General features: G+C 59.6%; 52 protein-coding genes. 16 read left to right on the plus strand and 36 right to left on the minus strand.

Features of this window, described 5'->3' with window-relative positions; genetic code table 11:
• Nucleotides 1-482: 482 nt before the first annotated feature.
• Nucleotides 483-1,460, minus strand: a complete 978-nt coding sequence (locus ACYQ3S_RS09010; protein ID WP_459688625.1) for a 4Fe-4S binding protein — start codon at nucleotides 1,458-1,460, stop codon at nucleotides 483-485.
• A gap of 57 nt (nucleotides 1,461-1,517) precedes the next feature.
• Between ACYQ3S_RS09010 and ACYQ3S_RS09015 the strand changes: the two genes are divergently transcribed.
• Nucleotides 1,518-1,874, plus strand: coding sequence for an NADPH-dependent FMN reductase family protein (locus tag ACYQ3S_RS09015; RefSeq protein WP_459688627.1), 357 nt, complete (start codon nucleotides 1,518-1,520; stop codon nucleotides 1,872-1,874).
• A gap of 235 nt (nucleotides 1,875-2,109) precedes the next feature.
• Here the strand turns inward: ACYQ3S_RS09015 and ACYQ3S_RS09020 are convergent, their stop codons facing one another.
• On the minus strand, nucleotides 2,110-3,342 hold the full coding sequence (locus ACYQ3S_RS09020) for a polysaccharide deacetylase family protein (protein ID WP_459688629.1): 1,233 nt from the start codon (nucleotides 3,340-3,342) through the stop codon (nucleotides 2,110-2,112).
• 188 nt (nucleotides 3,343-3,530) lie between these two features.
• On the opposite strand from ACYQ3S_RS09020, the gene ACYQ3S_RS09025 reads away from it, so the two are divergent.
• The 5 genes from ACYQ3S_RS09025 to thiE all read left to right on the plus strand — a co-directional run bounded on the left by ACYQ3S_RS09025 (nucleotide 3,531) and on the right by thiE (nucleotide 6,771).
• Nucleotides 3,531-4,319: a class I SAM-dependent methyltransferase gene (locus tag ACYQ3S_RS09025; protein WP_459688631.1), complete on the plus strand. Its 789-nt coding sequence runs from the start codon at nucleotides 3,531-3,533 to the stop codon at nucleotides 4,317-4,319.
• A gap of 79 nt (nucleotides 4,320-4,398) precedes the next feature.
• A complete protein-coding gene (locus tag ACYQ3S_RS09030) occupies nucleotides 4,399-4,932 on the plus strand; it encodes a DUF1836 domain-containing protein (RefSeq protein WP_459688632.1) in 534 nt (177 codons plus the stop codon).
• Nucleotides 4,932-5,408 carry a YbaK/EbsC family protein gene (locus tag ACYQ3S_RS09035; protein WP_459688633.1) on the plus strand — a complete coding sequence of 159 codons (477 nt, stop codon included), beginning with the start codon at nucleotides 4,932-4,934 and terminating at the stop codon, nucleotides 5,406-5,408. Before ACYQ3S_RS09030 ends, ACYQ3S_RS09035 begins: the two co-directional genes overlap by 1 nt.
• Complete coding sequence (locus ACYQ3S_RS09040; protein ID WP_459688634.1) at nucleotides 5,384-6,121, plus strand: nitrilase-related carbon-nitrogen hydrolase; 738 nt, start codon at nucleotides 5,384-5,386, stop codon at nucleotides 6,119-6,121. The genes ACYQ3S_RS09035 and ACYQ3S_RS09040 overlap by 25 nt, the downstream gene beginning before the upstream one ends.
• A gap of 14 nt (nucleotides 6,122-6,135) precedes the next feature.
• Nucleotides 6,136-6,771: a thiamine phosphate synthase gene (gene thiE, locus ACYQ3S_RS09045; RefSeq protein WP_459688635.1), complete on the plus strand. Its 636-nt coding sequence runs from the start codon at nucleotides 6,136-6,138 to the stop codon at nucleotides 6,769-6,771.
• 76 nt (nucleotides 6,772-6,847) lie between these two features.
• Here the strand turns inward: thiE and ACYQ3S_RS09050 are convergent, their stop codons facing one another.
• From ACYQ3S_RS09050 to ACYQ3S_RS09085, 8 genes are all read right to left on the minus strand, one after another.
• The gene (locus tag ACYQ3S_RS09050) at nucleotides 6,848-7,735 is read right to left on the minus strand and encodes a helix-turn-helix domain-containing protein (protein ID WP_459688637.1); all 888 of its coding nucleotides are present in this window, start codon (nucleotides 7,733-7,735) and stop codon (nucleotides 6,848-6,850) included.
• A gap of 2 nt (nucleotides 7,736-7,737) precedes the next feature.
• The gene (locus ACYQ3S_RS09055) at nucleotides 7,738-8,850 is read right to left on the minus strand and encodes a glycerol dehydrogenase (RefSeq protein WP_459688638.1); all 1,113 of its coding nucleotides are present in this window, start codon (nucleotides 8,848-8,850) and stop codon (nucleotides 7,738-7,740) included.
• Between the two features lie 40 nt (nucleotides 8,851-8,890).
• Complete coding sequence (locus ACYQ3S_RS09060) at nucleotides 8,891-9,859, minus strand: transketolase family protein (RefSeq protein WP_459688639.1); 969 nt, start codon at nucleotides 9,857-9,859, stop codon at nucleotides 8,891-8,893.
• A 6-nt stretch (nucleotides 9,860-9,865) separates the two neighbouring features.
• Nucleotides 9,866-10,729 (minus strand): transketolase, encoded by an 864-nt coding sequence (locus tag ACYQ3S_RS09065; RefSeq protein WP_459688640.1) that lies wholly within the window; start codon nucleotides 10,727-10,729, stop codon nucleotides 9,866-9,868.
• A gap of 17 nt (nucleotides 10,730-10,746) precedes the next feature.
• On the minus strand, nucleotides 10,747-11,805 hold the full coding sequence (locus ACYQ3S_RS09070; RefSeq protein ID WP_459688642.1) for a zinc-dependent alcohol dehydrogenase: 1,059 nt from the start codon (nucleotides 11,803-11,805) through the stop codon (nucleotides 10,747-10,749).
• A 43-nt stretch (nucleotides 11,806-11,848) separates the two neighbouring features.
• Nucleotides 11,849-13,252 (minus strand): MFS transporter, encoded by a 1,404-nt coding sequence (locus ACYQ3S_RS09075; protein WP_107630892.1) that lies wholly within the window; start codon nucleotides 13,250-13,252, stop codon nucleotides 11,849-11,851.
• A 134-nt stretch (nucleotides 13,253-13,386) separates the two neighbouring features.
• Complete coding sequence (locus ACYQ3S_RS09080) at nucleotides 13,387-14,214, minus strand: sugar phosphate isomerase/epimerase family protein (RefSeq protein WP_459688644.1); 828 nt, start codon at nucleotides 14,212-14,214, stop codon at nucleotides 13,387-13,389.
• Nucleotides 14,215-14,573: 359 nt separating this feature from the next.
• Nucleotides 14,574-15,158, minus strand: coding sequence for a GerMN domain-containing protein (locus ACYQ3S_RS09085; protein WP_459688646.1), 585 nt, complete (start codon nucleotides 15,156-15,158; stop codon nucleotides 14,574-14,576).
• 231 nt (nucleotides 15,159-15,389) lie between these two features.
• Between ACYQ3S_RS09085 and ACYQ3S_RS09090 the strand changes: the two genes are divergently transcribed.
• The gene (locus ACYQ3S_RS09090; RefSeq protein ID WP_459688647.1) at nucleotides 15,390-16,067 is read left to right on the plus strand and encodes a TIGR00266 family protein; all 678 of its coding nucleotides are present in this window, start codon (nucleotides 15,390-15,392) and stop codon (nucleotides 16,065-16,067) included.
• Between the two features lie 64 nt (nucleotides 16,068-16,131).
• On the opposite strand, the gene trpA is transcribed toward ACYQ3S_RS09090, so the two are convergent.
• The 10 genes from trpA to ACYQ3S_RS09140 form a co-directional block, all read right to left on the minus strand.
• A complete protein-coding gene (gene trpA / locus ACYQ3S_RS09095; RefSeq protein WP_459688649.1) occupies nucleotides 16,132-16,908 on the minus strand; it encodes a tryptophan synthase subunit alpha in 777 nt (258 codons plus the stop codon).
• Nucleotides 16,901-18,085, minus strand: coding sequence for a tryptophan synthase subunit beta (gene trpB, locus ACYQ3S_RS09100; RefSeq protein WP_459688651.1), 1,185 nt, complete (start codon nucleotides 18,083-18,085; stop codon nucleotides 16,901-16,903). The genes trpA and trpB overlap by 8 nt, the downstream gene beginning before the upstream one ends.
• The gene (locus ACYQ3S_RS09105; protein ID WP_459688653.1) at nucleotides 18,082-18,693 is read right to left on the minus strand and encodes a phosphoribosylanthranilate isomerase; all 612 of its coding nucleotides are present in this window, start codon (nucleotides 18,691-18,693) and stop codon (nucleotides 18,082-18,084) included. Before ACYQ3S_RS09105 ends, trpB begins: the two co-directional genes overlap by 4 nt.
• A complete protein-coding gene (gene trpC, locus ACYQ3S_RS09110) occupies nucleotides 18,690-19,472 on the minus strand; it encodes an indole-3-glycerol phosphate synthase TrpC (RefSeq protein WP_459688655.1) in 783 nt (260 codons plus the stop codon). The genes ACYQ3S_RS09105 and trpC overlap by 4 nt, the downstream gene beginning before the upstream one ends.
• Nucleotides 19,469-20,485 (minus strand): anthranilate phosphoribosyltransferase, encoded by a 1,017-nt coding sequence (trpD, locus tag ACYQ3S_RS09115; protein WP_459688657.1) that lies wholly within the window; start codon nucleotides 20,483-20,485, stop codon nucleotides 19,469-19,471. Before trpD ends, trpC begins: the two co-directional genes overlap by 4 nt.
• 18 nt (nucleotides 20,486-20,503) lie before the next feature.
• Nucleotides 20,504-21,073 (minus strand): anthranilate synthase component II, encoded by a 570-nt coding sequence (locus ACYQ3S_RS09120; RefSeq protein ID WP_459688659.1) that lies wholly within the window; start codon nucleotides 21,071-21,073, stop codon nucleotides 20,504-20,506.
• Nucleotides 21,073-22,530, minus strand: coding sequence for an anthranilate synthase component I family protein (locus tag ACYQ3S_RS09125; protein ID WP_459688661.1), 1,458 nt, complete (start codon nucleotides 22,528-22,530; stop codon nucleotides 21,073-21,075). Before ACYQ3S_RS09125 ends, ACYQ3S_RS09120 begins: the two co-directional genes overlap by 1 nt.
• A 447-nt stretch (nucleotides 22,531-22,977) precedes the next feature.
• Nucleotides 22,978-23,154: a type II toxin-antitoxin system antitoxin gene (locus ACYQ3S_RS09130; RefSeq protein ID WP_459688751.1), complete on the minus strand. Its 177-nt coding sequence runs from the start codon at nucleotides 23,152-23,154 to the stop codon at nucleotides 22,978-22,980.
• 62 nt (nucleotides 23,155-23,216) lie between these two features.
• Nucleotides 23,217-24,227, minus strand: a complete 1,011-nt coding sequence (locus tag ACYQ3S_RS09135) for an SPFH domain-containing protein (RefSeq protein WP_459688663.1) — start codon at nucleotides 24,225-24,227, stop codon at nucleotides 23,217-23,219.
• Between the two features lie 311 nt (nucleotides 24,228-24,538).
• The gene (locus tag ACYQ3S_RS09140; protein ID WP_459688665.1) at nucleotides 24,539-24,787 is read right to left on the minus strand and encodes a hypothetical protein; all 249 of its coding nucleotides are present in this window, start codon (nucleotides 24,785-24,787) and stop codon (nucleotides 24,539-24,541) included.
• Between the two features lie 227 nt (nucleotides 24,788-25,014).
• Here ACYQ3S_RS09140 and ACYQ3S_RS09145 point away from each other — a divergent pair, with 227 nt between their 5' ends.
• Together ACYQ3S_RS09145 and ACYQ3S_RS09150 are read left to right on the plus strand one after the other, a co-directional pair.
• Nucleotides 25,015-25,989, plus strand: a complete 975-nt coding sequence (locus ACYQ3S_RS09145; protein WP_459688666.1) for a LysM peptidoglycan-binding domain-containing protein — start codon at nucleotides 25,015-25,017, stop codon at nucleotides 25,987-25,989.
• A 280-nt stretch (nucleotides 25,990-26,269) separates the two neighbouring features.
• Complete coding sequence (locus ACYQ3S_RS09150; protein ID WP_459688668.1) at nucleotides 26,270-27,628, plus strand: S-layer homology domain-containing protein; 1,359 nt, start codon at nucleotides 26,270-26,272, stop codon at nucleotides 27,626-27,628.
• A gap of 211 nt (nucleotides 27,629-27,839) precedes the next feature.
• Here ACYQ3S_RS09150 and ACYQ3S_RS09155 read toward each other — a convergent pair whose 3' ends face one another.
• Nucleotides 27,840-28,019, minus strand: coding sequence for a hypothetical protein (locus tag ACYQ3S_RS09155; RefSeq protein WP_459688669.1), 180 nt, complete (start codon nucleotides 28,017-28,019; stop codon nucleotides 27,840-27,842).
• A 420-nt stretch (nucleotides 28,020-28,439) separates the two neighbouring features.
• On the opposite strand from ACYQ3S_RS09155, the gene ACYQ3S_RS09160 reads away from it, so the two are divergent.
• From ACYQ3S_RS09160 to ACYQ3S_RS09175, 4 genes are all read left to right on the plus strand, one after another.
• Nucleotides 28,440-29,810, plus strand: a complete 1,371-nt coding sequence (locus ACYQ3S_RS09160) for an S-layer homology domain-containing protein (protein ID WP_459688671.1) — start codon at nucleotides 28,440-28,442, stop codon at nucleotides 29,808-29,810.
• 65 nt (nucleotides 29,811-29,875) lie between these two features.
• The gene (locus ACYQ3S_RS09165; protein WP_459688673.1) at nucleotides 29,876-31,420 is read left to right on the plus strand and encodes a recombinase family protein; all 1,545 of its coding nucleotides are present in this window, start codon (nucleotides 29,876-29,878) and stop codon (nucleotides 31,418-31,420) included.
• A 69-nt stretch (nucleotides 31,421-31,489) separates the two neighbouring features.
• Entirely contained in the window at nucleotides 31,490-31,747 is a 258-nt protein-coding gene (locus tag ACYQ3S_RS09170; RefSeq protein WP_459688675.1) for a hypothetical protein, read from the plus strand.
• Nucleotides 31,748-31,914: 167 nt separating this feature from the next.
• Nucleotides 31,915-32,739 carry a CAP domain-containing protein gene (locus ACYQ3S_RS09175; RefSeq protein ID WP_459688676.1) on the plus strand — a complete coding sequence of 275 codons (825 nt, stop codon included), beginning with the start codon at nucleotides 31,915-31,917 and terminating at the stop codon, nucleotides 32,737-32,739.
• Between the two features lie 78 nt (nucleotides 32,740-32,817).
• Here ACYQ3S_RS09175 and ACYQ3S_RS09180 read toward each other — a convergent pair whose 3' ends face one another.
• The 4 genes from ACYQ3S_RS09180 to ACYQ3S_RS09195 all read right to left on the minus strand — a co-directional run bounded on the left by ACYQ3S_RS09180 (nucleotide 32,818) and on the right by ACYQ3S_RS09195 (nucleotide 36,886).
• Complete coding sequence (locus tag ACYQ3S_RS09180; protein WP_459688677.1) at nucleotides 32,818-33,840, minus strand: hypothetical protein; 1,023 nt, start codon at nucleotides 33,838-33,840, stop codon at nucleotides 32,818-32,820.
• Nucleotides 33,837-34,319, minus strand: a complete 483-nt coding sequence (locus ACYQ3S_RS09185; protein ID WP_459688678.1) for a sigma-70 family RNA polymerase sigma factor — start codon at nucleotides 34,317-34,319, stop codon at nucleotides 33,837-33,839. Before ACYQ3S_RS09185 ends, ACYQ3S_RS09180 begins: the two co-directional genes overlap by 4 nt.
• A 186-nt stretch (nucleotides 34,320-34,505) precedes the next feature.
• Nucleotides 34,506-35,438, minus strand: a complete 933-nt coding sequence (cysK, locus tag ACYQ3S_RS09190; protein WP_459688679.1) for a cysteine synthase A — start codon at nucleotides 35,436-35,438, stop codon at nucleotides 34,506-34,508.
• Between the two features lie 257 nt (nucleotides 35,439-35,695).
• A complete protein-coding gene (locus tag ACYQ3S_RS09195) occupies nucleotides 35,696-36,886 on the minus strand; it encodes a glycoside hydrolase family 3 N-terminal domain-containing protein (RefSeq protein ID WP_459688681.1) in 1,191 nt (396 codons plus the stop codon).
• A gap of 104 nt (nucleotides 36,887-36,990) precedes the next feature.
• Between ACYQ3S_RS09195 and gluQRS the strand changes: the two genes are divergently transcribed.
• The gene (gluQRS, locus tag ACYQ3S_RS09200; protein ID WP_459688682.1) at nucleotides 36,991-37,908 is read left to right on the plus strand and encodes a tRNA glutamyl-Q(34) synthetase GluQRS; all 918 of its coding nucleotides are present in this window, start codon (nucleotides 36,991-36,993) and stop codon (nucleotides 37,906-37,908) included.
• A 42-nt stretch (nucleotides 37,909-37,950) separates the two neighbouring features.
• Here the strand turns inward: gluQRS and ACYQ3S_RS09205 are convergent, their stop codons facing one another.
• From ACYQ3S_RS09205 to ACYQ3S_RS09255, 11 genes are all read right to left on the minus strand, one after another.
• Nucleotides 37,951-38,118 (minus strand): FeoB-associated Cys-rich membrane protein, encoded by a 168-nt coding sequence (locus ACYQ3S_RS09205; protein ID WP_459688683.1) that lies wholly within the window; start codon nucleotides 38,116-38,118, stop codon nucleotides 37,951-37,953.
• Between the two features lie 33 nt (nucleotides 38,119-38,151).
• The gene (feoB, locus tag ACYQ3S_RS09210; RefSeq protein WP_459688684.1) at nucleotides 38,152-40,653 is read right to left on the minus strand and encodes a ferrous iron transport protein B; all 2,502 of its coding nucleotides are present in this window, start codon (nucleotides 40,651-40,653) and stop codon (nucleotides 38,152-38,154) included.
• Between the two features lie 52 nt (nucleotides 40,654-40,705).
• Nucleotides 40,706-40,927, minus strand: a complete 222-nt coding sequence (locus ACYQ3S_RS09215) for a FeoA family protein (RefSeq protein WP_054327742.1) — start codon at nucleotides 40,925-40,927, stop codon at nucleotides 40,706-40,708.
• A gap of 13 nt (nucleotides 40,928-40,940) precedes the next feature.
• The gene (locus ACYQ3S_RS09220) at nucleotides 40,941-41,150 is read right to left on the minus strand and encodes a FeoA family protein (protein ID WP_459688687.1); all 210 of its coding nucleotides are present in this window, start codon (nucleotides 41,148-41,150) and stop codon (nucleotides 40,941-40,943) included.
• A 567-nt stretch (nucleotides 41,151-41,717) separates the two neighbouring features.
• Entirely contained in the window at nucleotides 41,718-42,149 is a 432-nt protein-coding gene (locus tag ACYQ3S_RS09225) for a flavodoxin (RefSeq protein ID WP_459688688.1), read from the minus strand.
• Nucleotides 42,150-42,204: 55 nt separating this feature from the next.
• Nucleotides 42,205-42,768, minus strand: a complete 564-nt coding sequence (locus ACYQ3S_RS09230; RefSeq protein WP_459688690.1) for a DUF3793 family protein — start codon at nucleotides 42,766-42,768, stop codon at nucleotides 42,205-42,207.
• A 456-nt stretch (nucleotides 42,769-43,224) separates the two neighbouring features.
• Nucleotides 43,225-43,635, minus strand: coding sequence for a secondary thiamine-phosphate synthase enzyme YjbQ (locus ACYQ3S_RS09235; RefSeq protein ID WP_459688692.1), 411 nt, complete (start codon nucleotides 43,633-43,635; stop codon nucleotides 43,225-43,227).
• A gap of 3 nt (nucleotides 43,636-43,638) precedes the next feature.
• Nucleotides 43,639-44,208 carry an HD domain-containing protein gene (locus tag ACYQ3S_RS09240; RefSeq protein ID WP_459688693.1) on the minus strand — a complete coding sequence of 190 codons (570 nt, stop codon included), beginning with the start codon at nucleotides 44,206-44,208 and terminating at the stop codon, nucleotides 43,639-43,641.
• Nucleotides 44,174-45,532, minus strand: a complete 1,359-nt coding sequence (locus ACYQ3S_RS09245; RefSeq protein WP_459688695.1) for a CCA tRNA nucleotidyltransferase — start codon at nucleotides 45,530-45,532, stop codon at nucleotides 44,174-44,176. Before ACYQ3S_RS09245 ends, ACYQ3S_RS09240 begins: the two co-directional genes overlap by 35 nt.
• Nucleotides 45,532-45,744: a DUF896 domain-containing protein gene (locus tag ACYQ3S_RS09250; protein WP_054327735.1), complete on the minus strand. Its 213-nt coding sequence runs from the start codon at nucleotides 45,742-45,744 to the stop codon at nucleotides 45,532-45,534. The genes ACYQ3S_RS09245 and ACYQ3S_RS09250 overlap by 1 nt, the downstream gene beginning before the upstream one ends.
• 80 nt (nucleotides 45,745-45,824) lie before the next feature.
• On the minus strand, nucleotides 45,825-46,085 hold the full coding sequence (locus tag ACYQ3S_RS09255) for a hypothetical protein (RefSeq protein WP_459688696.1): 261 nt from the start codon (nucleotides 46,083-46,085) through the stop codon (nucleotides 45,825-45,827).
• 94 nt (nucleotides 46,086-46,179) lie between these two features.
• Here ACYQ3S_RS09255 and ACYQ3S_RS09260 point away from each other — a divergent pair, with 94 nt between their 5' ends.
• Together ACYQ3S_RS09260 and ACYQ3S_RS09265 are read left to right on the plus strand one after the other, a co-directional pair.
• Complete coding sequence (locus ACYQ3S_RS09260; RefSeq protein ID WP_082397252.1) at nucleotides 46,180-46,401, plus strand: helix-turn-helix domain-containing protein; 222 nt, start codon at nucleotides 46,180-46,182, stop codon at nucleotides 46,399-46,401.
• Nucleotides 46,325-46,592: helix-turn-helix domain-containing protein (locus ACYQ3S_RS09265; RefSeq protein ID WP_459688698.1), on the plus strand; the 268-nt coding region annotated here is incomplete at its 3' end. The genes ACYQ3S_RS09260 and ACYQ3S_RS09265, both read left to right, overlap by 77 nt.

Raw genomic sequence — 46,592 nt, forward strand, 5'->3', positions numbered from 1 at the left:
CATTTTACGTTGTTCCACATAATGGTGTCATTTCCTGACGCCTGTTTATTTTTTCCAGTCTCACATTTGCGTGTTTTTGTTCATATCTGATGATTTAAGCCAAATCTACATGATTTGTCGAATACCCAATATTTTCCTTAACTGCACAATAAATACCTCCTTTATTAAACCAGGGTGAAACATTTTTAACTGCGTCATAAAGCTGAAAATTCGCTATCATCCACTCCCATCACTATCCCTACCCAGTCTCTATATTCCCGCGCTAAATCGCTTGTAGAGTTCAGCTAGACTCGATTGCTATCTCGGGAATATACGTTTTCCATAGCGTATATATCACAACATACAGAAAATCCGGCGTGCGACGACTCACACCTGTGGTCAGCACTTCAATTTTTTAAATCAGTGCATCCGTTCCGCGAAGCCGGAGCGCCCCACATGATATGTGTCATTTATCTCTTCATCGACAGTTCTGCTAAGGCTTACTATAGCTTCAAAGCATTTCGGGGACATTCTTCCACACATTTCATACACAAAATACAATCTGTTGCATTTCGCTTTTTTCGGCAGTTACTTGGAACTTCAACATTCATGGGACATCCTCTTTCGCATTTACCGCAAGAGATACATTTCTTTTTATCCACTTTAATGTGAAAAATCGAAAAATAACTCATCGGTTTTAAAAAAACTGTAACTGGACAAATATACTTACAGAAAGCCCGATTATCTTTACATTTGTAGGCCAAAGAAATGCCAACAATATAGTAGAGAATATTTCCAATGATAAAGCTCTTCCACATAACCTCCTCCTTATTCGGAATCCGAAGGACAAAAAGCAGACCGACAAATAGGAACGCTCCCCCAAAGACGAAATAACGGATCCTGCCCCAATGCTTACGAGGGGCAACGGGGACTTTAAATGGAAGCAAATCTAAGACCATCGCGGTCCAACAGGCATAACCGCACCATCCACGTCCAAACAATAATGGGCCAAAAATTTTTGCAATAGCAAAATGAATAACAGCAGCCTTAAATGCACCGAGGAAAAGATAATACCAAAATCCCTCTATCTGCATATTTTCCCCGCAGAGGAAACCCAGATATATGAGCATATATAGGCCGACTGAAAATTGCACCATATTTCGAGCCCATTTTTTCTTTTTTTCGAAAAGGATAAGCCCAGTCGCAATTGCGGTGCCAATATAAGAAAAATTAATGAAGTAGAAAATTTCACTATATACGATCCATAAAGAAACCGCAATCGTCTCAAAAACGATCCACATAACGAACGGCGGTAAATACTTTTGGGGTTTCACTTTCCAATCATCTCCTGAAAAGAATATTTCTAAAAAGTTGTAGCCACTCCATTGAATGCTCCATGAAAAAATTAAGGAAAGCAGCACCAATCCGCTGCCACCGCCTTGCCCCTGCGCCGCAGGAGGGCGGAGCGAAAGGCTCGGCAACCTGATTTGCCTATTTTCTCTGCGCGAATAACATGTTTGGTGGACGAGCCTTCCTCTGTGAATGTGGACGCCGCCACCTCTGCCAGTGTGCTGATCCCTGTCCATGCGGCTGTCATGGCCTCCTGCATTCAGCAAAAAGTGGGCGGCGATCTGTTCTCCATTCGGGTCGCAGAGCCCTACCCCAGCGATTACGACCAGTGCCTGGACAGGACTGCTGATGCGGTGTTCACCTTTGTGGAGGAACACGATCTGTCCTGCAAGACCGTGTTCTCCTTTGTGGCCCATGGAACCGGCGGCCTCAGTTCTACCATTCGGGACCTAACCGCCGCTCTGCCAGAGGCTGCCACTGTCTTGGAACCCGTAGGCATCTACTGGAATGATATGCCCCAGGCACAGGAGGGCATCGGCTACTAGCTGAACGACCTTGGGATCGATTTTTCTTCCCCCTACGAAGCGGGGTGAGCGACGGAAACATCCGAAGATGCAGAGCCGGTGCTTCGGACGGAATAAGCGGTCAGTTTAAATCTATCGAGAAAATACAAAACCGCCGCAGGATCATCATAGCTCCTGCGGCGGTTTTGTATGCCCTGAAGCGGTTTTGGTGGTTATCCTTGTAAGGGGTACACCCTCCGTGCGGTGTATTTCCCTTTTAAGCGGTTACAATGACCGTCTGCGATTCCTCGTCCCAATCGACTGCAAAACCGCACAGGTCGCCCAGGCTGCGCAGCTTATAATAGGTATACCCGTCAACATTATACGCCGCGACCATGCTGGGTACGCTGTCCGCCACGGTCGGCTCCGTGATGGACTGAACCGTGCGGGTCTCGCCGGACAGGGGCGCGTTTTCCGTCCCCAGCGGCGTGTATGGCGTAAACGACTGCAGCTCCACACGGTTTTTCCCGCTGTTCCACTCTACGTTGAACGCGCTGCCCGTTCCCCCCAGCAGGACCGCAACGTCCCGCACGCGCACATAATTGTTGCCGTTGATGCAGTAGGCCGGCAGCTTGGCCAGCTCCCCGTTGACCGATACCGCGGCCAGCGCCGGAACCGCCTGGTCGGTCTGCCGCAGCAGCGCGGACACCGGCCGGTCCATCGTGATCCCGTAGCGCGAAAGCCCCTGCAGGGTAACGGAAATCTCGGACAGGCCAGGGTTGGTCAGCGCGCTGACCTGTATCCCCGCCTGCGCCAGCAGGTCCGGCATCCAGCTGTCATACGCGCCGAACGGGTAGGAGAAATAATTGACCTTTTCCTGGCCGGTATGCGTCAAGATCAACTGTACGCTGCTCGACAGGTCGCCGCCCACCCGCGCGTTATACGCGCTGCGCGATTCTCCCTTGCGGCGCATCACCCCGTTGATGCCATCGGGCGCGTTGTTCCCGCCATACTGCGGGTTATGCAGGTTATAGGTATGCGAGCCGACCTCGACAGCGCCGCTGTCCACCATCTCCCGCAGCTCATCCCAGGTCATATTGTGCCGCGCGGAATCAGCGTCCCCCTCCTGCCGGATATTGTGCGCAACAACCGCGATCGCGGCTTTCATGCCGGTGTTCTGCAGCACCGGATAGGCATAATCATAGTTGGAGCGGTAGCCATCGTCAAAGGTTACCATTACCGCCTTGTCCGGCATCGGCATTTTCCCTGCCCGAATTTCGATCAAGTCCGCCGGCAGCAGCGGCGTATAGCCGAACTGCTGTAAAAATTCCATATCCAGCCGAAACCGTTCGTCCGTGACCGTCATGCTGTTGGTTTTGGACGGGTCGGTCGTCAAATCGTGATACATCAGCACCGGCAGTTTCGTGCCGGCCGCGCCGCAGGTCCCGAAAGCGGAAAGCATCACCGCAAGGCAGGCCGCCAAAAGCCCATTTCTCAAAAACCGTTTCATCGCACTGGTTTGCCCCCTTTTATCGCAATCCCCCATGGTTTATTGTTCAAGTATAGCATATTTTTGCGCCGCTGTCCACCTGCCGGCCGTCTTGCGGCCGGTTCGGGTCTGTGGTATAATCACAGAAATACGCCGCAGGCCGTCCGGCGGCAGGCGCATCGATTTCCCCTAAAAGGAGGCTTCCGCTCATGGACAACCATTATCTGATCGATTTCTACAACCACTATGACGAGGACAGCCGGCTGCGTCTCCCGCACGGAACGGTCGAGTTTCTGACCACCATGCACTACATCGGGAAATACCTGTCCCCCGGCAGCCGCGTGCTTGAAATCGGCGCGGGAACCGGCCGTTACTCCCACGCGCTCGCGCAGCAGGGCTACACCGTGGACGCGGTGGAGCTGGTCGAACACAACATCGAGGTGTTCCGCGCGCGCACCCAGCCCCAGGAAAAGGTACGCGTCGTTCAGGGCAACGCGCTGGACCTGTCCGCCTTTCCGGATGGCGCATACGATATCACGCTTTTGCTCGGGCCGCTGTACCACCTCTACACCAAGCAGGACAAGCAGCAGGCGCTGCGGGAGGCGCTCCGCGTAACAAAGCCGGGCGGCATTGTTTTCGCCGCTTATGTCATCTCTGACGGCTGCCTGCTGGACGAAGGCTTCCACCGGGGCAATATCGATGTGCGCGCGTATATCCGCGACGGGCTGCTCGATGCGGAAACCTTTGCCGCTGCCTCGCAGCCAAAGGACCTGTTCGAGCTTGTCCGCAAGGAGGATATCGACGAACTGATGGCGGATTTCCCCGTGACCCGCCTGCATTATGTCGCGTCGGATGGCTGCGCCCTGTTCATGCGCGAGGCGGTCGACCAAATGGACGAAGCTGCCTTCGCGCTGTATCTGAAATACCACTTTGCCACCTGCGAACGGCCGGACCTGGCTGGCGTCACCAGCCATGCGCTCGATATTTTCCAAAAGTGAGCCGCCGGACGGATGGCCCACACCCTTGCGCCGGCCGCGGGAAAGGACTATAATATAAGGAAAGGAATGAGGTGAACGCATGTCCGAGCTTGATGCGCTGATCGACGCGGTTTTTTCCGATCAGGATATCCAGCCTGCCGATGTGCCGCGGCTCGATCTGTATATGGACCAGGTGCTGTCGCTGTTCGACGAGACGCTTTCGGCGGAAAAGCGCGACCCATCCGACAAGCTGCTGACCAAAACCATGGTCCACAACTATGTCAAGGAGGGCCTGTTGGCGCCCGTGCGCGGCAAAAAATACACCCGCCAGCAAATCATGCAGCTGCTCTGCGTCTACCATCTCAAGCAGACGCTCAAACTCAGCGACGTGAAGGCCCTGACCGGACGGGACGGCGTGGATTTTGAGGCCGGTTATACGCGGCTGCTCCAGAACAAGGAGCGCATCCGCGCGCTTGTCCCGCCCCTGCTGCGCGAGCATCTGCCCGCCGACCCGCACGATCCGGACGAGCGCCTCGCGCTTTGCCTGACGCTGAGCGAAACCGCGGTCTATCTGCGCCGCCTGTGCGAACGCCTGATTGATACCATACCGGAACAGAGTGGAGGAACTACCTGATGTCTATTGAAAAAGCAAAAAAACATTTGTCCCGCTTCGGCGCGGCGCAGCGCGTGATGGAATTCGACACCTCCTCCGCCACCGTCGAGCTGGCGGCGCAGGCTGTCGGCTGCGAGCCGGCCCGCATTGCCAAAACGCTGTCGTTCCGCACGAACGACGGCGTAATCCTGATTGTCGCCGCAGGCGACGCCAAGGTGGACAACCCCAAATACAAGGCCCGCTTCGGCTGCAAGGCGAAAATGCTCGCCTTTGAGGAGGTCGAGCCGGAAATCGGCCACGCGGTCGGCGGGGTCTGCCCGTTCGGCATCAACTCCGGCGTGACCGTTTTTCTGGATGAATCGCTCCACCGGTTCGAAACGGTATTCCCCGCCTGCGGCTCCGCGAACTCTGCCATCGAGCTGACCATTCCAGAGCTGGAGCAGTTCTCCGGCTACAAGGCATGGGTGGACGTATGCAAGGGCTGGCGCGAGGCATAACCGTTTCCCTTGCGCAGTTCGGCGCCGGAACGGACAAGCGGCACAACCTGCGCATCATTCAATCGTTTGCGCAGGAAAGCGCGAATGCCGGCGCATCCATGCTGTTTTTGCCGGAATACAGCATGTTTTACGCAAAAACGAACAGGCGGTCGCTGAATATCCAGGCCGCAGAGCCGCTGGACGGCCCGTTCGTGACCGCCCTGGCCGAGCTGGCGCGGCGGCATGGTCTGTGGCTTGCCGCGGGCATATATGAGCGCACGGAGGGCCTGCCGTACAACACCGTCGTTGTGCTGGACGACTGCGGCGCGCTGCGCGGCTGCCACCGCAAGCAAATGCTGTATGATGCGTTCGGCTGCCGCGAATCCGATGAATGCCGGGCGGGCGGCTGCGCTTTTCCGACGGTCGATACCCCCGCCGGACGCCTTGGCATCATCACCTGCTTCGAGCTTCGCTTTCCCGCGCTGGCCGCCGCGCAACGGGCTGCGGGCGCGGAAGTGCTGTTCGTCCCCGCCGGCTGGGTCGTGGGGCCGAACAAGCTGCTGCACTGGCGCACCCTCCTGCGCGCCCGCGCGATTGAAAACCATATGACCGTACTCGGCGCCGGTCAATACGCGCCGAACCGCTTCATTGGCTACAGCGCTGCGTTCGCGCCGGATGGCGCCGGACTCGGCGCGCTCGAATCGGGCTGTGGCCTGCTCAATCTATCAATATGAATCGAGGAATCAACATGCAATTCGATCCCACGCTCTACGTTATTACAGATAGCAGCTACCACACGGAGGACAGCCTGCTGCGCGCGGTCAGCGAGGCCTGCGCCGGCGGCGCGACGCTCATTCAGCTTCGCGAAAAGGACGCCGGCGGCCGCGATTATCTTGCGCTCGCGCTGCGGGTCAAGGAAGTCACCGACCGCTTCCAGGTGCCGCTCATCATTGACGATCGGGTGGACGTCGCCCTCGCCTGCGGCGCGGCGGGCGTGCATGTCGGGGCGAGCGACCTGCCGGTTGCGATTTGCCGCAGCCTGCTGGGGCCGGACCGGATCGTCGGCGCGACCGCGAAATCCGTCGAAGCCGCCAAGGCCGCTTATGCGGACGGTGCGGACTACCTCGGCACAGGCGCGATCTATCCCACCACGACCCACGTTGCCACCAAGCTGACGCCGGTTTCCACACTGAACGAGATCTGCCGCGCCGTTCCCATTCCGGTGGTCGCCATCGGCGGCCTGCAGGCGGATAATCTGAACGTTCTCGCGGACAGCCCGATCGCGGGTGTGGCGGTCGTGTCCGCCGTTATGAAAGCGGACGACCCGCGCGCCGCAGCGGCAGCAATCCGTCAAAGGGTGCTGTCCATGCGCGAAAAGCGCTGACGCCGCGCGCCCCATGCAGCAGAATACGAAAGCCGCAGGCTCTCTCACGGAGCCTGCGGCTTTCTATATGGTGTATTCAGTTGTCGTTTTTATGCCGCTCCCGATACTGCGACAGGGAAAGCCCCTCGTATTGCTGAAACAGCTTGTACAGCGCCCGCGACGAGGTGAAGCCGATCTTTTCCGCAATCTCCTCGATGGACAAATCGGTCGTACACAGGTAATTTTTCGCGTATGCAATGCGGAGCAGGTTGGTGTTTTTCATAAACGTTGTGGAGAACATCGCTTTATAGGCCCGATTGATGTGACGCGGCGATACGTTGAGGGCTTCAGCCACGCTTTCCACCGAAATATTTTCCGGATAATGCGCATGGATATACATGGACACCTGCATCGCCAGGTTTTCATGACCGGAGAAATGCACGTCCCTGACCGGCGCTCTCATGATCTGCCGCAGCGTCAAAATGAAAAACTGATAGCACAGCATGACTGCCTGCGTATTCCAGCCGAGCCGTCGCTCCCTGATTTCCGCAAGGATGCGTTCGACGTTCTGCCGTGCGTCCGCATGCGCGTTGAGTATCTGAAAGCCTGTTTTATCAACCGGAAGCAGCGCCTGCCGGATATCCGCAAGCTCGGCGGGTCCGTCCGGCCCGTTCATGGCAAGCCGCTCGCAGGGGACAATGTCAAAAATCAGCGCAAAGTACCGTTTGGGTACGTCCGGATCGTAATACAGATGGTGCTTGATATCCTTGGAGAGGACGCACGCCTGCCCCTCCCGCAATTCCTGCACCGTACCGGCAATATTGATCCTGACATTCCCCTCCAGTACATAATAGATCTCATACATGGGGTGGTTATGCGGGAATTCGGCAATCCAGCGGTCGAGCATTTCCGCATAGTATACTACAAATTTATATCCGGAAAACGCAAGCTCCGCGATGTTCTTCATATATTGCCGGTCGTTCATATTTACAGCAGAGAGCCTCCCTCATGGTACAGATGGCCTATCGCATCCGCCGCCTTATAAGCCCCAAGCACCTTTTCATAAGTGACCTCAAACGGCTGGTTGTGTATGAAGCCCTGCTCCAGCGCCGCTTTTGTCATGATGTCGTACTCTTCGTCCGTCAGGTCGCTCAAATGCATATCGTCAAAGGTGATGGGCAGGCCCACATCCCGACAGAAACGGTAAACCTCGTCGAGCTGTTCATTGGATGCGCCCTGCATCACGAGCTGGCAGCAGGTGGAGAACGCCACGCCCTCGCCGTGGTACACATATTCCTCTCGGTCCGGCAGCGCCAGGGTGCCGAAATAGAAGCTGTGGTCCGAGGAGGAGCCGTTGTTTTCAAACCCCATGCCGCTCATCAGTATATTCACTTCTATTATAGCATTATATGCGTCGCTCAGCGCCCTTTTTTCCGCGGCCAGCTTGGCCTGCCGGCCGTACCGGAACAGCATGTCATAGGACAGCTTGGCGATCGCCAGCGCGCTGTGCGTACCCACGCCGCCGTGGTGGTTATTGAAATAATTGTTCTGGCACACCAGACCGCCGACATAGGTGGAAAGCGCGTCGCCCATACCGGAGACGAACTGGCGCACCGGCGCTTTCAGCAGAATTTCGGTGTCCACCAGCACAAGGTCGGGGTTTTTGGGGGAGTTGATCGCCTCGGTCATCATGTGCGTCTGTTCGTCGTAAATGCAGGACGCCGCGCTGGTATAAGCGTCGGTCGCCGCGATTGTCGGGATGATGACCTCGTTGAGCAGCCCGCCCTTAAACGCCGCCGCCTTGACCGAATCCACCACCTTGCCGCCGCCAATGCCGATCAGCGTCTGTGCGCCGAACGACTGCGCCGCGTCCATCAGCTTCTGGATATTGGGCCAGCTGCATTCGCCGGAAAACTCATAAAAGGAGACTTCTTTTCCCGCGAGCGCGGCGGAGATGGTGTCCTTCAGGTCGCGCATCCGGTTTTTGCTGGCGACGACCAGAAATTTCGAGCCCATCCAGTCCACATATTTGTTCAGGTCGTGAAGCACGCCGTAGCCCTGCACATACTTTCCGCAGCAGCCCATGACTTGTGTCATCATTTCAGTATTCCCTCGCTTTCCCTCTCAAACAGTCGTCCGGTCACAGGCCCAGCATCTCTTCCAGCTTTGCCGTGATGCCGTCGCGGTCCATGCCGTAATAATGGTAGATATCGTCCGTCGAGCCCAGCACAGCGAACTCGTCCGGCATGCCGACACGGCGGAAGTTGCCCTTGTAGCTGGCTTCGCACAGGACTTCCGCGACCGCGCCGCCCAGTCCGCCGTTGATCGAGTGGTCCTCAACGGTTACGATGTTGCCGGTCTTCTGCGCCACGCGCAGGATGGCGTCTGCGTCGAGCGGCTTGATGGTGTGCATATCCAGGATGCCGATGCTCGAACCATGCTTTTCTTTCATCATCTTGGCCGCCATCAGGCACTCGTACAGGTTGGAGCCGCACGAGATGATGTAGGCGTCCGTACCCTCGAGCGTCTCGATCGCCTTGCCGATGGTCAGCTCATAATCCTCGGCGTAGACGTTGGGCGAGCCCGCGCGGTCGATGCGGATAATCATGGGGCCTTCGTAATCCATCGACGCACGGATAAACTTGCAGCACTGCGCCGCATCGGCGGGAACGACAACCGTCAGGTTGGGGATGGCGCGGTAAAGCGCCAGGTCTGCGATATCGTTATGGGTCGGGCCGCCGCCCGCGGTCACGCCCGAATGGGTGCCGATGAGGCGGACCTTCACGTCGTTATACGCGATGTCAGTGTGAATCTGATCGGCCGCGCGCAGGGGCAGGAACGGACCGAACACCTGGGAGAACACCGTGCAGCCGGACAGCGCCAGACCTGCCGACGCGCCGACCTGGTCGGGCTCGGCGATGCCGAAGTTGAAGCACCGCTCCGGAAACTCCTTGAGCAGCTTGCCCGCCGAGGAGGAGGGCGCCACATTGTCACTGAAGGTGAACACAAAATCCTTGCCCTCGCAGGCCATTTTGTAAAGCTCCTCGCCGTACGCCTCGCGGGCGTTGGAGAGCATCATATCAAAATCGTAAGTCGTTTTCGCTGCCATCGTTCATCACGCCTTTCTCATTTTTGCAACGTCCGCGAGCGCGGTCTTGAGATCCTCTTCACCGATGCCGCCGCCGTGCCACTTGTGGTTGCCTTCCATGAAGGAAACGCCCTTGCCCTTGACCGTGTTGGAGATAATGAACGTCGGCTTGGCGCGCTTTGCATAGTCGCGCTCCGGCAGGCGGTCGAGCGCCGCGCAGACCTGCGCCATGTCGTTGCCGTCCTCAATTTCGATGACGTCCCAGCCGAACGCGCGCACCTTGTCCGCCACCGGATCGATGTTCATGACATGCTCGGTCGTACCCGTCATCTGCAGGCCGTTTTTGTCCAGGATGCAGGTCAGGTTGTTGAGCTGGTAGTGGCCGCCCGCCATCAGGGCCTCCCAGTTGGTACCCTCGTCGAACTCGCCGTCGCCGATCATGACGAGCACGCGGTAGTTCTCCTTGCGATAGCGCGCGCCGAGCGCGTAGCCGACCGCGATCGGCAGGCCGTGTCCGAGCGAGCCGGCCGAAACCTCGATCTGCGGGCATTTCTTGCGGTTGGAGTGCATGCCGAACTTGTACTGGTCAAGGTTTTCAAAGTGTTCGACCATGTAGTCCTGCGTGTACGCGCCCAAATCGGAGAAGATGGTGTACAGCGTCTCCGAGCAATGGCCCTTGGAGAGGATGAAGCGGTCGCGGCCCTCCTTGTGCGGGTCCATGACGTCAAAGTTCAGGTATTTGTAATACAGCGCGACCGCCATCTCCACAATGGACAGCTCGCCGCCCAGATGGCCCATGCCGATGCGGTAAATAAAATTCAGCAGATCGCTCCGGATATCGACGCACTTGTCCTCCAGCTCCGGAATCGTCAACAGCTTTTTCTCGCTCATCTTCAAGCTCCTCCTTGTTATTCTCCGTCAAACTGGTTGCAGCGGATGACGATTTTCGGATATTTACCGCTCAGGTGCGCCGCAAACGCCTGCTCGCAGTCATCGATATCAAAGATCTGTTCCGGCTTTGTGAACGCGCTGAAGTCCATATCCGGCAGCATCAGCGCCGTGCGCTCAAAGTTGAAATGCGTGCAGTAGGTGCCGCTGACCGTGATCTGCCGGTTGTAGCAGTACTCATACAGGTTGAACGGCAGGTCGTACGAATTCGGAAACATCGCGGAAAACAGCACGGTGCCGCACTTTGCCGCAAGCGGCAGCACGGACTGCGCCGCGCCCGGCACGCCGGAAACCTCGACGATCACGTCATAGCCATGCCCCTCGGTGATCTCCATGCCACGCGCAAACAGGTCCTCCTTCGTGGGGTCGACCGTGTAATCCACGCCGATGCTCCTGGCGATCGCGCAGCGCTCCTGGTTCGGCTCGGACAGGGTCAGGCAGGCCGCGCCGCGCTTTTTGAACAGCTGGCAGGTGATCAGGCCGATCGGACCGCCGCCCGAAACCAGCACGCGGCCGCCGGTCTGCAGGTTGGACTTATCCATGATGCGCACGCCGATGGAAAGCGGCTCCATCATGCAGCCCTGCAGCAGGCTGACGCCCTTGGGCAGCTTGACCACCTGGGATTTGTGCCAGACGACATACTCCGCCATACACGGCTCATTGCCCGCGTTCTCACAGTATTCCGGATTGCCGGTCTTGCAGTAATAGCAGCTTCCGCAGTAATGCAGGAAATTGCCGCCCACATGGTCGCCCACCTTGAGGCCGGTATCGCCGGCGCGCTCGCCCAGCTCGACGATCACGCCCGACATCTCATGCCCCAGGCCGAACGGCGGCTCCAGGCCAAACGCGCCGCCCACGATATGCGGGTCCGAGCCGCAGATCGAGCAATACGCAACCTTGATCTTCACTTCCTCCGGCCCGACCGGCTTTACCGGAAAGTCGACAATGCCGACCCTGCCCCGCTTCGCCTCGTCCGGATCCTTCATATTACCGACCTTAATACCGCATACCACTTTCATTGCGTTTAGCCTCCTTATTCTTGTTGCGTTGTTATGTTGCCGCTCAGTCCTCCGCCTGCTTGGCAGCCATGCGGCGGCGGGTCAGCTCCTCCACGATCTCGTCAAACCGCTTTTCGGTCAGCGAGTACCGCGTATAAACCAGAATGCCAATAATCAGGATGACCGCCGGCACCAGAGAGTTCAGCGCCTTGATAACGGTCAGCGTCGCCTCGTTCTGCACCGCGTTCGCCACATAGCCGGTGAAGCTGAACAGAATGGTCGGCAGGATGCCCGCGATCGTCATGGAAATCTTGATCGAGAACGATGCGAGCGAGAAGATCAAACCGCCGCAGCGGCGTCCGGTGACATATTCGCCGTATTCCACGCAGTCCGGCAGGGTGGACCAGATCGTTGCCAGCGTCATGCCGTAGCCGAACGAGCCGAGCGCCTTGCCGATGCAGAAGCCGATCATCATTGTGTTCGGCATGACAAAGAACAGCAGCATGCCGATCGTGGAGATCGCGCAGCCGTAAATTACGGTCATCTTTTTGCCCACGCGCCGCGCAATCGCCGGTACGAACAGCATCGGGATAATGGACGGAAGCGTTTGCAGCAGGTTCCAGGTACCCATATCCATCGAGGTGGAGATGTTATACTGCACCACGTTGTACTGCAGGAAGTAGGTGCCGACCGAGGAAACCAGGATGTTGTAGGTGTAGGCCGCCAGATACATGACAAACAGGATGAGCAGCGGCTTGTTCTTTGCAAACTGCGTGCCGATATCCCGCCAGCGGAACGGCTCCTCCTTGTCCATCGCGGATTCCGGCACGCGCTCCTTGCACACCTTGCCAGCCACGAGGAACGAGATCACCATTACGACCGAGAGGATCAGCATGGCGCGCTGGTAGCCGTTCTGCGGCGTGGTACCCAGCGATTCGGACAGCTTTGGCACCAGGATGGAGCAGGCCACGCCGCCAATGCCCGAGCAGAACATACGGAACGAATTGAGCTTGGCGCGCTCGATCGGGTCCTGCGTCATGGAAGAGGACAGCGAGGTCACCGGAATGATGATGCCGGTAAACAGCATACCAAACAGGATATAGGTAAACCACGCGTACGCAACCTTGCTGATGCTTTCCGGCGTGGTGAATACCAGCACCGTCGAAATGCCGTACGGGATACACAGCCCCACAAACCAGGGGATGTATTTGCCATGCTTGAAATGGCATTTTTCCACGATCGCGCCCATCAGCGGGTCGTTGATCGCGTCCCAGACACGCGCGGCCAGGAACAGTGCGGTTACCTGGGCGGGCGTGATGCCAAAGATATCCGTGTAGAAAAACGTTAAGTAAATCGTGATCGTCTGGAATACCAGGTCGCTGCCAAAGCCCCAGAAGCCATAGGCGAGCTTTTCTCCGGTACCAATTTTGACATAGAAGCGTTTGCTTTCATTTTGTAAATTCGTCATACCGTTCTCCTATTCCATATCATTGTTTTTATCCTCTTTTCCGCTTATGCTTGATTCCGTCTCCCCCTCCTAACGCATGCATCATTCCTCAATCCGCGGCTGTCCTGCAGCAACGGCCGCGCATCAATCACACATCAATCGACGAATTCCCCCATTTTCTCGTAGGCCTCGGGGATAACCGTCTCCGGTCCTTTCGCCCAGATCTCCGAATTGAGCACCTCGACCGACACCGGACCGTCATAGCCGCAGGCGCGGACGCATTCCATGTACCGCCGCACATCGATCCGCCCGTCTCCCGGCATGCAGCGGTGGTTCTGGTCAAGCCGCGCAAACGGAATCTTTTCCGCATCGTTGAGATGCACCATGAACACCTTCTCCGGCGCGATGCCGCGGATCACATCAAAGTCCGCGCCCACATCCCACAGGTACAGGTTGAAGTCGTCGATCACCAGCCCGACCTCCGGCCGGTCCGCCGCCTGCACCAGCCGCCAGGCGGTGCCGATATCCCCGATCGCCATGGTGCCGACCGGCTCGAAGGCGATCTTCATCCCTCTCGCCTTGCCCCTGTCCGCCAGGCGGTGCAGCGCCTGCAGCGTGTCCGTGAAGATCGCTTCGTCGGTGACGCCCGCCGGCAGATCGGCCCGCTCGTTGGAAAGGACGATCACCCGATCCGCGCTGGTCGCTTCTCCCAGATCGCAGGCGAAGTCCAACTGGGCGCATACGTCCTCCCACTGCTGCTCTGTGCAAAAGTTTATGGAAAATATTGCATTTATCGAGGCGCACCGCATCCGGTGCGCTTGCATCAGCCGGCTGAGATCCTGCAGCGTGTGCTCCTGCAGGTAGTCTCTCGCCTTTTGAAAATCGATTTCCACCGAGGAAAAGCCCGCGGCCGCGCAAAGCCTGATATCCTGCTCCAATGATGAATTCGCCGCGCAGGTCTGCAAATTGTAACATCGTTCCATGTCCTGTCCTCCTCCGCCTTCCATCGTACTATTGCATATATTTTTTCTTTTTGTACGTTTCATTTTAAGCAAATCGCATAAACTTTCCATGTTTCAGAGGGACAGTTTCCAACTTTTTAGGTCCATCTGAATAAAGATTGAACCCACTCCCGACAATAATCACAAATTTCCCCGCGGCGCTTTGTCAGGATTGCTACAATAAAAATTTATAACCCCGCAAAGAAAAAAGCCGCCGGACGCCTTGGATGCGTCCGGCGGCTTACCGCCTGTGCTTTTCGTCAATATGAATCATGCCCTGTCGTTTCCTGCATATGGCGCAAAAACCGGCCCCTGCGCTTTCGCAGGGGCCGGTCATGCCTTTACGGATTGCTGTTTGCCGTCAACGGATAGTCATAGATATCGTGTCCGGTTTCGAGCGGCGCGCCGTCCACTGTGATCAAAACCTGTTCCACGCCGCGCGCCTGCGCGAACGTATTGACCAGCGAATAGATCAGCATGCTCTCTCCCGTGGTGCCGGATGCGCGGACCGCCTCGCCATAGGCGGCGTTCATGTCCAGCTTGAGCACGCCGTCCTCCACGGCCGCCGACTGGACCTCGACTCCAGCCGGCAGGGAATTGGCCGCGATCAGCGCGTCCACCAATGCCTGATCCGAGTCGTCCTTCGCGTCCGCGCCGACCGGCGTCAGGGTTTCGCCCTGCTCATCCGGCACATACACGATCACCGACTCCCCGCCCGAAGGGTTAGGGTTGTCCGGCTGCACCGGCTCCTCGTCCGGCTTGTCCGGCGTATCCGGCCCTTCCGGCTCCGTTGGCTTTTCCGGTTCGCTGACGGGCGGCTCTTCCTGCGCCTGCTGCCGGCCCGACACATAGCCATATACGCAGGCCGCCGCGATCAACGCGACCACTATCAGGACCACAATAACAATCAAAGTACGTTTTTTCATCCAAAACGCCTCCTTCCTTTTGCATCACAGCGCCACGGCAGCGGCCTTCCGGCACAAGGGCCGCGCAAGCCCGCCCTGGCAAATCAACATTCCTTTTATTCTGTTATGATTATACCATATTGGACGAAGCGGATACAAGCCTTGTTCCATTTGCTTGACAGCATCCCGTTTCCGCGATACTATAAAAACGGAAGTTTTATTCACCTCAGCACTGTAAAAGGAGGATACCGTATGAATTATGAAATCAAGGGCGGCGTATTTCCAGTCGTGGTCTGCCAGTTGGCCGACGGGGAGCAGATGATTACGGAAAAGGGTTCTATGGTCTGGATGAGCCCCAATATGCAGATGGAAACGCGCGGCGGCGGCCTTGGGAAAATGTTTTCCAAAGCCTTTTCCGGCGAAAGCATGTTCCAGAACATCTATACCGCGAACGGTGCGGGCATGATCGCTTTCGGCTCCAGCTTCCCCGGCAAAGTCCTGCCGCTCAACATCGCCCCCGGCCGCGAAATGATCGTGCAGAAAAACGCATTCCTCGCCTCGGAAGCGGGAGTCGAGCTTTCCATCCATTTCAATAAAAAGCTGGGCGCGGGCTTTTTCGGCGGCGAGGGCTTCATTATGCAGCGCCTGTCCGGTTCCGGCACCGCCTTTGTCGAGATTGACGGCGAACTGGTCGAATACGATCTGGCTGCGGGGCAGAAAATGGTGGTTGACACCGGCAACGTCGCGGGCTTTGAGCCGAGCGTGTCCATCGATATCCAGCAGGTTCCCGGCCTGAAAAACAAGCTGCTCGGCGGCGAAGGGCTGTTCAACACCACCCTGACCGGCCCGGGCAAAATCTGGCTGCAGACCATGCCGATTTCCGGCGTCGCCATGGCAATCCGCCCGTTCATCCCCACGGGCAACGGCTGACCGGCCGGTCATTATTTGCAAAAAAAGTGGAGGAAACAGGCGTTTTCTCCACTTTTTTGTATTTTTACAGCGCATGTACCGCCTGTGCCATCTCGCGCACATAGGCCGTGACCGGCGGCACGCAGTCCGCGCCGTACTGGGCGCACAGCTTAACGATCGCCGAGCCGACGATCGCGCCGTCCGACTGCGCCGCCATTTCCGCCGCCTGCGCGGGCGTGGAAATGCCGAAGCCGACCGCGCACGGGATATCGCGCTCCTCCCGCACCAGCCGCACCATCGCGCCCACGTCGGTCGTAATATGCGAGCGCACGCCGGTCACGCCGAGCGAGGACACGCAGTACACAAAGCCCTCGGCCGCGCGCGCAATCGCACGGACACGCTCGTGCGAGGTCGGCGCGATGAGCGAGATCAGGTCAAACCCGTACTGCCGGCACAGCGGATCGAATTCACCCTTTTCCTCATACGGCAGGTCGGGCAGAATCAGCCCGTCCATGCCGGCCTCCGCCGCGGTGCGGATAAATTTTTCCGCCCCATAGGAGAACACCACGTTGGCATAGGTCATGAACACCATAGGCACGTCGGTTCTGGCGCGCAGGCGGCGCACCATGTCGAAAATCTTATCCGTAGTCACGCCGCCCGCGAGCGCGCGCTCGTTCGCGGCCTGAATGACCGGCCCCTCCGCGGTCGGGTCGGAAAACGGGATGCCAAGCTCGATCAGGTCTGCGCCCGCTTCCGCCATCGCATAGACCAGTTGTTCGGTCACGTCAAGCGACGGGTCGCCGCAGGTGACGAACGGGATGAACGCCTTGCCGCGGGCAAACGCCTGCTTTACCTTACTCATGGATATCCTCCCCCCGATAGCGTGCGATCGCGGCGCAGTCCTTGTCGCCGCGGCCGGAAATGTTGATGACAATGATCTGGTCCTTGCCCATCTGCGGCGCGAGCTTCATCGCATGCGCGACCGCGTGCGCGGACTCGATTGCCGGTATGATGCCCTCGGTGCGGGACAGGTACTCGAACGCCTCCACCGCCTCATCGTCCGTGACGGCGACGTATTCCGCGCGGCCGATGTCGTGCAGGTAGGCATGCTCCGGCCCGATGCCCGGGTAGTCCAGTCCGGCAGAAATCGAATATACCGGCGCGATCTGGCCGTACTCGTCCTGGCAGAAATAGCTCTTCATGCCGTGGAAAATGCCCAGCCGTCCGGTGGCGATGGTGGCGGCGGTCTCGGCCGTGTCCACGCCGCGGCCCGCGGCCTCGCAGCCGATCAGCCGCACGCCCTTATCCTCTATGAAGTGGTAGAACGCGCCGATGGCGTTCGAGCCGCCGCCCACGCACGCCAGCACCGCGTCCGGCAGGCGGCCTTCCCGCTCCAGCACCTGCGCCCTGATCTCCCTGGAGATCACCGCCTGGAAGTCGCGCACAATGGTCGGGAACGGGTGCGGCCCCATGCACGAGCCGAGGACGTAATGCGTATCCGCGATGCGGCTGGTCCACTCGCGCATGGTTTCGCTGACCGCGTCCTTGAGCGTACCCGTGCCGCTGTCCACCGGATGCACCTGCGCGCCCAGCAGCCGCATACGGTACACGTTGAGCGCCTGCCGCTCGGTGTCCTCACGCCCCATGAACACCTCGCACTCCATGTCCATCAGCGCGGCGGCGGTCGCGGTGGCCACGCCGTGCTGCCCCGCGCCGGTCTCCGCGATCACGCGGGTCTTGCCCATCCTTTTGGCCAGCAACACCTGCCCGAGCACGTTGTTGATCTTGTGCGCGCCCGTGTGGTTCAGGTCCTCGCGCTTGAGGTAAATCTTCGCCCCGCCCAGATCGCGCGTCATGCGCGCCGCATGATACAGGCGGCTCGGACGGCCTGCATAATCGTTCAGCAGTCCGGTCAGCTCCGCCTGAAAGGCGGGGTCGTTTTTATAATGGTCATAGGCCTGTTCCAGTTCGATGACCGCGTTCATCAGCGTTTCCGGCATGTACTGCCCGCCGTGTACGCCAAATCGTCCTTTACTCATGGCTGTTCTCCCCTTACCAGCGCCGCCACGCGGCGCATTTTTGTTTCGTCCTTGACGCCGTCCGTTTCGATCCCGCTCGACAGGTCGAGCGCGTACGCGCCCGTGCGCAGGGCGCGTGAGAGGTTGCTTTCATCTATGCCTCCGGCGAGGAAATACGGCTTTTCCACCGCCCCGATCAGCGACCAGTCGAATGTGCGCCCGCTCCCACCGCAGATGCCTTTTACCGAAGCGTCCAGCAACAAAAATTCCACCGGATAATCTTTTACCCGTTCAATATCCGCATGCGTCCCCACACGGACTGCATACAGCACCGGCGCGTCTGTCATGCCGCGCAGGCGGTCGAGATACGCCCTGCTTTCCCCGCCGTGAAGCTGCACCAGGTCGATCACGCCCGCGTTTGCCAGCGCCGCGATGCGCTCCGGTTCGTCATTGACAAACACGCCCACGGCCTGTATGCCCGGCGCAAGCTGCGCACGCAGCCGCGCCGCCTGTTCCTCGGTCACGCGGCGGCGGCTGTCCGCAAACACAAAGCCGACATAGTCGGGGCGGGCCGCGTTTGCAGCCAGGATATCCTGCATGCGGGTCAGGCCGCAGAATTTGAGCTTCATTTCACCGCCTCCCGCAGGCCGCGCAGCGCCGCCTCCTTGTCGAGCGACCGCATCAGGTATTCGCCCACCAGCAGCGCGTCCGCCCCGGCCTGCCGCAGCGCCGCCGCGTCCGCCGGGCAGGATACGCCGCTCTCCGCGACAAAGACCGCGCCCGCCGGCACACCCGCGCGCAGCCGCGCCGCGTTGTCCAGATCAACCGAGAAATCCTTCAGGTTGCGGTTGTTCACGCCGATCACCCGCGCGCCCGCCGCGGCCGCGGAACGCAGCTCCGCTTCGTCGTGCGTCTCCACCAGCGCGGACAGGCCGAGTGCGTCACAGACCGCGAGATACCTCCGCAGCGTATCCGTATCCAACAGCGCGCAGAGCAGCAGCACCGCGTCCGCGCCCAACGCCTTCGCCTCGTAGAGCTGGTATTCGTCCACCGTGAAATCCTTGCGCAGCAGGGGGACATCGACCGCCAGCCGCACCGCGCGGAAGATCTCGTCCGAGCCGAGGAACCATTTCGGCTCGGTCAGCACCGAGATGCAGTCCGCGCCCGCCTCCTCGTACTGTCCGGCAATGCCAAGGTAGTCGAACTGCGGGTCGATCACGCCCTTGGAGGGGCTGGCCTTTTTGATCTCGCAGATGAACGCGGCTTCTCTGCCCGCGAGCGCCTTTTCAAAGCGGAAGTCCCCGCGCGGCAGGGCTTTGGCCCGCGCCCGAATCTCCTCCAGCGGGACGCGCGCCCTGGCTGCCGCGACCCGCTCGCGCGCATGGGCGGCAAGTTCGTCCAGAATCATGCGGACACCTCCTGTGTCGTCCGGATAAACTGTTCCAGCTTGGCATACGCCGCGCCGCTGTCGATCAGCTCCGCAGCCCTTTTGATGCCGTCCGTGAGCTGGATGCCGTCGATGCCGAGGTAGAGCGCGATGCCCGCGTTGAGCAGGATCTCGCCGCGCTTCGCGCCGCGCTCTTTGCCCGAAAGCACGTCGCGCGTGATCTGCGCGTTCTCCTGCGGCGAGCCGCCGCGCAGGTCGGCCACCGTGCAGGACGGCAGGCCGAGGTCGGCCGGCGTAAACGCATACGGCGTCAGCTTGCCGAAGCGAATCTCGCACACCTTGTTCTCCCCGAGCAGGCTCGCCTCGTCCATGCCCCCGCCGCAGACCACCATGCCGCGCGTCACGCCGAGGTTGGAGAGCACCTGCGCCATCGGCAGCACCAGCTTTTCGTCGTACACGCCGAGTAATTGCATGGTCGCGCGCGCCGGATTGGACAGCGGCCCCAGCACGTTGAACAGCGTGCGTTCGCGCATGCCCTTGCGCACGGGCGCAACGTTTTTCATCGACTTGTGATAGCCCTGCGCGAACAGGAAGCAGATGCCGGTTTCCGTCAGCACGCGCTCGTTCTGCTCTGGGGTCAGGTCGATCGCCGCGCCCAGCGCTTCGAGTACGTCCGCCGCGCCCGACTTGGACGACACCGAGCGGTTGCCGTGCTTGGCGATCGGCACCCCGCCCGCCGCCGCGACAAAGGACGCGGTAGTCGAGATGTTGAACGAGCCGACCTCGTCCCCGCCGGTGCCGACAATGTCCATCACCGCGCCGCGCGGCTCGATATGCGCGCCCTTTTCGCGCATCACCTCGGCACAGGCCGTGATTTCGGTGATGGTTTCGCCCTTCATGCGCAGGGCGGTGAGCAGCGTCGCCATCTCGATGTCGGTCGCCGTGCCGTCCATCATCTCCTGCATAGTGGCGCGGGCGGTGTCATAATCCAGATCCCTGCCGTTGATTACTGTGTGAATCGCCTGCTGTATCATTTGCTTTGCCTCCTTAGCTCAATGGATGGATAGGAAATTTTTCAATATCGTATCGCCCCGCGGGGTCAGGATGGATTCCGGATGGAACTGCACCCCGTAAACAGGCCGCGTTTTATGCCGCACGGCCATGATCTCGCCGTTCTCATCGCGCGCGGTCACGGCAAGGCAGTCCGGCAGGGTGTCCGGCTCGGCCACCAGCGAGTGGTAGCGCGCGACCGTCTCCTGCCTTTCCAGCCCGCGGAACAGCGGATCGTCCGGATCGAGCGTGACCGTGCTCTGCTTGCCGTGCATCAGCCGTTTCGCATGCACGATGCGCGCGCCGAACACCTCGCAGACCGCCTGATGCCCGAGGCACACGCCGAGAATGGGGATGCGGCCGCCCAGGCGCCGGATCACGTCCTCGCAGACGCCCGCGTCCTTCGGATAGCCTGGGCCGGGCGACAGGAGGATGTGCGAGGGCTGCATCTGCTCGACCGCGCCGGCCGTTACCGTGTCGTTGCGCACCACCCGAATATCCGGCCGGATCGCCGCGGCCTGCTGGTACAGGTTGTAGGAAAAGGAATCGTAATTGTCGATCAGGAGTATCATCAGCCGTCCACCTCCGATGCGCGTTCGATCGCGTTCATCACCGCGCGCGCCTTGTTCGCGCTTTCCAGATATTCGTTATGCGGCACGGAATCCGCCACGATGCCGCCGCCCGCCTGCACGGTGACCATGCCGTCCTTCTTCGCCGCCATGCGGATGGCGATGCAGGTGTCCATATTGCCCGCCAGGTCCAGATAGCCGAGCGCGCCGCCGTATACGCCGCGCGGCGCGCGCTCCAGCTCCTCAATGATCTCGCACGCGCGTATTTTGGGCGCGCCGGACAGCGTACCCGCGGGCAGCACCGCCTCGATCGCGTCGAGCGCGTCGCAGCCGTCCGCGAGATCGCCCTCGACCTGCGAGCAGATGTGCATGATCTTGGAATAGCGGTGGATCATCTGATAGGCGGTCACCTCCACCGAGCCGATCCGCGACACCCGCCCCAGGTCGTTGCGTCCCAAATCGACCAGCATATTATGCTCGGAAAGCTCCTTTTCGTCCGCCAGCAGCTCGCGTTCGAGCGCCTTGTCCTCGACCGGCGTCGCGCCGCGCGGGCGGGAGCCGGCGACCGGAAAGGTGGTCAGCCGCCCGTCCTGCAGGCGCACCAGCGTTTCGGGCGAGGAGCACATGATCTCGTCTCCGTCGATGGACAGGAACACCATGTAGGGCGAGGGGTTGGTTGTGCGCAGCACACGGTAGGCCGGAAGCAGGCTGCCCGCATAGGGGCTGGTGAACTGCCGCGACTGCACTGCCTGGAAAATATCGCCGTTATAAATGTATTCCCGCGTTTTGCGGACGACCGCCGCGTACTGTTCCTCGGTCATGCTGCAGGAGAAGCGGGGCGCTTCCGCGGCCTGCAGCGGCGGGAGCGGGCTCTGGTCGTTCACCAGCGCGGCCATGCTTTCCAGCTCGGCGCAGGCTTTGCCGTAATTCTCCATCACGCTGTCCGTGCGCATGTTGACAATCAGCACGAGCTTTTGCCGCAGATGGTCGTAGGCGATCACCTTGTCGAACAGCAGCAGGTCGAAGTCCTCCCACGCGCCGCGCCGGATGCGCAGCTTGGGTTCGGCGTAGCCCAGCATCGCGTAAGCGAAGTAGCCCACGAACCCGCCGGTGAACGGCGGCAGTCCCTCGATGCGGGGCGCGCGGTACTTGCCCAGCAGCTCCCGCAGCACATCGAGCGGCTTTGCGGTCTGTACGGTGCGGTTTTCCGCGCCCTCGATCGTGACCACGCCGTTTTTACACCGTGCGCGCAGCACCGGATCATAGCCGAGGAAGGAGTAGCGCGCCCATTTTTCGCCGCCCTCCACGCTTTCCAGCAGGAAAAACCGCCTGGACCGCGCCTGCAGCCGCCGCAGCAATGCAATCGGCGTGACCATATCCGCGTAGATTTCACGGCAGACCGGAATGGTCGCATACCGCTCCGCCAGTTTTACGATTGCGTCACAGTTTGGTGTTATCATATTTACCGCCCTCCGTTTGAAAACGATCGGGGCATCGGGGCAACAAAAAAAGCCTTTGCCCTCACGATGCCGTCCTGCATCATGGGACAAAAGCCGAAACTTCTGCGGTGCCACCCAAATTGGCGTAAAAAACGCCCGCTCAGCAGCGCGCCAACACGCGCCCTCCCCTGGTAACGGCGGGATGCCCGTCAGCCATACTCTCCGGCGCGCCGGATTTGGGGCTGCCCTCACAAGTCCATTCGGAAACGGCCTTCGCTGCCGCCCTCGCACCAACGGGCGGCTCTCTGGGAGCGCGGTCTCGCTCTTACTTACTCTTGCTCTGCGGTTTTGCCTTGTTCTGGTACACAGTATATGCTTTCTATAATAATTTGTCAAGCATTTTCTCTTTATTTTTTATTACTATAAAAACAGACAGGCCGCTGCACGGCAGCCTGTCCATTTTGTCCGCTACTCGTCATCCTTCGGCCGCGCTTTTTTCCTTTTGCGCACCGCTTCGGTGAGCAGGTACTCAATCTGGCCGTTGACCGAACGGAACTCATCCTCCGCCCATCGGGCCAGCTCGTCGTACAGCGAGGCGGACAGCCGCAGCGGCACCTGCTTTTTTGCTTTTTCCTTGTCCGCCATGGCCGCGCCCCCTTCCATTGGCCGCCCTCCGCAGAGGCGCCAACCGCATTTCTTTTTCTATTTTAATAGATTGAGCCCGAATTGACAACCGGCTGCGCGTCTTTTCCCGCGCACAGCACGACCATCAGGTTGGAAACCATCTGCGCCTTGCGCTCGTCGTCCAGATCCACCACCTGCTTGGCGCTCAGCTCTTCCAGCGCCATTTCGACCATGCCGACCGCGCCCTCGACAATCATCTTGCGCGCGTCCACAACCGCGCTCGCCTGCTGGCGCTGCAGCATGGCCGCCGCGATCTCGGGCGCATAGGCCAGCGTCGTGATGCGCGCCTCTTCGATCCGCAGACCCGCGCACGCTACGCGTCCCTGAATCTCCTCCGCCAGTACGGCGGCGATCTCCTGCGCGGACCCGCGCAGGCTCTTTTCGTCCCCTCCCTCGGATACGTCGTAGGGATACAGACGCACCGTATTGCGCAGCGCCGCGTCCGACTGGATGGATAGGAACTCCTGGTAGTTATCCACCGCGAACACCGCCTTTGCCGTATCCTCAATATGCCAGATGACCGCGATGCCGATGACGATCGGGTTGCCGAGCAGATCATTGATCTTCTGTTTGTCATTGTTGAGCGTCATGGTCTTGAGCGAAAGCTTTTTGCTCATGCTCGCCGCCTTGACAATCTTACCACTCGAAGTATTTTCTTTCTTGGAAAGATCATCGAGCGCTTTCTCGCTGGCGCTTTCTACCGTCGGATTGACCGAGCTGCAGAACGGATTGACAAAAAAGATGCCCTCGCCCTTGAGCGTACCGATGTACTTGCCGAACAGCGTCAGTACGAGCGCCTCGTTCGGCCGCAGCACCTTGATGCCGCACGCCAGCAGCCAACTCGGCACCGCCAGGTATACGATGCCCACAGCCAGCATAGCAGCCGCCATGCCGCCCATTTCATCCAGCTTGACCGCGCCCAGTACGATCAGCGCGACCGCTGCGATGCATAGCAGGATGTCCAGCAGCAAAATCCCCAGTCCATTGGGCGCGCGCAGCGTTTTTTCCTCGTAAAAAACATTCTTTTCATTCATGCTCTATCCCTCACAATGATATTAATTTGATATCACTATAATACACCCCCTTTTTCCCTTTGTCAACTGCTTTTGTCTCAGCCGTTTAATACTTTTATTTAGTGTAGCGCTTTGCAGAACCGGTGCTTATTGCGTTATGTCTATCAGATTGCCTATCAGGGAATCCATACAAGCTTCTAAGCGTTCCGTATCAACGGCTATTAAATGATCGGTCCCAGTCCATATGATAAATTTTGTTTTTCCTCCATATCTTGACGGCAGGAGCAGCACATCGGCCCCTGCTGTATCGGTACTGTGACTTCTGATTTGTATTACCGCGTCCAAGTTGTCCGGAGCCTCTCTGATACTCCATATTTTTTCCTGAAGGTAGTTGAGTTGATCGTTTCGACCAGGGATTCTACTGTATCAGGATCGCTGATTTTAAATGCCGGCACACCAGAGACAGAGATACCCAAGTAATCATATCCAGAAGGAACCTGATATTCGACAGGCCGCAATAGCCAATGTCCGGAAAAGATCAAAGCCAAAATTACTAAACCTGTGATAATTTTTGTCCGCATAACAGCACCCTCCCGTAAAATTAAGAATGTCAGATTGTCAAAAATGTCGATTTTTATTACATCCTATTCTATCATTTTTCGTCATTATTTCCACTAAATTCTTAAAAAACACTCTCTCCCTTGCGCGTGCCGATGTGCTTGCCAAACGGCGGCTGTGCATGCGCCGCGCACGGCCATTGGCAATCTCCCCCATTCCAGCATAGATTGCAGGGAAAGGTGGTTTTTCTATGGTAATTCATGTCGTACAGCCCGGCGATTCGCTTTACCGCATCGCGCAGATGCACGGCGTGCCGCTCCCGTTCCTCATCCAGCAGAACGAGCTGCGCGAACCCGCGCGGCTGACGCCCGGACAGACGATCGTGGTGCCGCAGCCCGCCGAAACCTATCTGGTCAAGCGCGGGGATACGCTCGGCAATATTGCGGCGCAGCACGGCACGACCGTTCTGTCCCTCTGGCAGAACAACCCGCAGCTCGGCGGCACGGACCGCATCTATCCCGGCCAGATGCTCGTGCTTTCCTATCCGACGCCCAAGCTCGGCGCTTTTGCGGTCAATGGATATGCGTATCCGAATATCGACCCGCGCGTACTGCGCAAGACCCTGCCCTATCTGACGTACTTATCCGTTTTTTCCTACGGCTTTGACCGTACCGGCCGCATCCTCCCGCAGAACGTCGACCTGCTGATCCGCATGGCGCGGCAATATCAGGTCAAGCCGCTGCTGGTTCTGACCACGCTCGGCGAGGATGGACAGTTTTCCGGCGAACGGGCGCACCTGGTGCTGCAAAATCCGTCCACGCGCGCGGCGCTGATCGAAAACCTTGTTCAGACCCTGGAAAACCAGGGGTATGCCGGCGTGGACATTGATTTTGAGTACATCCCGCCCGAGGACGCGGAAAGCTATGCCGCTTTCATCCGTGAGGTGCGCGCGCGGCTGGAGCCGCTCGGCAAGATCGTCATGGTCGCGCTCGCCCCCAAAACCTCGGCTGGGCAGCGCGGGCTTCTGTACGAGGCGCACGATTACCAAATGCTTGGCGAGGCGGCGGACTATGTGCTGCTGATGACCTATGAATGGGGCTACGCCCTTTCCGAACCTATGGCGGTCGCCCCCATCAACAAGGTGGAGCAGGTCGTCCGGTTCGCCACCTCGGTCATTCCGCCCGAGAAAATCTTTATGGGTATTCCAAATTATGGTTACGACTGAATGCAGCCATAAGGTTATATATAAGGGAACGCCGCCTTTCCGGACAGCGTTCTGTGTTTCTCAAAGCAGGACAGGCTTTCTTTCCAGCTTAAAATATGCGCGCAGGTTGCGCGTTCCCATTGACACCAGTGCATTTTCTTCGTATCATTTGATATAAGGAAGCTTGTCCTGCAGCCAGGCGATCAAATGGGGCGCGGCACCGTGGCATCGTGATTCCGGCGGGTGCCGGCTGGGTGGATTGGAAATCCATAGAGCCTATATGATGAAAGGAGAAAACCAAATGAAACAGCGCAATAAACTTCTTTCCCTGTTGCTGGCCGCCGCATTGTGCATCGGTCCGATGTGCGGGACCGTAGGCGCGGCCTCCCTGGAGCAGCCCAACCCGCACACAGGGCTGGCGGCGGCGGAAAATCCGCAGGCGGAGCCGATTCAGACATCCCAGGAGGGGACTTCCAGCACCGCCAGAATGGCGGTCGGTCTGAACGGCGCCAGCGGCAAGTGGTCCGAGTTTGACCAGTCCGTATACGACCTGGTGACGGATCACGACCAGATAACCGGAGCGGGATTTGTCTGGCCCTCCAAAGGGAAAATTTTGGTGCTTGAGGCTGCCAGCAACACCTTCTACCTCATCCACCGGTACGATGGATTCACCATCCCCGCCGGTGTTGTTGTGGACCTCTACAGATACAGCACCATATATGACAGTTATGCGATGCAGGCGCACTTCGACACGACGGACGGCAAGCCCTACACCATCAGCAACTACACCACGAACCTCGGCGCGCCTGCCACCCATGACAGCAGGCGGGGGACTGCCTGGCGCACTTTCACGCCCAACGTCCCCGCTGAAAACTACAGCAACAGCTACCGCGATGTCGACTCCTCTGCCTGGTATTACGACGCCGTCATGACCTTGACCGAAGGCGGCATGTTCAACGGCTATGGGGACGGGACGTTTGGCCCTGACGACCCGATGACGCGGGCTCAGGTCATGACGATTGTGGGCCGGCTCCATAACCATGACCTTTCCAGCTATTATACCGATACCGGCACCGCCTCCCGAGGCTTTGCCGCTTCTGTCCTGGGGGATGCGATAAGTTACGGCTCGTTTGTCTACCCAACGACCTATGAGCTTTCGCTGCTCCTGCGGGAGACGGATTATGTCCCCGGTTTGATATTGGACATCTCCACCTACGACCCTGAAAAAAAGGACTATGTAAAAGGCCTGGCTCCCGGCTACGATCCGGACTGGGCATGGGTTCGGATGCAGCAGTGCATCTATGACAACTGGCTTGCCTCCGACAGCAAAAATGTCTCCTACCGCTATACCATCGAGGAATTTCCGGACAGCGACGCCATTCATCAGTGGAGCAGCGCGAACGTCAAGCTGATGCGGGAGACGCTCTACAAGAGCAGCAGCATCCGCGATTCCGAGATCCCCGGCTCATGCGAGGCGTACATTCTGCGCGCCTGGAATCTGGGGATGTTCACCGGCGTGGACAGCGCGGGGAGCTTTAATGCGGACGCCCCCCTCACCCGCGCTCAGTTCTGCCAGGTGCTGTACAACATGGGCTGGACCTACTACGGCTGCCTGGACTACAATTCGATCACGACTTCAGGCTGGGCTTGGAAACGGTAACCGCCGGCAGGCCGGTACCCGAATGTTTTGCATGAAAGGGAGAGACGCCGCGAACGCGGCGTCTCTCCCTTTTACCAGAATACAGCCGTGGCTGCCGTGAAAGGTCATCCATACCTGCCGCCTGCATCACGTCCCCCAGCTTGTCCTTTCCCGAGCAAGCGGGCGGCGCACCGAAAAAACCGCCCGCCATGCCGCCGCGGAGGGCGCAGCCTTAATCGCGCTTTTCAGCCTCCAGCTTTTCCCGCAACTCATTTTTATACAATACCCCGCCTGCAATATCGAGCATGCGCTGCACCCGCTTTTGTATTTCCTCCGGCGGCGCTGCGCGGTAGCAGTCGTCCGCAATATGTACGGTTGCATGGTCAAAGTGGTATGTCCTGACGATTGCCACGGCGACGCCCCCTTCCGTCGCTCTATCCTATGCCGCAGGGGGCTTGTCCCTTGCCTGTCCGCGTCAGCTTTTCCCTACCGTCGTTTTGATTGCAATCGCTGTTCTTTTATGCTATGGTATGGATAGCACCAGGCGGAATCTAAAACCGGACGCATGCGCCGGCTCCGCCGGCATTGCCGCTCCCAAAATGCCGGCGAATTACCCGCCGGAGCAGACGAAAATTTTTCCGCTGTATATTTTTTGCCGCGGCTTCAAACGCCTTGAAGCCGCAGCATATCCTTTCATCAGACGGACTTCGTTTTCCCATCATTTTGCGGCAAGCGATTTCCGCATATACCGTCGGCCGCCGTCGGCGGCCGCGCCGTTCCATTTCCCGTGAGCAGCCGTTCCAAACGGTTCAAATAAAAAGGAGGTATCCCCATGCGAATCAAACAAAAACTTCTGGCGTCTTTTACCGCTGCGGCCTTGTGCCTGTCCCTGCTCCCCTGTGCCGGCGCCGCATATGAGGAGTATCTGCCCCATGTGACCGGTTTTGAGGAAACCGAAACCCTGATCGGCGGCAGCACCTACCAATTTGCGGTTATCAATATTGACCGCACCGATACCAGAGACACGCCTGATGGCTTCGCTTCTTTCATTTCCGTTGGCGATCCGGAATACGCTGCCGCAAACGATCTCCACACTACTGCAAAGTCGATCGACGCTGCCAATCAGAGATTTGCGGACAGCTACGCGCTCCTTGCCGATGCCGCCGCGCCCGGCGATCAGATATCCTTCCCTGTCTGGGAGTTCGTCGCCGATTGGGAGCTGTCGCGGCCGGAACGCTTCGGCGGCATCGTCGCGCAAAACGATTCCGGCTACCGCATCCATGTCACGGTGGAGGACGAACTGCAAGTTCCGGACGATATTTCGTTCACCTACTATAAATCCTGGTCGGGCGCTGCCGGCTGGACAACTGACTTTGGAAGCGGCTACGAGATCGGCGATTATCTTTTAAAACTCGATTTCGGTGATTACTGTGTCTGGTTCAGCAGTAGGATCGCAAACACGAATCAGTCGCTTGTCTTTGACGGCACGGCGGACCGCACTTTTACCGGCGACGTATCCGGCGCGGAGATCAGCTTCCGCCGCGTCCAGTATGACAGGATCAGCGCGGACGGAAAGACCCTCTATCTGGATGTAACGCAGTGTACCCCGTCGTCTTCCGATCCGGTCGTGACCGAGCCGGAAGAGCAGCCCTCCTCCTGGGCGCAGGAAGAAGTCAGCGCGGCGCGGCAGGAAGGGCTTATTCCGGCAGAACTGGACAGCAGCTTCGAATCCAATATCACACGCGCGGAATTTTGCCACCTTGCCGCCGCCCTGATGGAATCCAAAACCGGAAAAACGCTGGACGCCATCCTTGCGGATTCCGGCGCCGCCCCGCTCTCTTTCAGCGATACCACGGATGAAAAGGTCAGGGCCATGAGCGCGCTCGGCGTGGTCAACGGCGTGGGCAATAACCGCTTTGATCCGGACGCGGATATCACGCGCGAGGAAGCGGCCGTCATGCTTTGGCGTCTGGCCCAGCAGCTTGACAGCGGCGTTCAGCCCAACAGCGCACAGCTTACCTTCGCGGATCAAAGCAGGATCTCCTCGTGGGCGCAGGACGCGGTTTCCGCCGTATCCGCCTGCGAGACCGACGGAAACAAGATCATGAACGGAACGGGAAACAATCTGTTCTCCCCGCAGGAGACCTATACCAGAGAGCAGTCCATCGTGACCATGCTCCGGCTCCACAACTATATTGCATAAGCCGTCAGAAAAAGAAAGGCTCTGGATAACGCCCAGAGCCTTTCCCCTTTCAAGGAGGTCTTCTCATGTCCTCTGAATACTGCATCTATCTCCGCAAATCCCGCGCCGATCTGGAAGCGGAAGCGCGCGGCGAGGGCGATGTGCTTGTCACGCACAGGAAAACCCTGCTGGACTTCGCCGACCGGCAGGGATATCCCATCGGCAGCATCTACGAGGAGATCGTGTCCGGCGATACGATCTCGGAGCGGCCGCAAATGCGCCGCCTGCTGTCCGAGGTGGAGCGCGGCCGCTGGCGCGGCGTCCTCGTTATGGAAATCGAACGTCTTGCGCGCGGCGACAGCATCGATCAGGGTACCGTTACCCGTGCCTTTAAGTATTCCGGCACGTTTATCATCACACCAAACAAGACGTTTGACCCCAACAACTATTACGACGAGGAGCATCTTGAATTTGACCTGTTCATGTCCCGCCGCGAGTATAAAATGATAAACCGCCGCCTGCAGGCCGGCCGCATCGCCGCCGCCCGCGACGGGCGCTGGCTGGGCGGCAAAGCGCCGTTTGGATATGACAGCATCAAACTGCGCGGGGAAAAAGGCTATACCCTTACGCCAAACGCAGACGCCGAAACCGTGCGCGCGGTATTTTCGCTCTATGCGGGCGATCCCAGCATGGGAACCGTGCGTTTATGCGCCAGGCTGAACGGGTTGGGTTATCGCTCCGCCACCGGCAAGGCGTTCAACGTTGGCATCGTTAAGGATATCCTGCAAAATCCGGTTTATGCCGGTTTCGTCACCTGGGGCCGGCGCCGCACCGTGAAAACAATCGTCAACGGCCAGCTCGCCTGCAGCTGTCCCCGAAAAAAAGACTATCCGGTTTTTAAGGGGAAGCATGAACCGCTCATCTCGGAGGAGCTCTGGAACGCGGTTCAGGCAAAGCTGCAGGCGCGATCGTTCCATCCCGTTCCCCAATCCAAGGAGCTGCAAAATCCATTGTCCGGCCTGCTGATCTGCGGAAAGTGCGGCCATAAAATGCAGGCGCGTCCGCAGGCGGGAGGGCGCTATCTGTTTTGCCACCATTATTGCGGCATGGTTTCCTCGCGCATGGAGGAGGTGGAGACCGCCCTGCTCTCCGCGTTGCGGCAATGGCTCGCGGCATACAGCGTTTCCAGCAAAGCCTTATCCGACACCGCGCAGGAACGGCAGGCTCTTGAAAACGCGCTGCAAAGCCTGAACAGCGAGATCGCCGCTATTGAAGCGCAGCGCGACCGCGCCTTTGAGCTTGTGGAAACCGGCGTATACACGCCCGAACGGTTCCGCGAACGCCAGAGCATCCTCGCCGAGCGCCGCGGCCGTGCCATTGCCTCCGCGTCTGAAACAAGGCAGGCGCTCGACCGCCTGCTTCGTGAGGAGCGGTTCCGGCAAACATTCCTTCCCCGTGTTTCGGCCGTCGTCCAGGCCTATGAATCCACAGGCTGCGCGCAGGACAAAAACGACATGCTGCGCTCTATCGCCCCTAAAATCGTATACAGCAAAACAACCTCCACCCGCAGCCCCTCTGGGAGCGACCTGGTATTGACGATCTATCCCATCATTCCTGATCGCCGCAGCTGACAACATTCTGGTTACGACTGGCCTCTCCCCTATATAAAAGGGCAGACGCGCGCACGGAGCCTCGGCAATGTGCAGGCGGTCGAGCAGGCGATCCAGGTCGGCGCGCCCATCCAGTTCGACGAAACCGCCCAGTCGCCGCATTATAATTACTGGCGCGACCGCGCCGAGCACGAGGTCTGGTTCGAGGACGCCCGTTCGATCCGCACCAAGCTTGCTCTGGCCGGCGAATACCAGCTGCACGGCATCAGCATCTGGAATATCATGCGGTACTTTCCCCAGCTTTGGCTGGTGCTCAACAACCTCTATGAGATCGAAAAACTCCCATAAAATACGGGAAATCCGGCCGGAAAATTCCTTTTCCGGCCGGATTCTGCTGTATATATCCGCTGGCGGCAGCTATTTCCATTGCAAAACGGTTACAAAACGCGCTATACTTTGCCCCAGAGAGTAAAACACTCCAGTTTACTCTACGAAAACCAAGGAGGTATCCAAATATGCAGTTCAAGAAAATCGTACCGTTGGCGTTAGCGCTGACCATTTCGACCACCGCCGCGGCCGGCGCGGCCAATCTCGATATGAGCAAATTCTACAACCCCACCGTATTCGCTTCCCAGTCCCAGCGCCAGCTGCTCCAGCGGCTGTGCGACCGCTTTGATATTTCGTTCTGCGGCCAGCAGATCAACTGTCCGGTCGTAAAGCCTGACAACAAACCGGAGCAGACGCCGGACGAAACGCCCGACCAGACGCCGGACGAAACGCCGGATCAGACGCCGGAGGATACGCCGGACGAAGAGCTTCCCGACCAGACCCCCGACCAGACGCCGGACGACGAGCCGGAGAACCAGCCGGACGACCAGCCCGGCCAGCTTCCGGACAACAACCGTCCCGAGGGTACGCCGGACAATGATACCGAGCAGACGCCGGACGGCGATACCGGCTCCTCCCAGGGCAGCTTCGCCTCCCAGGTCGTTGCGCTGGTGAATGCAGAACGCGCCAAGGAAGGCCTGTCCCCCCTGACGATCGACGCCCGCGTGCAGCAGGCGGCGCAGGTGCGCGCACAGGAATCCGCGCAGTCCTTCTCGCACACCCGTCCCAACGGCTCCTCTTTTTCGACTGCGCTGACCGAGGCCGGCGTTTCCTACCGCGGCGCGGGTGAAAACATCGCCTACGGCCAGAGTACGCCGCAGGCAGTCGTCACCGCGTGGATGAACTCGTCCGGACACCGCGCGAATATCATGAGCAAGAACTTCACCACCATCGGCGTCGGCTACTCCGTGGTAGGCGGCACGCCGTACTGGGCGCAGTTGTTTACCTATTAATTGCATTTTTGCGCTTCCGGCCCCGCCGGATGAAAAAACAGGCCGCAAGCCGCGGCCTGTTTTGCTTTCCCCTCTGGGTCAGGCGGAAAGCGGATATTCGGTATCGTTGATAACCACCGCCTGCACGTCCGCAAGATCAAAGGTCCGCGCAAGCACATACACGGCGGCTTCGTAGTCAAAGCCCGCGTCCGCGCCAAAGCCGAGCGCATACAGGGTGCGGTCGATATGGTTTGCCTGATCGGTGATAACTACCGCAGAGCCGTCCCGCATCTTCACCGCAATGTATTCCACCGCGTCCACGATGCTATCCCCCGTCTGTTGCGAGGTGATGCGCAGGCCGATCTGGGACAGCGTGACGGCCCCGTCCGCGCTCGTGCAGCTGGGCATCCGCTGGAATTCCGGCAGGGAGACCTCCAGCGCGACCAGGCCGATGCTTGCGCCGTTGGAAACCACCTGTTCCCTGCCCAGTTCCTGCATGGCAAGGCGCAGGGGCGTACCCGCCGTGTAGTCGCCGCTGGGGATGAAGGCGCCTTCCAGATAGTAATCGTTTTCGGTCGAACGGCTCTTATCCAGGTAGAAGCGGCTGCCGCAGAAGCCATATTCGCCGTACATCACGCTGAAGTTGTACTGTCCATCCTGCACAGCGCAGCATTCGGACAGGGTGCTCCAAACCAAATCGGGCTGGTTTTGATACTCCGGCATCAGCTCGATCATGGCGAACGGCATCACCCCGTCGCCCGCCTTATTCTGCAGGTGCAGGCTGACGATGCCCACGCCCGCGCTCTCGTCAAACAGAACCGATTCCACCGACAGGCGGTATCGGTCGTTCTCATCCGTCAGCGTACCTGGCTCGGGGGCGGCGACATAGTCCGTAAGGGGCGCGTCCGCGCCGTTGGGGAAAAACAGCGGAAAGCCGCCGCTGACACCCGCCGCAAACGCTGTGCCGCCGATGCACAGCGCGGCGGCAAGGCCGATCGATACCACGCGCTTCCACGGGAAACGCCGCGTCCGGCGCGGACGCTCGGGCAGGTCATCCAGCGCCGCGCGGACGCGCTGGTCAAACTGCGGGGTCATCTGGGGAAAATCATTCGGGTGCATCATGCAAAACACGCTCCTTCCAAATCCTTACGGAGCAGCTCGCGCGCGGTCCGCAGCCTGCTTTTGACCGTACCCTCCGGCACGCCGAGCAGGCCGGCGATTTCGCGCGTTTTGAAGCCCTCCAGATAAAACAGCACCACCGGCAGGCGGTATTTTTCATCCAGCGACAGCAAAGCTTCATACAGGTCGCTGTGGTCGTCCGCCGCCGGTGCGGGGATGCGCTCGGCCTGCTCCTGCTCATAGGGCGCGAGCCGCTGCCGCAGGCGCAGGATCGCGCGGCATTCATTAATCAGGATGCGCGTCAACCAGGTTTTGAAATATTTCGGCCGTCGCAGCGTATCCAGCTGCTCCCACGCGCGCAGGATGGCCTGCTGCGCCGCGTCCGCGCAGTCCTGCTCGCTGCGGAGCATGGCCTTTGCGACACGGTACAGCGCCGGCTCCGCTTCCAGCACCGCGGCGGTGAATTCTGCTTTGTCCATCATAGGCGGGTCGTTCCTTTCCGAAAGCGTTTGGCGGCCGCCTCAACCTGCTTTCGCTTAATTAGATGGAACAGGCGGGGCTTTGGTTCGGCCTTTCAAAAATTTTTCTTCCCCCGCCCTTTTCCGGACACGAAAAGCGGCGGAGCATATGCTCCGCCGCTTGCTATACCGGATGGAAGAGCCGCAGACTCAATCGCTGACCAGCGGGGTGGACAGATACCGGTCGCCCGTATCGGGCAGGAGCGCGACAATGGTCTTGCCCGCGTTCTCCGGCCGCTTGGAAAGCTCGACCGCCGCCCACAGCGCCGCGCCGGACGAAATACCGACGAACAGACCCTCGCTGTGCGTGAACACCCGCGCGGTCGCGAACGCGTCCTCGCCCTTGACGCGCATGACCTCGTCATACACCTTGGTATCCAGCACCTGCGGCACAAAGCCCGCGCCAATGCCCTGTATCTTATGCGGGCCGCCCTTTCCAGTGGACAGGACCGGGGATTCATCCGGCTCCACCGCCACAACCTTGACGTTCGGGTCCTGCTCCTTGAGGTACTGGCCGACGCCGGTGACCGTGCCGCCCGTGCCGACGCCCGCGACAAAGATATCCACCTTGCCGCCCGACTGGCTCCAGACCTCCGGTCCCGTACTCGCGCGGTGCGCCGCCGGGTTGGCCGCGTTGACAAACTGGCCGGGAATAAAGCTGTTCGGGATGGTCTTTGCCAGCTCGTCCGCGCGCGCAATCGCGCCGGACATGCCCTTCGCCCCCTCGGTCAGCACCAGCTCCGCGCCGTATGCCTTCAGCATATTGCGGCGCTCGACGCTCATGGTCTCCGGCATGGTGAGGATGATCCGGTAGCCGCGCGCCGCCGCGACCGCCGCCAGGCCGATGCCGGTGTTGCCGCTCGTCGGCTCGATGATGGTCGCGCCGGGCTTTAACGCGCCGCTCGCCTCCGCGTCGTCGATCATCGCGTTGGCGATGCGGTCCTTGACCGAGCCCGCGGGATTGAAATACTCCAGCTTTGCCAGGATCTCGGCGCCCGCGCCGGACTTCTGCGCAAATTTATCCGCCGCGTACAGCGGGGTGTTGCCGATCAGCTCGGCAAAGCTTCTTTTGATATCAGACATGGTGAATTACCGCCTTTCCGTTATATGAATGTTTATCGAACCATGGCCTGTCTGCGTTACAGGCCGCCGGTACATCGTTTCCCGCGCGGAAGCATCATGGAATGCCGCCTCCTTATTTCCACTATTCATAGGTGTTTTATATGAATTAGGATACAGGGGATTTCCCCATTTGTCAAGTAGTATTTGCAAAAAATCAGAAAAAGCCGCGCCGCTGCAGACTGGCAATAAAAAAATCTCCCCGAAGGGAGATTTTTTTATCAAACCGCCAGCAGGCCGAGATCGATCTTCCACTGGATCACGCGGATCGCGGATTCCCGTATCCGGTCGGCGCTGATCGTACCGTTCTGCACTGCCGCCAGCACCGCGTTATACTGGGTGATGAAATCCGAGGAAACCAGCATATCGTTGCCCGCCTGCACCGCCAGCACCGCCGCGTCCGCGCCGCCCGTATAATCCGTGATCGCCTCCATGATCAGGTCGTCGGTCATGACCACGCCGTCAAAGCCCAGCTCGTCCCGCAGCACCTGATGCACCGCGGGGGAGAGCGAGGCGGGCAGCTCGGCGTCCATGCAGGTCACGATATTATGGCTGACCAGGACCGACTGCGCGCCCGCGTCGATCCCCGCTCGGAACGGCAGGAAATCGCTTTCCCGAAACGATTCGAGGGGCCGCTCGTCGATGGCGATGCCGGTATGCGTGTCCACATTATTGCCATAGCCCGGGAAATGCTTGAGCACCATGCCGGTCCGGTCGGACAGCATCTGTGCGACGACCGTGCGGACGTATTCGCTGGTCTGCGCCGCGTCCCTGCCGAATGCGCGGGCGTTGATGAAGTCCGCGGGGTCGGTGGATACATCGCACACAGGCGCAAAGTTGACGTTCACGCCGATTGAGGCGAGCAGCTCGTCCTTTTCCTTGGCGTCGCTTGTGATCAGCGCAAAGCCGCCCTCGTTATACAGCGCCTGCGGCGACCAGAACCTGACCGCACGGAAATTAGGGTTGGAGCTGATGCGGACGACCGTTCCGCCCTCCTCGTCCACGCCGATCAGCATGGGGGTCGCCGCCGCGTCCTGATAGGATTGGATGACCGCGGCCACGCTCTCCCGAGTCTGCCCCTCAAAGTCGCGGCCGAACAGGATATAGCCGCCGATATCGTACTGACCGGCGAGCGCCGCCGCGTCGGTCTCCGGACAGCGCGCAAAGAACATCTGCGCGATCTGGGATTCAAGCGGCAGGTTGTTGACATAATGCTCGGCCGCGGAGATATCCTCTTCCGCAACGCCCGCCGCCGTTTCCACGCTGTCTTCCGCCGCTTCGCCGCCGCTTCCTGTCTCGGCCTGCGCAGGCGCTTCCGGCGGCGCCGTATCCGCCGGCGTATCCCCCTTGCACGCCGCCAGCCCGCACAGGCACAGCACGGCGAGCAACAGGGAAAGACATTTCTTTTTCATTTTTCCACCTCCTGCATATTGTTACTATTATACCGGAAAAAACCGCCGTTGCAAAGCCCATTCCGTTTATGGTAAGATAGGGAAGCGAAAGGGGGGCTTTGCCCATGCACACCATCGGACGCTTTGCGCCCAGCCCGAGCGGGCGCATGCACCTGGGGAACGTGCTGTGCGCGCTGCTGGCATGGCTGAGCGCGCGGCGTCAAAACGGGCGCTATCTGCTGCGCATTGAGGATCTGGACGCAATGCGCTGCCCGCGCCGCTATGCAGACCTGATCCTGGACGACCTGCGCTGGCTCGGTTTGGATTGGGACGGCGAGGTCCCCTATCAATCCGAGCGCGCCGCTGTTTACGAAACATACGAGGCTGTGCTGCGCGGCAAGGGGCTGCTCTACCCCTGCTTCTGCTCGCGCGCCGCGCTGCACGCCGCCAGCGCCCCGCACCTTTCCGACGGGCGCGTGGTCTATGCCGGCACCTGCCGCGGGCTGACGGCTGAACAGGCTGCGGAAAAGCGGAAAACACGCGCCCCGGCAACGCGGGTGCGCGTGCCGGACGAAACCGTTTCGTTCACGGACGGGGTGTTCGGCGCATACAGCGAAAACCTCGCGCGGGAGTGCGGGGACTTCATCATCCGCCGGTCGGACGGGGTGTTCGCCTACCAGCTTGCGGTCGTTGTGGACGACGCGCTCTCGGGCGTGACCGAGGTAGTGCGCGGGGCCGACCTGCTCTCCTCCACGCCGCGCCAGATCTGGCTGCACCGGCTGTTCGGCTTTTCGCCGCCCGCGTTCTTCCACATCCCGCTGCTCTGCGACCATGACGGGCGCAGGCTGAGCAAGCGGGACGAGGACCTTGACCTCGGCCGGCTGCGCCAGCGGTTCTCCCCCGAACAGGTCGTCGGTGCGCTGGCTTATGCCGCCGGCCTGACCGAACGGCCGGAGCCGGCCGCCGCGCACGAGCTGATCCCCCTCTTTTCCTGGGCGCGTATCCCCCGGCACGACCTGTTTCTGCCCGACCTGTTCCGTTGACACGATAAAACGCCCATCCGGCACTGCCGGATGGGCGTTTCCTTACTTTTTCGTCTCACAGTGGCAGCTTCCGCCGCTGCATTTGCCACAGCCGCCCGAACAGCCGGAGCAGCCGCCGGATTGAAATTGGCGGTAAACGCTGCGCGCCGCGAAGAATATGGCGGCGGCAACGAGCGCGCCGACCACAAGGTTAGAAACGATAGATAACATACTCACGCTTCCTTTCCAGGGAGCCGCGCGGCGTTACGCCTGCACGCTCATTTTGCGAAGCCCCTCGGCGCCGTCGGCCTCGGCCGGCTTGCGGACCAGCAGGTAGATCATCAGCGCCAGGACGATAACCGCCGCGACAGTACCCACGCCGAACGAAAGCTCGCCCGTGAGCAGACCGCCGAACTGGTAAACCATCAGGGAAACCGCATACGCAAACACCATCATATAACCGATCGCAAAGCAGGTCCACCTGGCGTTGTTCATCTCACGCTTGATTGCGCCCATCGCCGCGAAGCACGGCGCGCAAAGCAGGTTGAAGCACATGAACGAATACGCGCTGACCGCGGTGAAGGAAGCCTGCAGGTTGGCCCAGATTTCCACGCCATCCTCCGCGACCTCGGCAAAGCCATAGGTCTGTCCGAAGGTGGCGACGACGTTCTCCTTGGCGATCCAGCCGGTGACGGTTGCCACCACGTTCTGCCAGCTTGCCCAGCCGAGCGGCGCAAAGATCGGTGCAAGCGCGTTGCCGATGCCGGCCAGGATGCAGTTGTCGATATTCTCAACCGCGCCGAACGCGCCGTTCTCCCAGCCATAGCTCTGGAGGAACCAGAGGACGATGGTAGACAGCAGGATGATCGTACCGGCCTTTTTAATGAACGACCAGCCGCGCTCCCACATCGAGCGGAGCACATTGACCAGGGTGGGCGTATGGTAGGCAGGCAGCTCCATGACAAACGGCGCCGGTTCGCCCGCAAACATCCTGAACTTTTTGAGCATGATGCCCGAAATAATGATGGCCAGCACGCCGATCACATAGGCGGAGAACGCAACCCAGCCCGCGTTGTCGAACAGCGCGCCCGCGATCAGCGCGATGATCGGCAGCTTCGCGCCGCAGGGTACGAACGTAGTCGTCATGATCGTCATGCGCCGGTCGCGCTCCTGCTCGATCGTGCGCGACGCCATGACGCCGGGTACGCCGCAGCCCGTGCCGATCAGCATGGGGATAAAGGACTTGCCCGAAAGGCCGAACTTGCGGAAAATACGGTCCATGATGAACGCGACGCGCGCCATATAGCCGCAGTCCTCCAGCAACGCCAGGAAGATGAACAGCACCAGAATCTGCGGGACAAAGCCCAGCACCGCGCCGACGCCGGCAACAATGCCATCCATAATCAGGCTGTACAGCCAGTCAGCGATGCCAAGGCCGCCCAGCGCGCCTTCCAGCAGCACCGGAATGCCAGGCACCCAAATGCCATAGTTCGCCGGATCCGGCTCCTCGGCCGCCATCGCGGTTTCAAACATACCGAAATCAACCGCTTCCTCGGTGACCGTGCCGGTCTCCTCGTCCTCAAACGCCGCGGTGCCTACGATATCGGCCGCGGAAGCGTCCGCAGCCAGCGCGGCGGTTGCGTTCGCAAGCACGTCGGCGTCAGGCTCCTCGGCCTCCAACTGCTCGGTAATGGCCGAAACATCCACGCCGCCCTCTTCCGCGGCCGCCAGCCATGCGTCGCGGTAAGCGGTCTGCGTTTCGTATTCCGCTCCGGCTTCCTCATACGCGCCCGCGCCATAGCCGGCCAGATGCCAGCCGTCGCCGAACACGCCGTCGTTGGCCCAGTCGGTCAGGATGGTGCCGACCGTGGTCACCGATACATAATACACAATGAACATGACCAGCGCAAAAATCGGCAGCGCCAGGATACGGTTGGTCACGATATGGTCGATCTTGTCCGACACGGTCATGCCGGTCTTTTTCTTTTTGACGCAGGCCTTGACAATGCCGCCGATATACTGGTAGCGCGCATCCGTAATGATGGATTCCGCGTCGTCGTCCAGCTCCTCCTCAACGGCGCTGATGATGGCTTCCAGCTTTGCCTGCGTATCCGCGCTGAACTGGAAACGGGCCATCACCTTCTGATCGCGCTCGAACAGCTTGACCGCATACCAGCGGCGCTGGCTTTCCTCGGTCACGCCCGCAATCATGTCCGTGATCTGCTGCAGCGCCTTTTCGATGTTCTCCGGAAATTCATGCTGGGGCGGGAGCTTGCCGGCGGCCACCGCCTTCTTCGCGGCCTCCACCAGTTCCTTGGTCCCCTTGCCCTTGACCGCCGCGGTTTCCACAACCGGCACGCCCAGCAAGCCGGACAGCTTCTTCACGTCGATCACATCGCCGCGCTTCTCCACAATGTCCATCATGTTCAGGGCCACGACGACCGGAATGCCCATTTCGAGCAGCTGGGTGGTTAAGTACAGGTTGCGCTCGATGTTGGACGCATCCACCAGATCCATGATGGCATCCGGCTTTTCCCCCACCAGATAGTCGCGCGCGACCACTTCCTCCAGCGTATACGGCGAAAGCGAGTAAATACCCGGCAGGTCGGTGATGCGGATCTCCTTGTCCGCTTTCCAACGGCCCTCTTTCTTTTCCACGGTAACGCCCGGCCAGTTGCCGACATACTGCGTCGCGCCGGTCAGGTCGTTGAACATCGTGGTCTTGCCGCAGTTCGGGTTGCCGGCAAGCGCCAAACGAATAGACATGTTGTTTCCCCTTTCTTTCAATTAGCTTTTGCTAACCTATGTGCAAAAATTTTTAATCGACCAGTACCTTTTCCGCATCCGCCTTGCGCAGCGAAAGCTCGTAGCCGCGCACCGTGACTTCGATCGGATCGCCCAGCGGCGCCACCTTGCGGACATATACCTCAGCCCCGCGCGTCAGGCCCATATCCATGATGCGGCGGCGGGTCGCGCCCTCGCCCTCGATCTTACGCACGGTAACGGTTGCGCCGCACGGCGTGGTTCTCAGATTGCCCATTGTTTTTCCCCCTTCAGACATAGATACGAGACGCCATCTGCTGCGAAATCGCAACGCGGACGTCTTTTACGGATACGATCAGGTTGCCCTGCAAAGAAGAGACGACCATCACCTTCGCCCCCTCGACAAAGCCGAGGTTCTGCAGGAACCGGCGCGTCTGATCCCGACCGTGGATCTGTTTTACCGTGGTTTCCACACCGGCGTCTATCATCGTAAGCGGCATAATAGTAATCCTCTCCTTTTCTTTGTTAGTAGGAGCTAACCCAAACCCTGTAAAGCAGGGGTTAGTTCTTTCTAACCCCTTAACCGTGTTAAGTTTACCATCGCTAACTTTATTTGTCAAGCAGACCGGAACAGGTTTGTCAATTCTCACCAAGAACAGCAGGGTTTGCGGCAGCTAATTTGTATAGCGCTTCCCTTCCTGCCAGTCGGGCAGGAGGAAGCCCGCGGCCGTTGTTCCGGACAGCCGCGGGCTCATGTTATGTTGGGCATACCGGGCAGTATACCCTGGGGTTTCCCCCGGGACAAGAAAGGATATTTGTATCATAACCACCGCCGTCGCGGCGGGTATGACCTGATCTGTCGATCAAAACACAGTTTTGATCGAAGGAACGCGCCGCGCAGAGCGCGGATGCGTCCAATGCTTCGAAAAGTTCCGCAGCGCAAAACTTTTCTCCGCTCTTGTATCAAAACGCACACACATGCCGCGCGTTTTGATGAAAAATTACAGTATATCGTAATTTTTCTATCGAATGCGCGCTGCGCACGGGGCGCGGCGCGGGATATTGGTTTAGTAAGCGGCGAAGCCCTTGCCGAACTCCCTGCACTTGGCCAGCCCGTCTTCGTCGGGCGTCTCGTTGATCATCAGGCCTTCGTCCGTGTAAATATTGGCGTTTGCATCGTTGGTGCGCTGCACCCAGTCGCGCATCCACTGTCCGTCGCCCCAGCCGTAGGAGCCGAACAGCGCGACCTTGCGGCCTGCGAGCCTGCTCTCCAGCTCGGTGAAGAACGGATCGAACTCCGCTTCCTCGAGTACCTCCGCGCCCATTGCCGGACAGCCCAGCGCGATCTTATCGTATCCTGCCGCAGCGCCGGCGTTGGTATCCGCCACGTTCAACAGATCGCATTCCATGCCGCCCTCGCGGATTCCCTCCGCGATCGCGGTCGCCATTTGCTCGGTATTGCCGGTCTGGCTCCAATAAATTACTGCAGCTTTGCTCATTTCTGTCAAATCCTCCTGTTGATTATTTTCAGATGCATTATGAAACGCTTTGCGCCTATGCCGCGGCGAACACCTCGAGCAGCGTTTCCCCCTGCTCGATCCGTTTTGTCACCGCGCGGCACACCCGCGAAAGGCGGTCAAACAACCGCGACGCAGCCTGCGCGTCGCCATATACCTTCCAGTAGCCGCTGAGCTTGCAGCCCCGTCCGGCATTCCGGATAAACCCCACGACATCCTCGATCGGATATCCCAGGAACAGGCCGATTTCATGCGGGAAGGTTTCGGAAAGCGCGATCCTGCGCTTCAACTCCCGCAAGAGGTCCTGCAGCGGCCGGCCGGCTGGGTAGCCGAACGACGCCAGCACATGCTGCACACAAGGCTCCGCCATATGCCGCTCGAGCGCCTGCTTTTGGTAGACCATCAGCAGATACCGCCCGCGGCAGGCGCAGACGATCTCAAAGCACATGCCGCGCGGGGCAAACGCCTCGCGGTAGGTTTTCAGACGCTGCGGCAGATCGGGGTACAGCGCGCGGTCGAACGATACCAGGCTCGCCAGTTTAATCCCCGCCAGCGTCGGCGAGCAATACGCCGCGAGCTGCCGGTCCAGTTGGTTCATCATTTTGTCACGCACCTCCTGCCCTGTATTTTTACCGGATCAGTTTCCTTTATCCGCAGCGTTCCGAACAGCGCGGCCGCGGTTAGCCATACGGCCGCGCAGTCCTAACGGTCTGTTTTGTTCGGATTGATGCGCAAAATACAGAGGAAGCTGTGTATGTATGGTGCGCCGCTCCGTTCCGCGAAAGCGGCGCCGGTCATCGAGTGTATCAGTAAGCCTCGGCTAACCTAAATATAAGTTAGCATACGCTAACCCAAATGTCAAGCACTTTTTTCAAATTTTTCTGGGAATTTTCCGAGGAAGCGATTCTTTATTTTTCTCACCAAAAACCGTATCTTTATTCTGTGCATTTTTCCGACGAGCCTGCAGTAGCCGCAACACAAAGACCGGCCGTATCCGGCCGGTCTGCAACACGATTCCCGTTTCCTATCCGTCAGCGGTATCCCCTGCGGAAAAGGCTCATCCGACGGCGCTGTCCCCCAGCACCTTTACCTGGAAGCGTCTGGTGCGCGGGCCGTCGAACTCACAGAAATACACCCCCTGCCAGGTCCCCAGCAGCAGGCGTCCATCCTCGACCAGCACCAGCTGGCTCGCGCCGACGCAGCTCGACTTCAAATGCGCGGCGGAGTTCCCCTCCGCATGCCGGAACGCGCGCCGGTCGGGAAAGGCTTCGCGCAGCCCCAGCAGCAGGTCGTGCTGCACATCCGGATCGGCGTTTTCATTGATCGTGATGCCGGCGGTCGTGTGCGGACAGTATACGACCGCCGCGCCGCTCCGCACGCCGCTTTCCCGCACGGCTTCGCGCACCTGCGCGGTCACGTCGTACAGGCCCTCCCGCTCGGTATGCAGGGTATATTCCTTTGTTTTCATACCTTACTCGCTCCTATTCTCATGCAGATAAGTAGCTTCCAGATCGGACAGATGCAGCTTGACCGCGAGCGGATACTTTTCGAATGCGTGCGCAAGCGAAAAGCTGCCGCCGCGCACGGAATCGTCAAACCCGCCCATATGCCAGCGGATCGCCATTGCCTCCTCGGTTTTCAGGCGCATGAAGCGCTCGATCAGGTACACCGATTTCTCGCCGTGTCCATAGGGAAACTGGTCGTCGATCGCGTAAACCGGCACCTTTTCCCACTCGCCGCGGTCGTTCTTGCGGTTGCGCAGCTCGGTCTTGTAAAAGCCCGCCTTGCACAGATCATGCAGCAGCGAGGCGATCGTAAAGCTCTCAATATCGTCGCCCGCCGGATCGTAGTGCTTGGAGATCAGCACATTGTATACGTTAAGCGAATGGTCGAGCAGGCCGCCCTCATACGCGGCGTGAAAGCGCGTGGACGCGGGAGCGGTGAAAAAGTCCGTGCTTTCCATCCACGCCAGCAGCTTTTCCGCGCCCGGGCGGTGGATATTCTTGTTATAGGTCTCGATAAACAGTTCTTTGCTCGTCATGTTGTTCCTCCATTCGGGCGCGGGCGAGCGCGAGGAGCGCCTCCCGCGTGTTTGCGGCCTGTTCCTCGATCACCGCGTCGAGCAATGCGCGCAGCATCTCCCCGACCGCCGGACCGGACAGGCCGAGCGTCTTGATGTCGTTTCCATCCACCGCGAGCCGGCGCAGAGAAAAGCAATCCTCCGCCGCCAGCACGCCGTTCAGCCGGTTTTCGATCGCATGCAGCCAGGCGATATCCTCCGGATGCGTCCCCTGTCCGACCGCGTCCCCTTTTTTGATGGCCAGCAGGTCGCGGAACCTGGCCTCCCCGATCTGCGACAGGCGGCGGCGCGCCTGCCGGCCGGTATCGCCCAGCGGGCGGTCGTGCTGTTCGACCAGCAGCAGAATGCGGGCCGTATCCTCGCCCGAAAAACGCAGGCGGCGCAGGATACCGGCCGCGATTTCACGGCTGGCCTTGGGGTGGCCGTAAAAATGGCCGACGCCGTTTTCATCCACGGTTTTGCAGGCGGGCTTGCCGCAGTCGTGCAGCAGCATGGACCAGCGCAGCACAGGTTCTGCCGGCACCTGCCCGACCGCGCGGACACTGTGCTCCCACACATCGTACCGATGGTGCGGGTTTTGCTGGGCGCAGGCGAGCATCGGCCGCAGTTCGGGCAGCGCCGCGGCAAAAATATCGGAAAAGCCCATCAGCGCGCGCTGCGCGAACCGCCCGCACAGCGTGCCGGTCAGCTCCGCGCGCACGCGCTCGGCGGCGATGCATTCCAGCCGCCCCACCTGGCGGCGCATGGCGGCCGCGGTCCGTGGCTCCACCGTAAAGCCGAGCTGGGCGGCAAACCGCACCGCACGCAGGATGCGCAGCGCGTCCTCCCGAAAGCGCGCGTCCGGATCGCCGACCGCGCGCAGGATGCCGTTTTTCAGGTCGTCCTGCCCGCCGAACGGGTCGCACAGCCCGCGCTGCGGATGCCATGCCATTGCGCCGACCGTGAAATCACGCCGCGCCAGATCGGCGCGCACCTCCGGCACGAACCGCACTGTGTCCGGATGCCGCCCGTCCGAATAACCCACATCCGCGCGGAAGGTCGTGATTTCCAGCGGGCCTTCTTCCGTCAGCAGGGTCAGCGTGCCATGCTTCAGGCCGGTTTCCAACACGCGCGCGCCCGCAAACACCACCTGCATCTCCTCCGGCCGCGCGGCGGTACACAAATCCCAATCATGCGGCGGCGCGCCGCGCAGACTGTCGCGCACACAGCCGCCGACCGCCCAGGTTTCAAACCCCGCCGCTTCCAGGCGCATGATCGCGGCGGCAACATGCTCCGGCAGGCGCATCAATGCCCGCCTTTTTTCTGCCGCAGCTTGTAGGAGGTGCCGTCCGGATTGAGGACGACCGTCCGGTCCAGTTGTGCCTTCAGGCTTTTGCGGAAGCCCGCTATATATTCCTCGCGCAGGGCTTTCTGCTCGGCCTTTTCCGCCTCGCTCAGCCCTTCGGCCTTGGCTTTTTTCGCCAGCTCGTTGATGCGCGCGATTTTTTCATCGGTCATTGCCGTATTCCTCCGTAGATTTTTCTATGCCCCTATTATAGCAAAGCGGGCGGGCAAAGTCCACGGAAATCCTTGCGCGGCTATGCCCCGTCGAGCGCCCGCGCGTCCGCCATCAGCAGCAGGCCGCAGCGCAGCCCGAGCAGGAAGCAATCCTCGCCATGCTCTGCGGCCGCGGCAACCGCCTGGTCGCACACCTGACGGAAGCTGCGGTGGAGGACGCGCGGCAGAAGCGCGTCAAATTCATCCTGCGCCTGGCTCAGGGTTTGCCATGCTGGGCCGTCCTTGCTGACGCATACACGCTCGGCAGCGGCCTGTAATTCCTGATAAATGGATTGGTTCACACAAATCACCTCGTTTATATTTTAATTCTTTTCGAATTAAAAATCAATAGCTCATTTTGAATTAAGCTATAATAATTGCCAGGTGGTGATATCAATGTACTTATGCAGGCTGCGGGATTTGCGCGAGGAAGCCGGATTAACGCAAACCGAGCTTTCCACGCAACTGCGTATTGCCCAAACCACATACAGTGGTTACGAACGAGGCTTTCGCGACGTATCTTTAGAAATGCTGTGCCGAATTGCAGACTTCTATCATACCAGTACTGATTTTATTCTTGAGCGTACCAACGATCCCGCGCCGCCGCGCAAACGGTAACTTTTCCGTTTTGGCCAAGCGGGGAAAGCTGCGCCTGCGCGGCGCGGGCGACACATTTATCGAGGTGATCAATATTCCTTACAAGCGTATACGAAATTTACGCGAGGATAACGATTTGAGTCAGCAGCAGGTCGCAAGCTATCTGCATATTTCACAGCGAACTTATAGTTACTATGAAAACGGCGAGCATA

This window comes from Agathobaculum sp. TL06 (assembly GCF_054658635.1).

Coding starts and splice junctions, on each gene's coding strand:
- ACYQ3S_RS09065 (WP_459688640.1), bottom strand. CDS start 10,729: ATGAGCGAGAAAAAGCTGTTGACGATTCCGGAGCTGGAGGACAAGTGC.
- ACYQ3S_RS09215 (WP_054327742.1), bottom strand. CDS start 40,927: ATGGGCAATCTGAGAACCACGCCGTGCGGCGCAACCGTTACCGTGCGT.
- ACYQ3S_RS09050 (WP_459688637.1), bottom strand. CDS start 7,735: ATGAACGACCGGCAATATATGAAGAACATCGCGGAGCTTGCGTTTTCC.
- ACYQ3S_RS09160 (WP_459688671.1), top strand. CDS start 28,440: ATGCGAATCAAACAAAAACTTCTGGCGTCTTTTACCGCTGCGGCCTTG.
- gluQRS (WP_459688682.1), top strand. CDS start 36,991: ATGCACACCATCGGACGCTTTGCGCCCAGCCCGAGCGGGCGCATGCAC.
- ACYQ3S_RS09130 (WP_459688751.1), bottom strand. CDS start 23,154: ATGGCGGACAAGGAAAAAGCAAAAAAGCAGGTGCCGCTGCGGCTGTCC.
- ACYQ3S_RS09040 (WP_459688634.1), top strand. CDS start 5,384: ATGCAAGGGCTGGCGCGAGGCATAACCGTTTCCCTTGCGCAGTTCGGC.
- ACYQ3S_RS09085 (WP_459688646.1), bottom strand. CDS start 15,158: ATGAAAAAACGTACTTTGATTGTTATTGTGGTCCTGATAGTGGTCGCG.
- ACYQ3S_RS09205 (WP_459688683.1), bottom strand. CDS start 38,118: ATGTTATCTATCGTTTCTAACCTTGTGGTCGGCGCGCTCGTTGCCGCC.
- ACYQ3S_RS09120 (WP_459688659.1), bottom strand. CDS start 21,073: ATGATACTCCTGATCGACAATTACGATTCCTTTTCCTACAACCTGTAC.
- ACYQ3S_RS09055 (WP_459688638.1), bottom strand. CDS start 8,850: ATGATGACACAAGTCATGGGCTGCTGCGGAAAGTATGTGCAGGGCTAC.
- ACYQ3S_RS09220 (WP_459688687.1), bottom strand. CDS start 41,150: ATGCCGCTTACGATGATAGACGCCGGTGTGGAAACCACGGTAAAACAG.
- ACYQ3S_RS09035 (WP_459688633.1), top strand. CDS start 4,932: ATGTCTATTGAAAAAGCAAAAAAACATTTGTCCCGCTTCGGCGCGGCG.
- ACYQ3S_RS09260 (WP_082397252.1), top strand. CDS start 46,180: ATGTACTTATGCAGGCTGCGGGATTTGCGCGAGGAAGCCGGATTAACG.
- ACYQ3S_RS09175 (WP_459688676.1), top strand. CDS start 31,915: ATGCAGTTCAAGAAAATCGTACCGTTGGCGTTAGCGCTGACCATTTCG.
- ACYQ3S_RS09250 (WP_054327735.1), bottom strand. CDS start 45,744: ATGACCGATGAAAAAATCGCGCGCATCAACGAGCTGGCGAAAAAAGCC.
- ACYQ3S_RS09060 (WP_459688639.1), bottom strand. CDS start 9,859: ATGGCAGCGAAAACGACTTACGATTTTGATATGATGCTCTCCAACGCC.
- ACYQ3S_RS09070 (WP_459688642.1), bottom strand. CDS start 11,805: ATGAAAGTGGTATGCGGTATTAAGGTCGGTAATATGAAGGATCCGGAC.
- thiE (WP_459688635.1), top strand. CDS start 6,136: ATGCAATTCGATCCCACGCTCTACGTTATTACAGATAGCAGCTACCAC.
- trpC (WP_459688655.1), bottom strand. CDS start 19,472: ATGATTCTGGACGAACTTGCCGCCCATGCGCGCGAGCGGGTCGCGGCA.
- ACYQ3S_RS09080 (WP_459688644.1), bottom strand. CDS start 14,214: ATGGAACGATGTTACAATTTGCAGACCTGCGCGGCGAATTCATCATTG.
- ACYQ3S_RS09195 (WP_459688681.1), bottom strand. CDS start 36,886: ATGAAAAAGAAATGTCTTTCCCTGTTGCTCGCCGTGCTGTGCCTGTGC.
- ACYQ3S_RS09230 (WP_459688690.1), bottom strand. CDS start 42,768: ATGATGAACCAACTGGACCGGCAGCTCGCGGCGTATTGCTCGCCGACG.
- ACYQ3S_RS09030 (WP_459688632.1), top strand. CDS start 4,399: ATGTCCGAGCTTGATGCGCTGATCGACGCGGTTTTTTCCGATCAGGAT.
- ACYQ3S_RS09145 (WP_459688666.1), top strand. CDS start 25,015: ATGGTAATTCATGTCGTACAGCCCGGCGATTCGCTTTACCGCATCGCG.
- cysK (WP_459688679.1), bottom strand. CDS start 35,438: ATGTCTGATATCAAAAGAAGCTTTGCCGAGCTGATCGGCAACACCCCG.
- ACYQ3S_RS09180 (WP_459688677.1), bottom strand. CDS start 33,840: ATGATGCACCCGAATGATTTTCCCCAGATGACCCCGCAGTTTGACCAG.
- ACYQ3S_RS09020 (WP_459688629.1), bottom strand. CDS start 3,342: ATGAAACGGTTTTTGAGAAATGGGCTTTTGGCGGCCTGCCTTGCGGTG.
- ACYQ3S_RS09140 (WP_459688665.1), bottom strand. CDS start 24,787: ATGCGGACAAAAATTATCACAGGTTTAGTAATTTTGGCTTTGATCTTT.
- trpB (WP_459688651.1), bottom strand. CDS start 18,085: ATGAGTAAAGGACGATTTGGCGTACACGGCGGGCAGTACATGCCGGAA.
- ACYQ3S_RS09150 (WP_459688668.1), top strand. CDS start 26,270: ATGAAACAGCGCAATAAACTTCTTTCCCTGTTGCTGGCCGCCGCATTG.
- ACYQ3S_RS09135 (WP_459688663.1), bottom strand. CDS start 24,227: ATGAATGAAAAGAATGTTTTTTACGAGGAAAAAACGCTGCGCGCGCCC.
- ACYQ3S_RS09165 (WP_459688673.1), top strand. CDS start 29,876: ATGTCCTCTGAATACTGCATCTATCTCCGCAAATCCCGCGCCGATCTG.
- ACYQ3S_RS09075 (WP_107630892.1), bottom strand. CDS start 13,252: ATGACGAATTTACAAAATGAAAGCAAACGCTTCTATGTCAAAATTGGT.
- ACYQ3S_RS09245 (WP_459688695.1), bottom strand. CDS start 45,532: ATGCGCCTGCCGGAGCATGTTGCCGCCGCGATCATGCGCCTGGAAGCG.
- ACYQ3S_RS09240 (WP_459688693.1), bottom strand. CDS start 44,208: ATGACGAGCAAAGAACTGTTTATCGAGACCTATAACAAGAATATCCAC.
- feoB (WP_459688684.1), bottom strand. CDS start 40,653: ATGTCTATTCGTTTGGCGCTTGCCGGCAACCCGAACTGCGGCAAGACC.
- ACYQ3S_RS09090 (WP_459688647.1), top strand. CDS start 15,390: ATGAATTATGAAATCAAGGGCGGCGTATTTCCAGTCGTGGTCTGCCAG.
- ACYQ3S_RS09185 (WP_459688678.1), bottom strand. CDS start 34,319: ATGATGGACAAAGCAGAATTCACCGCCGCGGTGCTGGAAGCGGAGCCG.
- trpD (WP_459688657.1), bottom strand. CDS start 20,485: ATGATACAGCAGGCGATTCACACAGTAATCAACGGCAGGGATCTGGAT.
- ACYQ3S_RS09025 (WP_459688631.1), top strand. CDS start 3,531: ATGGACAACCATTATCTGATCGATTTCTACAACCACTATGACGAGGAC.
- ACYQ3S_RS09105 (WP_459688653.1), bottom strand. CDS start 18,693: ATGAAGCTCAAATTCTGCGGCCTGACCCGCATGCAGGATATCCTGGCT.
- trpA (WP_459688649.1), bottom strand. CDS start 16,908: ATGAGTAAGGTAAAGCAGGCGTTTGCCCGCGGCAAGGCGTTCATCCCG.
- ACYQ3S_RS09125 (WP_459688661.1), bottom strand. CDS start 22,530: ATGATAACACCAAACTGTGACGCAATCGTAAAACTGGCGGAGCGGTAT.
- ACYQ3S_RS09225 (WP_459688688.1), bottom strand. CDS start 42,149: ATGAGCAAAGCTGCAGTAATTTATTGGAGCCAGACCGGCAATACCGAG.
- ACYQ3S_RS09235 (WP_459688692.1), bottom strand. CDS start 43,635: ATGAAAACAAAGGAATATACCCTGCATACCGAGCGGGAGGGCCTGTAC.